The sequence below is a fragment of the Kitasatospora sp. NPDC088160 genome (genome assembly GCF_044741445.1).
Taxonomy (GTDB): domain Bacteria; phylum Actinomycetota; class Actinomycetes; order Streptomycetales; family Streptomycetaceae; genus Kitasatospora.
Genome location: NZ_JBIUSS010000007.1, coordinates 137553 through 193723, shown reverse-complemented (window position 1 = coordinate 193723; position 56171 = coordinate 137553). Strand labels below are relative to the sequence as shown.

Genomic DNA, 56171 nt, shown 5'->3' with positions numbered 1-56171 from the left:
CCCCAGGGCCAGGCTCTTGACCGCTCTGGCGCCTTCCCAGATGCGCCCGGAGACCAGCAGCGAGGGCGGCGGCGCGACCGCCAGCCGGCGCAGGCACTCCGCGAGCGGCAGTCCGACGTGCGGCAGGAACACCCCGGGCGCCCAGCCGGTTCCGCCTTCGGCGCCGTCCACCACGACGGCGTCCGCCCCGGCCTCGTGCGCCACCCGGGCGGCCTCGGCCACGTCCCGGCCGGGGTAGAGCTTCACCCAGATCCGCACCCGGGGGTAGTTGTTGCGCATCAGCCGGATCTGCTGGCGCAGGATCTCCGCGGTGAAGGTACCCGGGGTGGCGGCGCGCAGCACCCGCCCGTCGCCGAACAACGGGTCCAGCCCGAAGCGGTCGCCCAGCGCGGCGGCGGCCTCGGCCTCCAGCACGGTCATGCCGCCCAGGCCCGGTTTGGCGCCCTGGCCGACCTTCAACTCGAAGGCCAGCCGTCCGGATTCCAGCAGGGGCAGGGCGGCCGGGTCGCTGTGGACGAGGTTCCACACCTCGGCGTCGGCGTCCTCGGTGCTCTGCTGGACGGCCACGCCGCCGAGGCCGTCCGGGAGTTCCTCGGTGTAGGCGCGCAGCCGGCCGAGCAGCGTGCGGTCGGCCGCCTCGCCGAGCCTGCCGTAGCCGTTCACCGGCACCACGTTCTCGCCGATCACCATCGGGATGCCGAGCGCCCCGGCCTGCCGGCTCAGCGCCAGCCCGAGGTCACCGCCGGCGGCCCGGGTGGAGCCGGTCGCGGAGACGTACACCGGCAGCGCGGAGGCGAACCCTCCGATGGTGGTGGCCAGTTCGACGTCCCGGTAGTCGGGCTCGCGGCCGAGGTCGATCAGCTTGGCCAGCCGCTGCGGCAGGAACAGCGGCGGGACGATCCGCAGCGCGTCCAGGGCGTCCGGCGGCGCCGCCCGGTCCGCCGCGCCCGGCCGGCCGGCGCCGAACAGCACGTGTCCGTACTCCTCGGCGGGCGGGAAGGCGGCGGCGGCCCCGGCGCGGGCCCGATGCCGGACCTCCTCCTCCGGGAATCCCGGCGCGCTGAGGTCGCTCACGGGGACACCACTCCGGCGATCTTCGGGAAGGCGCTGGCCTGCCAGACGGCGTCCAGCCCGGCGACGTACCGGGTGAGCCTCTCGACCCCGATGCCGAAGCCCGCGCTGGCCGGCACCCCCTCGCGCACCAGGTCCAGGTACCAGCGGTACTTCTGCGGGTTCTCGCCGGTCTCCCGCATCCGGGTGACGATCTCCGCGTAGTCGTTGGTGCGCTGGCTGCCGCTGCACAGTTCACCGTAGCCCTCGGGCGCCAGCAGGTCGAAGTTGCGCAGCAGGCCCGGGTCGTCGGGGTGCTCGCGGTCGTAGAAGCCGCGCGAGCCCTTCGGGTAGTCGGTGACGAAGAACGGCCGGTCCCGGCGGGCCGACAGCAACGCCTCGCCCTCCCAGTCGAGTTCGGCCTCGGGGCTCTGCGGGTGCCCGATGCCCTGGAGTTCGGCGACCGCCTCGGCGTGCCGGATGCGGCCGAAGGAGCCCTGCAGCAGTTCGGCGAAGGCCTGCGGGTCCCGGCCGAGTTCGGCGAACTCCTTGGGCAGCGCGCGGACGGTGCTGTCGACCATGTGCACCACCAGGTCCTCGGCCAGCTGGACGACGTCGTCCCGGCTCGCGCCGGCGACCTCCACGTCCAGCTGGTGGAACTCGGCGAGGTGGCGGCTCGTCCCGGCGGTCTCCAGCGGTTCCAGGCGGACGTTCGGGGCGATGCAGAAGATCTTGTCGAAGGCGAGCAGCGAGGCCTGCTTGTACAGGATCGCGCTGGTCATCAGCTTGTAGCGGTGGCCGTAGAAGTCGATGTCCACCTGCTTGGAGCCGCGCGCACCGGGATCGGTGACCGGGCCGATGATCGGCGGCAGCAGTTCGGTGAAGCCCCGGCCGCGCAGGAACTCGCGGGCCGCGGTGAGCAGGTGCTGCTGGATCCGGAGCGCGCTGCGGGTGGCCGGCGCGGTCAGGTGCCGGCCCGGGTCGGTCGGCGGCAGGAGCGTGGGGTCGGGCATGGTCGGGTCCTCTTCTCTCGTTCTCTCGTGGAGCGTGGAGCGTGGAGCGTGGCTTTTCACCCGGCGTCTCACCCGGCGTCTCACCGTGCGGCGGGCAGGCCCCGGAGTGCGGGTGCGGGCGAGCGTTCGGCCCGCTCGTCGTAGCGCTGCTGGACCTGGGAGAGCGCGGCCAGCAGCCCGGCCGAGCCGAGGATCGGCGCGCGGCCGCCCTCGGCGAGCCCGGCGATCGGCATCGAGCCGACGGCGGACCACAGCAGCCGTCCATCCGGGCCGAGCGAGCTGCGCGTCCGCCCGGCGTTGTCGGGGTGCAGGCAGTACGGCACGTCCAGGTAGCCGGCCGCGAACGCCCGCACCAGGGCCCGCCCGACGTCGGCGTCCAGGTCGAGCACCGCGCCGATCAGCACCCTGGCCTCGGCCTCGATCCCGGTGTCCGGCGGGGCGGCGGGCCGGGGGCGGGCGCGTTCCGCCGTGGCGGCTGCGGCGGCGGTCTCCAGCGCCCGGACGTTCTCGGCGACGGTCGGGATGCGGTGCGCCTCGGCCGTGGTCTTGACGATCAGCCGGGCGGCGCCGCCGCGCACCGCGAGCCGCGCGGCGTCCTCCAGCAGCAGCCGGGCGCCGCCGGGCGAGCGCGGGTACACGCCCATGTACGCGTACACCACGAGGTGCCGGTCGACGTCCGCGAGCAGTTCGCCCGCGATCCGGCCGAGCGCGGCCAGCGCCTCCTCGTCCTGGCCGGCGTTGGCCTGCTGGGCGTAGCTGAGCGAGATGCTGCGCAGCCCGTGCTGGCGGAAGAACAACGCCTCCAGGACGCTGATGGCGATCAGCAGCGAGGGCGGGCAGAGCTGGCCCATCATGCAGCCACCGAACGTCTCCAGGTGCGGATCCGCACCGAACTCCCGCATGGACGACAGCAGTTCGCAGCTACGCTGCCAGCGGGCCACCGCCTCGTGCAGCGGGGTGCGGCCGTACGGCAGGCAGTAGGAGACCGGTCCGCCCTCGGTGGCGTCCAGGCCGGCCGCCAGCAGCGCCCCGATGATGTGCTCCGGCGCGGCCGAGCCGTGCCGGACCTGCACCGGGAAGCCCGCGTCCGCCACGCCGGCCAGGACCGCCCGGGTGACCTCGACCGGGTGGGTGGCGATCGGGTAGCCGTTGAGGCCGGCCCCGGCGGCCAGTGCCCGCCGCGCGGCGTCGAGGTCGCCGGTGCGGGTGTAGCTGTCCAGGGTGATGGTGCCGACGGTGACGGCGGCCGCCGCCCGGGTGGCGAGCAGGCCCTCCCGCATCCGGGCCGCCTGCGCCATCCCCATCCGGGGCTGGACCACCAGTGCGCCGGCCTCCGCGGCCTGCGCCACGAACGCGCCGAAGCTCGTCACAGCAGGACCCGGGAGCGCAGCCCGTCGACGAACTCGCGGAACCCGGCCACCGCGGAGCCCTCCTCGAAGACCCGGTCGAAACCGGCCGCGAGCAGTACGCGCTCGCGGTCGGGGTCGTCGGTTCCGGCGATGCCGAGCTTGCCGCCGATGACCGTCGGGGTGCGCCGCAGTTCCGGGCAGGCGCGCAGGGCCGGGATCACCCGCAGCCCTTCCTGGTGACCGTGCCCGTTGACGCTGCTGACCACGATCAGGTCCGGTTCGATCCGGCGGCATTCGGCGAGCAGCAAGGCGTCGGGGACGCACGCGCCCAGGTTCGTCACCCGGTGGCCCATTTCCTCCAGCAGCAGTTGCAGGAACACCAGGTTCCAGGTGTGCGAATCCGAGGCCGTCGTCGTCACGACGACGTCCAGTCTTCTCTCTCCGTCATTTCCGTGCTCCACAGCCCAGCCCTCGTCGGTAGCGATCGTCGATGGAATTCCGCCGACGCCCCAGCCGGCGGCCCGGGAATTCCGGCGCGTATTCCGCGGCGGTCCAGCCCCACGGAGAACGCTAGGAACGATCGGGCCCGGCGACCGGCAGCTCGTGCGGCAAGATGCGGGCAAGAAGCGGCAGTATCGACACCCGGCCGGCCTGCCGCCGCGCGGTCAGCCCGCGACGGCGAGCAGTTGGACGTCCGCGGCCGGCGCGAACCGGTGCCCGGGCTCCTCCCGGAGGAGGCGGCGGCACACGTTGAGCACCGTGAAGCGCACCCCGTCGCGGGCGGGCACGCTGCGGATCAGTCCGCGCGACAGCAGTTCGTGCACCGTCGCCAGGCAGGTCTGCGGCGCCCAGCCGCTGCGGACCACCGCGTCCTCTCCCGACCAGTCGCCGGGCTCGTCCACGAGCACGTCCAGCAGGGCCCGCTGGCGTTCCGTCAACCGCTGGATCGCCGGCTCCACCTCGTCCCGGACGTCACCGCGCGTGCCGTACACCACCGGCGGCGCGGCCAGCGTGAACGGGCCGGCCGACAGCCGGGCCAGCAACTGGGCGGTGGACTGCACCAGCGTCCACCCCGCCGCGCGCTCCAACGCTCCCGGCAGGCCGTCCAGGTGGCGGCAGAGCGCGGCCACGGCGGGGGCCTCGGAGCGCTCCAGGGTGTAGCCGGGGCGCAGCCGGCGCAGGTGCGAGAGCAGCAGCCGGACGGCGCCGATCTGCGCCAACGCCTCGGGTTCGGCGTCGAGTTCGGGGGCCGGTACGGGCAGCGGGGCGAGCGGGACGACCTGCCCGCCGGGCAGCGGCCAGGCCTCCCGGGCGGTGATCAGCACCCGCAGCCCGGGGCAGTGGTGGAACAGCCCGTCCAGCCGGTCGGCGTCCACCCCGCCGTCGGCGCCGTCCAGCACCAGCAGGGCGGGCCGGTCGCCGATGTCCCGGACGATGTCGTCCATCCGGCCGTGCCAGGGAGCCGAGTCGCCGGCGCAGTCCACCCAGCGCACCGACCAGCAGGCGGCCAGGTGCAGGCGGCGGGCCACCTCCAGGGCGAGCCGGGTCTTGCCGACCCCGCCGAGCCCCACCAGCGAGACCAGCCGGTCCCCGTGCACGGCGAAGGCGTCGGACAGCACCTCGGCCTCCATCTCCCGCCCGACGATGGCCCCGCGCGCCACCGGCGGGGCGACCGGCGCCACGGCCGTCGGCTCATCGGCGAGCGGGTGCCGACGGGCGGCCTCCTCGAAGTCCGCCCGGCTGCGACCCTCCAGCCGCAGCGCGTCCGCCAGCAGCCGGACGGTCTCGTTCCGTGGCCGTCTCACTCGGCCGCTCTCCATGTCCCGGATGGCCCGCACGCTCAGGGTGGCGTGATCGGCCAGGCACTGCTGGGTCAGGCCGATCCGCTCGCGCCGCACCCTCAACTGCTCTCCGAAGCCCGCCGCCGTCCTCACCGCTTGCACCCACTGCCCGCCGTCCATGCCTCGTCTGCCCTTCGTGGTCCGGACTCCTGATGGGGGTCGGGACCAGTGGCGGCATCAGCGCTGGGTACCCGCGCGGTCCGTGGTCCGACCGCGTGGGACCCGGTGGTCAGGCTGTGGCCTCCGAACCGGTCCCCTCCGGTTCCAGATGCTCCAGGCTCGCCGTCTACGCCCGATCAACGGCCGATCACCGGCCCCACCCACGACCTTCACGCGGGCCTCACAGCCCGTCGGCGGACTGCTCCTCGAGTGCGGCGCGGGCTGTGTCCATCAGTTCGTCGAGCGCGTCACGGGTCCTGGCCATGTCCGCGATGTGCGCGTCGAGCTTCGCCCGCTCCTGCCCCATCCGCTCCAGCGCGGCCACCGAGTGCTCCTCGCTGGGCGCGTCCACGCACGGCAGCAGTTCGGCGATGGCGCGGCTGGACAGCCCCGCCGCGTAGAGGCGCTGGATGAACAGCACCCGCGCCACCGCGCCGTCGGTGTAGTGGCGCTGCCCGCTGGCGCTGCGGGTGCTGGCCAGCAGGCCCTGCCCCTCGTAGTAGCGCAGGGATCTGACGCTCACTCCGGCGCGTTCGGCGAGCTCTCCGATCCGCACGGGCACCTCCGGGTCGTGATCCCCGTCACAGGGCTTGCCTCTGACATCGATGTCAGGTTTTAGCGTAACGGAGGACGGGCCCGGGCACCGGGTCCGTGACTTCGAACGAAGGACTTCCGCATGACGACGTCCGCCACGTCCGCCACGTCCGCCACGTCGAGCGCCCTGCTCACCGGCTACCGGATCGGCGAACTCACGCTGCCCAACCGGGTGGTGATGGCACCGATGACCCGGGGGCGCGCCACCGCCGACGGTCTGGCCACCGCCTCGATGGCCACCTACTACGCCCAGCGGGCCACCGCCGGGCTGATCGTGACCGGGGGCGTCCAGCCGAGCCTGATCGGCCAGTCGAACCCGGGCACACCCGGCCTGTACACCGACGAGCAGACGGCCTCGTGGCGCCAGGTGACCGCTGCCGTGCACGCCAACGGCGGCCGGATCTTCGCCCAACTGATGCACGGCGGCCGGGTCTCGCACCCGGACACCACGGGGCTGCGACCGGTCGGCCCCTCGGCCGTCCCCGCCACCGGCGACGTGTTCACCCCGACCGGTCCGCAGCCCGCTCCGGTCCCCCGGGCCCTGGAGACCGACGAGGTCCCCGAACACGCCCGCTCCTACGCCGAGGCCGCCCGCCGCGCCGTCGACGCGGGCTTCGACGGGGTGGAACTGCACGGCGCGAACGGCTACCTGATCTCGCAGTTCCTCTCCTCCAACGCCAACCGGCGCACCGACCGCTACGGCGGCCCGGTGCGCAACCGGATCCGCTTCGCCGTCGAAGCCGCCACCGCCACCGTCGAGGCCGTCGGCGCCGCCAGGACCGGGATCCGCCTCTCCCCCGGCGGCACCTTCTGGGGCGTGGCGGAGGAGGACGTCCTGGAGCTCTACACCGCCCTGCTCGGCGAACTCGCCGGCCTCGGACTCGCCTACGTCCACCTGGAGGCGACGACGGACGAGCCGTCCCTGCTCGCCCTGCGCCGCGCCTGGCCGGGCACGCTCATCATGAATCCGGTGCTTCCGCTGGGCCCGAAGCAGGTCGACCGCGAGGCGGCGGACCACTGGCTCGGCCTCGGCGCCGAGCTGATCAGCTTCGGCCGCGCCTACCTCGCCAATCCCGACCTCGTCGAACGGCTGCGCACCGGCGCCCCGATCGCCCCGGCCGACGAAGCCACCTACTACCAGGGCGGGGACCGGGGCTACCTGACCTACTCCGCCTACCAGCACACGGTCGACCAGCGGCCGTAGCCGCCACCCGCCCGAGGCCGCCGCGGCGGCGCCCCGCCCCGGGAGGTTCAGTCCAGGAGCTTCGCCAGGACGCGGTCGAGCGCCTGGATGTCCTCCGGGGGCAGGGCTAGCAGGTCGTCGGGCGGGGTGGTGAGGATCCTGACGGCGAGGGCGGCCTTCGCCTGGCCCTCCTCGGTCAGATGGACCAGCTTGGACCGGCGATCGGCGGGATTGGTGACGCGTTCGGCGAGGCCGCGCCGCACCAGGTCGTCGACGATGACGGTGGTGTAGGGCGGGTCGCTGCCCAGCCGCTCGGCCAGGTCCCGCAGGGTGATCGGGTCGGCGCCGAGGCGGCGCAGCGCCCTGACCCGGCTGAAGCTCATGCCGAGGGCTTCGGCGACGGTCTTGCGGCGGTCGTAGCGCTCCAGGACAAGCGCGTTCAGTCCCTGCCAGACCCTGGTCGCCGTCCTGGTGGCGGCCTCGTCCCCCTCGTGCTGCTCACCGGTGTGCGGGCGGTCCATCAGGTGTTCACCGTCTCCTTCGTCTCCCTCGTCCCCGGCGCCTCCTCGGCGGCGAGCCGCTCCGCCGTGCGCAGGGCCGTCTCCCGGGCCCAGCGGCCGGAAGTGAGCGTACCCGTGACCAGCACGGCGGCGCCGCAGCCGGCGATGATCCACCACGCCGTCCGCCCGGCGTCGGTGAAGGCCGCCGTGTGCGCGTACGCGCCGCCCGCCATCAGGGCGCCGACGACGGCCACGCCGAGGGACTGGCCGATCTGCCGGCTGGTGGAGGCCACCGCGGCCGCGACGCCGGCCTGCGAACGGGGCATGCCCGAAACGGCGGTGTTGGTGATGGGCGCGTTGACCAGACCGAAGCCGGTGCCGAAGAGCAGGTACGCGACGACCAGCACGGCCGTCGGAAGGTGGTCGGAGTAGGTGAGCGCCTGGAGCACGGCGCTCGCGCACAGGGCCGCCCCGGCGAGGAGCAGGGGGACGCGCGGCCCCCGGGAGGCGACCATGCGGCCGGACACCGGTGCGGTCAGCAGCGCCATCACCGCCATCGGCAGCATGAACAGTCCGGCGTGCAGCGGGGTGAGCCCGCGCACGTTCTGCAGGTACAGGGAGCTGACGAACAGGAACCCGCCCAGGGAGGCGAAGGCGGCGACCGCGATCACGGTGGCGCCCGCGAACGGCGCGGAGCGGAAGAAGCGCAGCTCGATGAGCGGGTCGGTGCGCCTGGGCTCGTACCACAGCAGGCCCAGCAGCGCGCCCAGCGCCGCCGCCGCGCAGCCGACGACGAGCGGCGACGTCCAGCCGCGCTCCGGCGACTCGATGATCGCGTACGTGAGCGTGGTGAGCAGGACGATGACGAGTACCTGGCCGACCGGGTCCACCCGGCGGGGCCGCGGCGCCCGCGATTCCGGCACGTACCTGCGGGTCAGGAACAGCGCGGCCAGGCCGATCGGCACGTTGATCCAGAAGACGGCCCGCCAGCCGGCCGACTCGACCAGGGCGCCGCCGACGATCGGCCCGGCGGCCATGCTGATGCCCACGACGCCGCTCCACACGCCGATGGCGCGGGCGCGCTGCCGGGAGTCGGTGAAGGTGTTGCTGATGATCGACATGGCGACGGGGTTCAGCATCGATCCGCCGACCGCCTGGAGCATCCGTGCGACGACGAGCCAGCCGAGCCCGGGGGCCAGGCTGCACAGCAGCGAGGCCCCGGTGAAGACCACCAGCCCGATCTGGAAGACCCGGCGGCGGCCCACCCGGTCGGCGGTGGAGCCGGAGAGCATCAACAGGCTGGCCAGCACCAGCGTGTAGGCATCGACCGTCCATTGCAGCCCGGACACCGAGGTGTGCAGGTCGCGCTGGATGGCGGGCAGGGCGACGTTCAGGATCGTGTTGTCGAGGCTGACGATCAGCAGGCTCATGCAGCAGACGGCGAGCACGAGCCAGGGCCGTCGTTGGGCGGCGTCCGGCATGGTGGGGGCTCCACAAGTATTTGTATTGTTGAAATCATTGTGAGCATATAACTAAATCGCCGAACAGCCCAGCCCCGAACAGCCCAGCCCCCAACAGCCCCGGCCCGCGCAGCCCGGCCCCTCGCAGCCCGGCCCAGCCCGCGAGCCGCCCCGCCCGCCCCGTCACGGGCGGGGGGCCGGCTCCGGCGGCCAGGCGCCGGCGGCCAGGACGCCGGTGGCGTAGGCGCGGGCGACCAGCGCGGTGCGGTTGGGCAGCTGCCAGCGGCGGGTGAGCCGGGCGAGGTGGTAGTTGACGCCGTCCGGGGTGAGGCCGATCTCCCGGCCGATCTGGGCGGTGGTGGCGCCGCGGGCGGCGGCGGCGAGGATCCGGGCCTCGATCGGGCTCACCTCGGGGCGGGGGGCGGCCGGCGGGGCGGCCGGCCCGGTACGGACGGGCAGCGAGAGCAACAGGTTCGGGGTCTCCTCCGGGGTGTCGCCGACCAGGGCGACGGTCATCTCGCCGCTCCGCTCGGTGCCGTCGGCGGCCGACCAGGAGACCGGCGCCGGGTACTGCGAGCGCCGGTGCAGGCGGACGGCCTCGGCGAGCGCCGGGATGGTGGCACTGTCCCGGAGGGTGAAGAACTCCAGGATCTTCCGGTTGCGCAACTGCCCGGGCAGCAGGCCGAATTCGGCGGCCATCGCCCGGTTGACGATCATGATCCGGCCGCTGAACTCGCACACCGCCAGCGCCACCGGCACGTGGTCGAGCAAGCGCAGCGTCCGGTTGCGCCAGATGACGGCGAGGTCCTGCCAGCTCTCCGCGGTCGACTCGCAGTCGGTCAGTCTCATGCCCGGCCCCTCCCGTGTACGGCTCCCGCGTGCTGCAGACCTGACGGCCCGTTGACAAGTCTTCCGCGACCGCCGCTACTGCACAAACATGTAGTCCTCGGGCCCGGGTTCCCGCCCCGCTCGGGCGAGAGTGGAGGACGACGAGGTTTCTCCTGCCACGGAAGGCGACAACCCATGACCGAGACGATGACCCCGGCGGCAGCCGAGGCTGCGAATCCGGCCGGGGCCGGGCTCCCGCCCGAGACCCTGGTGCCCCGGCAGAGCGCCGCCGGGGTACCGCTGGTCGACATCTCGTCGGCGCCGCCGATCGCCGCCCCCGTGCTGCGCACCATGGAGCTGGCCCGGCGGCACGCCCCGGCCTTCGTCCAGCGCCTGCACGGGCGGGACACCCTGATCGTCACCGGCCTGGACCTGGTCGAGGAACTGGCCGACGAGGAGCGGTTCACCAAGTCGATCGGACCGGCCCTGGAGAACGTCCGCGCGTTCACCGGGGACGGCCTGTTCACGGCGTACAACGCGGAGCCGAACTGGGCCAGGGCGCACGACATCCTGATGCCCGCCTTCGCGCTCGGCTCGATGCGCACCTACCACCCGGTGATGCTGCGGGTGGCCCGCCGCCTGATCGAGTCCTGGGACGGCCGGTCGGCCGCCGGACTGGTCGTGGACGTGCCCGGCGACATGACCCGGATGACCCTGGACACCATCGGGCTGGCCGGTTTCGGCTTCGACTTCGGCTCCTTCGACCGGGAGGAACCGCACCCCTTCGTCGAGGCGATGGTCCGCTCCCTGGACTGGGCGATGAACAAGCTCCTGCGCGACCCGGAACTCGACCACAGCGAGCGCGACGAGGCCGCCCAGGGCGACGCCCGGTACCTGGCCTCGGTGGTGGACGAGGTGATCGCCGCCCGCGCCGGCAGCCCCGAGCAGGGCCCGGCCGAGGACCTGCTGGGCCTGATGCTCGACGCCGTGCACCCCGCCGACGGCGGCAGACTGGACGCCGAGAACATCCGCAACCAGGTGATCACCTTCCTGATCGCCGGCCACGAGACCACCTCGGGCGCGCTCTCCTTCGCCCTGTACTACCTCGTCAAGCACCCCGGCGTGCTCCGCGAGGTCCAGCGCGAGGTGGACGCGCTCTGGGGCGACCAGGCCGACCCGGAGCCCTCGTACGAGGACATCGGCCGGCTCCGGTACACCCGGCAGGTGCTCAACGAGGCGCTACGGCTGTGGCCGACGGCCCCCGCGTTCAGCCGGGAGCCCCGCGCGGACACCCTGCTCGGCGGCCGGATCCCGGTCCGCGCCGGGGAGCCGGTCCTGGTGGCCACGATGATGCTGCACCGCGACCCCGTCTGGGGCGACAACCCCGAGCTGTTCGACCCCTCCCGCTTCGACCCCGAGCCGGAGGCGGCCCGCTCACCGCACGCCTTCAAGCCCTTCGGCACCGGCGAACGCGCCTGCATCGGACGGCAGTTCGCGCTGCACGAGGCGACCATGCTGCTCGGCATGCTGGTCCACCGCTACCGGCTGATCGACCACGCCGACTACCGGCTGACCATCAAGCAGACGCTCACCATCAAGCCCGACGACTTCACCCTCGCCCTCGCCCCGCGCACGCCCACGCCCCCGGCGGTGGTCGACGCGCCGGTCCGCGCCGCCGACCTGCCCGGGCGGGTCCGCCAGGGCACCGGCCTGCTGCTCCTGCACGGCTCCAACTACGGCGCCTGCCGCGAGTTCACCCGGCAGCTGGCCGACGTGGCGGCCGCACTCGGCTGCGACACCGCCGTCGCCCCGCTGGACGCCTACGCGGACGGGCTGCCCACCGACCGGCCGGTGGTGATCACCGCCGCCTCGTACAACGGCCAGCCGACGGACGACGCGGCGGAGTTCGTCCGCCGGCTCCGGGCGGCGACCGAACAGGCCGAGGGCGCCGCCGAGTTCGCGAAGGACGTCCGGTACGCGGTGCTCGGCATCGGCGACCGGACGTACGCCGCCACGTACCAGCGCGTGCCGACGCTGATCGACGAGGGCCTCGCCGCCCTGGGCGGCACCCGGCTGCTCGCCCGGGGTGCGGCCGACGCCTCCGGCGATCTGGCCGGGAAGGTGGCGGAGTTCACCACGGCGCTGAGCCGGGCCCTGCTGGAACGGTACGGCGACGCCGCCGCACCCGTCGCCGCCGGCTCCGGCACCGCGCCCGCTCCCGCTCCCGCTCCCGCCGAGGCCGCCCCCCTGGAGACGTACACCGTGACGGAGCTGGCCGGCGGTCCGCTGGACGCCCTGGCCGCGAAGCGCCGCGTGATCGGGCTGACCGTCACGGCGGTCGGCAGCCTCACCGACCCCGCCTACCCCCGGGTCAAGCGCCTGGTCCGGCTGGCCTTGCCGGAGGGCGTCGACTACCGCACCGCGGACCACGTCTCGGTGCTTCCGGCCAACGACCCGGCCCTGGTCGAGCGCGCCGCCAAGGTGTTCGGCACCGACCCGGACACCCTGCTCGCCATCGTGGCGAACCGGCGCACCATCCTGGCCGTGGACCGGCCGCTGACGGTTCGCGAACTGCTCACCCACCACGTCGAGTTGCAGGACCGACCGAACGCCGCCCAGCGTGCGACGCTGGCCGACCTCAACCCCTGCCCGCCCGAGCGGGCCGCGCTGCGGGCGCTGCCCGAGGACGACCCCCGGACGCTGCTGGACCTGGTCGAGGACCACCCGGCCCTGCGGGAGGTCCTGACCTGGCCGGTGCTGCTGGAACTGCTGCCGCCGATCCGGCCCCGGATGTACTCCATCTCCACGTCGCCGACCAGCGCCCCGCGCCACGTGGACCTGATGGTCTCCGTGCTCGACGCCCCGGCCCGCTCCGGCCGGGGCTCCTTCCGGGGCGTCGGCTCCGGCTACCTCGACCGGGTGGCCGTCGGGGACACCGTACTGGCGCGCCTCCAGCCGTGCCGCGAGACGTTCCGGATCGGCCACCGCGCCCCGGTGATCATGATCGCGGCCGGCACCGGCCTGGCGCCGTTCCGCGGCGCGGTCGCCGACCGCCGCGCCCTGCTCGCCTCCGCCACCGGCGAGGCCACCGCCACTGACGAGGCCACCGCCGCCGAGGCCACCGACAGGGGCACCGAACTCGCCCCGGCCCTGCTCTACTTCGGCTGCGACGCGCCCGACGCCGACTACCTGCACCGCGACGAACTGCTCGCCGCCGAGCAGGCCGGCGCCGTCTCGATGCGCCCGGTCTTCAGCGAACAGCCCGTCGACGGCCGGCGCTTCGTCCAGGACCGCATCGCCGCCGAGGGCGCGGAGGTCTGGAACCTGCTCGCCGCCGGCGCCGAGGTCTACGTGTGCGGCGACGGCGCCCGGATGGCCCCGGGCGTCCGCGCCGCCTTCCGCGAGCTCTACCTGAGCCGGACCCCCGGCGCCGACGAGGGCCAGGCCCAGGCCTGGCTCCAGGGCCTGATCGACGAGCGCCGCTACGTCGAGGACGTCTACGCGGGCCGCTGAGCCCGCCCGACCGGGAGGCCGGCCGCACCCACCCGGGGCGCGGCCGGCCTCCCGTCGCACACATATCTCCCAACTCCCCTTCCATGCAAGCCTCGACACATTGTCGATCAAGGTGTTCTGATGTTCGCACCATACGTATGACTATCCGACCAACACCTGACGGTGGGTCGGAGAAGCGGAGGAACGGTGCGGCCTGCTCGTGGCGTGGCTGTCCTGCTGGCAACGGGGGTCGTCGTGGCCCTCGGCCTGGGCACGGGAGGCCCCGACTCGAAGGGCAGACCGGCCGCCGCCGACGCCGCTCCGGAGAGCACACCCGACCCGAGCGGCACACCCTCCGACAGCCCCAGCAGCCCCGGTGCCACCCCGACCCCCAGCGCCACGCCGACCTGGGACGGCCAGGTCAAGGTGCTCGGCGACGGCTCCACCTCCGACACCGGCCCGCAGCCCAAACAACCGCGGCCCGAGAAGCTGAAGCCCGGCGAGAAGCCGCCGCAGTTCGTGGTGTTCTCCTGGGACGGGGCACTGGAGGGCGACGACGAACAGTTCTCGCGCTTCCGCAAGCTGGGTACGGAGAACAACGCCCAGATGACGTTCTTCCTGAGCGGCATCTACACCCTGCCCAAGTCCAAACGCACGCTCTACCACCCGCCGCAGCACGACGCCGGCGCCGCCGCCATCGACTTCGCCACCGACGCCCACATCAAGGACACCCTGGAACAACTGCGCCTGGCCTGGCAGGACGGGAACGAGATCGGCACCCACTTCAACGGGCACTTCTGCGGCTCCAAGGGCGGCGGCGACTGGAGCACCGAGGAGTGGAAGAGCGAGCTCGACCAGGCGCTCTCCTTCGTCACCAACTGGAAGACCAACACCGGCTTCAAGAACCTCCCGCCGCTGCCCTTCGACTACACCAAGGAGGCGGTCGGCGGCCGCGCCCCCTGCCTGGAGGGCCAGAAGAACCTGCTCGCGGCCGAGAAGGCGGCCGGCTTCCGGTACGACGCCAGTTCACCGGGCGAGTTCCAGGTCTGGCCCGGCAAGAAGGACGGCATCTGGAACTTCCCGCTCCAACTGCTGCCCTACCCGGGCAAATCGACCCAGGTCCTCTCGATGGACTTCAACTTCCTCGCCAACCAGTCCGGGGACACCACCAAGGGTGATCCGAAGAAGTACGACGCGTGGGAGAAGGAGACCCGGAACGGCTACCTCAACGGCTTCGAACGGGTCTACAACGGCAGCCGGGCGCCGCTCTTCATCGGGAACCACTTCGAGAGCTGGAACGGCGGCATCTACATGCAGGCCATCGAGGACGTGATGAAGAGCGTCTGCACCCGGGAGGGCGTCCGCTGCGTGTCCTTCCGCCAGGTCGCCGACTGGCTGGACGCCCAGGACCCCAAGGTCCTCGACCAGTTGCGCGCGCTGGACCCCGGGCAGCCGGCCGACTGGTCCCGTCTGGTCAAGTGACCCGGCCCGGGCGGCCGCGGGGCCGTGACACCGCGCCCCGCGGCCGCCCGGCCCTACCGGCCTCCCGGACCACCGGCCGCCTTCATGTACGAGGTCCAGATCTGGGTGGGCAGCGCGGAGTCCGGGGTGTCCGGGGCGGCGCCGCCCAGCCCCTCCAGCGAGAGCAGCTTCATGTCCTTCAGGTCCGCCCGGAAGACCGTGACGGCCGTGGACATCCGCGCGTCGTAGCCGACGAACCACCCCGCCGTACGGTCCGGGGTCGTCCCCGGCTTCCCCGCCAGGTCCGGCCCGGCCTCCGCCGCCGCCTTGGCGCTCCCGGTGCGGACCGCGCTCTTCAGTGCCGCGTCCACCTCCCCCGCGACCTGCGGGGTCAGCGCCTGTACGGCGGTCGGCAGGCGCAGCGCGAGCGGCTCGCCGTTCCGGGTGATCCTCAGGACGGAGTACGGGTCCGTGTGGCTGCCTCCCGCGGCGAAGGCGGCGTAGGCGTCGGCGGTCCTGATCGCGCTCGGCGTGGAGTTCCCGACACCGAAGGCCGGCACCAACTCCCCCATGCTGCCCGGGAGCAGGCCCAGGTCGGCGGCGGTCTTCTGCACCCGGTCCAGGCCGACGTCCATGGCGAGCTGCATCATCGGCCCGTTGACGGACTGCTCCACCGCGCTCCTCAGGGTGACCGTCCCCCAGCTCCGCTTGCCGTCGTTGGCGGTCTTCGCTATCCGCCCGTTGCGCCCCCAGTACGGCCCCTCCGGGGTCATCACGTTCACGCCGTCGTCGCCGTCGTAGGTGGTGGTGGGCGTCACCGGGGTGCGGCTACCGCCCCGCTGGCGCTGGACGCCCTCGCTCAGGCCCGAGGCGTAGACCAGCGGGGTGAAGGCCGAACCGACCGGCACCGTGGAGGTGTTGGCGTTGTCGAAGCCCTGTTTCAGGTAGTCGGTTCCGCCGTAGAGCGCGACGATCCTCCCGTCCGGGGCCACCGAGGCGGCGCCGACCTTCAGTAACCGGTCGGCCTCGCGGCTGTCGGGGTCGATCCCCTTGGTGGCGTCCCGCACCGCGGCGGCCAGCGCGGTGACCTTCGGCTTCTCGAAGGTGGTGAAGATCTGGTGGCCGCCGAGGTCGAACTGGGCCTGCGTGATGTCGCTGTGGCCCTCCACGTAGGTCCTGGCCATGTCCACCAGGTACCCGACCTGGCCGCTCAGCCCCGCCGCCTTCGGCTGGGTTCTGGGTTCGGGGAACACCGTGTACCTGGCGCGCTCGGCGGCGGAGAGCTTGCCGACCTTCACCATCCGGTCCAGGATCCAGGACCACCGCTCCTCGGCCCGCCGGTGGTTGTTCGCGCTGATCCCCGGATCGAACTGCCCGGCCCCCTTCAACAGGGCGGCGAGGAAGGCCCCTTCGCTCGGGTTGAGCTGCGAGACGTCCTTGCCGTAGTACGCCGCCGCGGCCCGTTCGATGCCGTAGCTGCCGCGCCCGAACCAACTGGTGTTCAGATAGCCGGCCAGGATGTCCGGTTTGCTCATCCGCCGGTCCAGTTTGATCGCGATGACGATCTCACTGAGCTTGCGCGAGACGTCCTGACGCTGGTTCAGGTAGCTGTTCTTGACGTACTGCTGGGTGATGGTCGAGCCGCCCTGGGTCTCACCGCCCGTGGCCATCTGGTAGACCGCGCGGCCGATGCCCGTGAAGGAGATCCCCGGGTCCGAGTAGAAGGTCTCGTTCTCGGCGGCCAGGACGGCCCACTGCACCGACTCCGGCACCCGGTCGAGCGGCACCTCCTGCCGGTTGGTCTCACCGATCCGCGCCATCTCGGTGCCGTCCGCCCAGAAGTACACGTTGTTCTGCTGGGTGGCGAAGGCGTTCAGGTCCTCCGGGACCTGGGTGGTGACGTAGAACCAGGTCAGCCACCCCGTCAGCACCGCCGCCCCGGCCCCCGCCACCAGGAGCAGCTGCCGCCAGGACGGGAGCCAGCGGCGGACTCCGCGCCGCCCTCTGCGCGGGTAGTCGATCCACCGCCGCCCTTCGGGCTCCTCCCCTCCGGGCTTCTCCTTCTCGGCCCCGCCACCTTGGTGAGCACGCACAGTCCGGTCTCCGATTCGCTCGTGGGCACAGACCCCCGAACTCAGACGCGATGAGGGTCGGACCACGGCACAACGGAATTGATGTGATCACGGTCATACCGCGCGGACCGGCGGGGCGGCGCAGACCCGCCCGGCCTGGGGTTTCACAGCGCCGGCCGAGGAGGTGGACCACGGGAAACGACGACGCCGGGGTGCCTTGTGGCACCCCGGCGGGTGGTCGAGGGCGAGGAAAGCGAACGGGCTATGTCAGGTGGAGTGAGAAGGAAGCCCGTTCATGGCCTCGCCGGGGCCAACGGTAGCAGTCAGGCGGGGATCAGGTCGCGCAGGTTTTCCGGGGTGATGACGACGGAGTCCGGGTGCAGGCCGTCCGGGCGCTCCAGGCCGATGTACGTGACCGGGCCGGCCGGGAGCGCCGCGCCGTCCCACAGCGTGGTGGCGGTGGCGCGCTCGCCCATCAGCCCGGTCAGGTGGCGGACCGTCAGGTGGTCGCGCTCGATGATGCCGCGCAGCAGCGTGGCGACCGACACCCGGTTCCCCTCGACCCGGTTGGAGTTCGGGTTGCCCTTCAGGTACAGGTGCAGCCACTTGGCGCGCCAGCGGCCGTCGTCCCCGCGCAGGAAGGCCAGTGGCAGGGCGACCCGGCCCGGGCCGCGCAGGTCCGACTTCATGCGGACGGTGCGCGGTTCGAAGGGGCGGCCCTGCTGTTCGGCATCGCGCAGCATGAAGCCGAAGAAGGACTCCTCGACCTCCTCGAAGCCCTCGCCGGAGAAGATGTTGACCTGCGGGACGATGGAGCTGCCGCGTACGGCGCCCAGGCGCAGGTTGATGAACTCGGAGCCGCCGTCGGTGGCGTCGGTGACGTCGCCCGAGTGCTCGCCCTCGAGCTGGGTGAGCGAGGTGTAGGAGAGCCAGCCGAGCGTCTCGTAGGAGTCGTCGAGCAGCAGGGCGGACAGGTCGAAGTCGGTGCTGTGGCTGGTCTGCTTCCAGTAGACGAAGAAGCGCAGCAGTTCGCCGTCGACCGGGGTGAGGGAGCCGCGGGGCAGCACGCCGAGTCCGGCGGCGGTGGCCCTGCCGCTGAGCGGGAGTGCGACGTCGAGCACGTCGGGGTCGATCAGCAGGTGCCCGGGGTCGGGGAGGCGGCGGCTCGTCTCGGCGTCCAGGGCGGCGAGCAGGCGGTCGCGTTCGGCTGCCGGCAGGGGCGGGCGGGTGTCGTCGGTGACCCAGGCGCGGCCGAGGCGGTTGACGAAGAGGCGGCGCCCGTCCGCTTCCCCGGTGCGGTTGTGGAGGTGTTCGCGGACCGACAGCAGGACCCGACCGGAGACCTGCGGGGCGGCCTGCTCGACGGCGGCCACGACGGTGTCGCGCTCCTCCGGGGTGCGGCCCGCGCGCAGCAGCCGGTCCAGGGACCGGAACAGCATGCCCGGGGCGGCGGCCAGCAGCCGTACCGCGCCGGTGACGTCGTCGGCGCCGAGGAGTTCCTCGACGCGGCTGGTGAGGGAGCGGGCCGCCAACTCGCCGCGGGCGACGGCGAACACCTCGGCGGCGTGCGGCCAGCGCGGGTACTCGTGCGGGTGGAGGCGCTCACCGAGGCGCTTGAACGCCTCGCGGTGCGCGGTGACGTCGGCGAGCTTGGCGGGGTTGGCGGCGACGACCGCGTCGAGGCCGGCCAGCAGGGCGCGGCGGGCCGGCCGTGGCAGCGCCCGGAACCGGGTCGGTTCCGCCAGGGTCACGTCGCCGTCGGACAGTGCGCAGGCCAGCCGGAGCACGTCGGTGACGGTGTCCAGGAGGAGGTCGGCACCGGCCCGGAGGCGGGCGAGGTTGACGACGGCGCGGTTCTCCCGGACCGGGATCGCCTCGGGCTGCGGACCGGCGACGCAGTGCCCGGCGAGCACGCCGAGGTCGCGCAGGCCCTCCTCGCCCAGCGGGGTGGTGCTGCCGGCCAGGGCCAGGTAGAGGGCCGTCACCTCCTCGTCCAGGGCGCCGCCCAGGTGCAGGACCGTCATGCGGTCGCCCGCGGCGGCGATCAGCTCGTCGTGGGCGGCGAGCAGTTCGGCGTAGCTGTGCTGGTACCTGCCGTAGGCCGGGAGGGTCAGCAGGTCGACCACGCCGGTGCGCAGTTGGGCGAGCACGCCGTCCCGTGACGCGTCGTCGGCGAGCGCCCCGGCGATGCAGTGCGTCCAGAACTCGAAGGTGTCCGGCACGTTGAGCGGGAAGTCGATGAAGTAGGCGTTGTGCCCGACGTGGTCGCCCACCAGCTCCCGGACGGTGCCCAGGGTGCGGGCGGCGGTGTCGACGACCGTCGCCCCGGGCAGCCCCGACAGGTGCTCCAGCAGGCCCGCCGAGAGCTTGAAACCCACGGACATCAGTGCGGCGTCGAACTGCCGCGCCGCGACGGCGCCTTGCCCCGCCGGACCGCCCGGCCAGGAGGAGGCGGGGAGGTGGTGGGTGTGCCGGACGACGATGGGTTCGAGACGGTGGACCATGCGGTCATGCTCGCAGAACGGCGCGGAGCGACGCATGCGGGTTTCCGGGCCCGCCACCGGTAGGTCCCGGGAAGTTGGCTAGACAGGAATTGGCTGAAAACTCATGCGGCGTTCGCTGGAGGACCTCGTACGGCCCGGCTGCGGCACCTATGTTCGAACCTTCTTGGCACCCCCCTTACCCCGAGAAGGAAGGACACCACGTGGCCTCCATCGACCGGCGCCGATTCCTCCAGCTGAGCGGCGCGTCCGCAGCCGCCGCAGGCCTCGGCGCGTTCCCGCCCGCGGTCAGCAAGGCCCTGGCACTGCCCGCGATCGGCCGGACCCGCTCGATCGAGGACGTCGAACACGTCGTCGTCCTGATGCAGGAGAACCGTTCCTTCGACCACTACTTCGGCACCCTGCGCGGCGTGCGCGGGTTCGACGACCCGCGCCCCACGCTGCTGCCCGACGGCCGGCCGAACTGGCACCAGCCCGCCGCCGCCGTGAGGACCGACCGCTACCACGACCGCGGTCTGCCCGCCTCCGAGCAGGAGGTTCTGCCCTGGTACATCGACCCCAGGAACACCACCGAGTACCAGGCCGGCACCGACCACGGCTGGAGCAGCGGCCACCTCGCCTGGAACGAGGGGCGCCACGACCAGTGGGTGAACCAGAAGCAGGACGTCATGACGATGGGCCACCTCAAGCGCCAGGACCTGGCGTACCACTTCGCCCTGGCCGACGCCTTCACCCTCTGCGACTCGTACTTCTGCTCCGTCCACGCCGACACCGCGCCCAACCGCATCTACCTGTGGACCGGCACCAGCGACCCGCGCAACGTGTACGGCCGCAAGCCCAACGGCCCCGGCCTGGAGGAGCGCAACAACACCAACGGCTACACCTGGACCACCTACCCCGAGCGCCTGGAGAAGGCCGGCGTCAGCTGGAAGCTGTACCAGGGCGGCTCCGGCGAGCCGGGCACCCCCACGGACAACTACACCGACAACTCGCTGATGTTCTTCGAGCGGTACCAGGTCGCCGAGGGCGCGTCGGGCCCCCTGGTGGACAAGGGCGCCACCGACCACACGCTGAAGGAGTTCCGCGCCGACGTCCAGCAGGGCCGGCTGCCGCAGGTCTCCTGGATCGTCCCGCCGTACAAGTACAGCGAGCACCCGTCCGCGACGCCCACCGACGGCGCGTACTACATCAACCTCGTGCTGGACGCGCTCACCTCCAACCCCGAGGTCTGGGGCAGGACGGTCTTCCTCATCAACTACGACGAGAACGACGGCCTGTTCGACCACGTCGTCCCGCCGATGCCGCCGGTCGTCAGCGGCCCGGGCGGCCAGGGCATCGTCTCCGCCGACCTGAGGGCGAGCCTGCGCGACGAACTGCTCGACCTCGGCAAGCACCCGGGCGAGATGAGCCCGCTGGTCCCCGGCGCCGACCCGGGCGGCCTCCAGCCGATCGGCCTCGGCCCGCGCGTGCCGATGCTGGTCATCTCCCCGTGGTCGCGCGGCGGCTGGGTCTGCTCGGAGACCTTCGACCACACCTCCGTCCTGCGGTTCCTGGAGGCCCGGTTCGGCATCGAGGAGCCCAACATCAGCGCCTGGCGCCGGTCGGTCTGCGGCGACCTCACCTCGGCGCTCGACTTCTCCGGCACCGACCCGCGGCCGGTCTCGATCCCGGTGCCCGCGCCGATCGCCTCGCAGGGCAAGCCGTACCAGGTGCCGCTGCCCCAGCGGATGCCCACCCAGGAGCCCGGCGTCCGGCCGGCCCGCGCCCTCCCGTACGACCTGGTGGTCAACGAGGAGGAGACGGACACCCCCGGGCGGTTCCAGCTGGATCTGGAGAACCGGGGCGAAGCTGGCGCCTGGCTCTACGTCTACGACCGGACCGCGCCGAAGGCCGCTCCCCGCCGCTACACCATCTCGGGCGGCGACACCCTCGGCGACTTCTGGCCGCACTCCGCCTCCGGCGACTACCACCTCGCCGCCCACGGCCCGAACGGGTCGGTGTACGAGTTCGAGGGCAGCGCCCGGACCGAGCTGGTCGCGCTGTTCGACCCGCAGAAGTCCAAGGTGCGCGTCAAGGTCACCAACAACGGGCCGGTCACCCGGACGGTGACCGTCGCCAACGCCTACGCCAAGGGCTCGCAGCAGAGCCGCAGCCTCCGGCGCGGCGCCTCGGCCCAGTTCACCTTCGACATACGCCCCGACAGCCGCTGGTACGACATCACGGTCGCCGCCACCGACGGCCCGACCTTCCGCCGCCGCTGGGCCGGCCACCTGGAGAACGGCCGCCCCGGCACCAGCGACCCCGGCCCCCGCTGACCGACGGCGCGGCCCTGACCGTCGGCACGGCGCCCGACCGACGGCGCAGCGCCTGAACCGGCCCGCCGCACCGGCGTTTCGTCCTACGCCGGTGCGGCGAGCCCCAGCGCCTGGCGGTACCAGGGGGCGGCGGCGGGCAGCCGGGCAAGGGGGCCGGGGCCGGGCGGGCAGGCGGCGAGGCGCCAGACGTCGTCCCCCCGGTACCAGTGGTCGCGGGCGATCAGGGAGAACTGCCGCTCGGAGACGCGGCCCGGGGTGGCGGCGAGCAGACGCCGGCATTCGTCCCACGAGGCGTCGGGGCCGTCCGCGCCGTCCGGGCCGTCCGCGCCGGGCAGCGCGGGCAACAGGCCGAGGCCGGCCAGGGCGGCGAGCAGGTCGCCGGCCCGGACCGGGTCGGGGTGGCTCGCGTGCTGGACGCCGGGCGGGACGGCGTGGTCGTCCAGGGCGAGCGCGGTGATCAGCCGGGCCAGGTCGGCGCGGTCCACCACGGAGAGCCTGGCGTTCCCGCCCGCCCAGGGCACCGGCACCCGGCGGACCAGTTCGGCCAGCGCGGGCACCACCCAGCGGTCGCCCGTCCCGGTCACCAGGCCGGGCCGCAGCACGACGGCACCGGCCGCCAGCGCGACGCGTTCGCCGAGCAGCCTGGTCCGGCTGGCCTCGGAGACCGGGGCGGCCGGCACCTCGTCGACCCCGATGCCGGAGTGCGGCCCCTCGCCGTACACCGCGGTCGTCGACAGGTGGACGATCCGGCGTACCCCGGCCCCGGTAGCGGCGGCCGTCACCGCCTCGGTGCCGCGCACGTTCACCGCCGCGCACTCCTCGGCGCCGCCGGAGACCCGGGAGGCCAGGTGGAGCAGGACGTCGGCACCCTCGCAGAGCGCGGCCAGCGCCGCCCCGTCGGCGAGGTCTCCCGGCACCCAGGCGGCCGGGCCGCGCCCGGCCGGCACTTCGCGGGCCAGCGCGCGCACCCGTGCGCCGCGGGCGGTCAGGGCGGCCAGCACCGCGGAGCCTATGAAGCCGGTCGCCCCGGTCAGCGCGACCGTGGTGCGCTCCGGGTGCCGCCGTCCCGCCGCCATGCCGCACCCCTCGCCGTCCCGCCGTCCCGGCGTGTCCCGTGTCGCCGTCCCGGCGTGTCGCCGTCGACCGGCCGGTCAGTCTATCCAGCCGCCACCCGCCCGGCGGCCACCCGTACGGAGGGGGCGGGGCACGGCCCGAGGTAAGGCCCACCTAGGCTGTAGGCCAAGCAAAACGGGCGAACCGGACCCCCTCCAGGGGCCACGAGGACGGAAAGCAGGGCCCCCCGATGGGCGACGGAATGTCAGGCATGCACCACCACGGCGGGATGACCCAGCTAGGCCCGTTCACCTTGTCCAACGTCTGGACCTGGTCCCCCGACTGGGTGTTCCTGCTGGGAGGCCTGGCCGCCCTGGCGCTGTACGCGGCGGGCGTGGTCCGGCTCCACCGGCGCGGCGACCGCTGGCCGATCGGCCGGATGGTCGGCTGGGCGGCCGGTGTCGGCAGCTTGATCCTGGTCACCTGCACCGGGCTGAACGACTACGGCATGGTGCTGTTCAGCGCGCACATGATCCAGCACATGGTGCTGTCCATGCTGACGCCGATCCTGCTGCTGCTGGGCGCCCCGATCACGCTGGCGCTGCGCGCGCTGCGGCCGACCGGCAAGGGCCGCCCGCGCGGGCCGCGCGAGCTGCTGGTGGCGCTGCTGCACAGCCGGTACGTCCGGGTGATCTCGCACCCGGCCTTCACCATCCCGATGTTCATCGCGAGCCTGTACGGGGTCTACTTCACCCCGTTGTTCGACTTCCTGATGCAGTACCGCGCCGGGCACATCTTCATGATGGTGCACTTCCTCCTCACCGGTCTGGCCTTCTTCTGGCCGATCATGGGCGTGGACCCGGGCCCGCACCGCCCCGGCCATGTGATGCGGATCATCGAGCTGTTCATGGGCATGCCGTTCCACGCCTTCTTCGGCGTGGCCGTGATGATGGCCAGCCACCCGCTGGTCACCACCTTCACCGTGGAGGGCGCGCCACCGGGCACCAACCTCCTGGAGGACCAGAAGCTGGCCGGCGGCATCACCTGGGCGTTCGGCGAGATCCCGACCGCGATCGTGCTGATCGCGCTGGTGTACCAGTGGATGCGTTCCGAACAGCGGCAGGCCCGCCGCTCCGACCGCGCCGAGGAGCGCAGCGGCGACGCCGAGCTGGAGGCGTACAACGCCTATCTGGCCTCACTGCACAAGCGCGGCCCGCGCCCGGCGGCCCCGGCCGCCCCCGCCGCCGCTGTCACCCCCGTCACCCCGGCGGCCGACGCCGGCTGAGCCCACTGCCGCCTGTACCACGGAACCCCCTGTGGAACGGGGGTTCCGCCGTATACGTTCGGACGGTATGCACGCTCTGCTGATCGTCGCCGTCCTGCTCGGCGGGTACGTCCTGCTCTGGCTGCTCGGCTTCCTCGGCTGCGCGCTGCGACAGGGGTGCCGCCCCGCCCCCGTCGGGGCGGACTACCTGGTCGTCCTCGGCGCCGCCCTGGACGGCTGCGAGCCCGCCCCGCCGCTGGCGGCCCGGCTGGACGCCGCGCTGGAACGTTTCGCCGCCGAGGAGGCCGCCGGGCACACGCCGCTGCTCCTGGTCACCGGCGGGAAGGGCCCGCACGAGGAGTGCACCGAGGCCGCCGCGATGGCCCGCTACCTGACCGCCCGGGGCGCCCCGGCCGACCGGATCCGGCGCGAGGAACGGGCCGTGAACACCGTCGAGAACCTGCGTTTCAGCGCGGCGCTGATGGCCGCCGAACGGCCCGGCTACCGGTGCACGGTCGTCACCAGCGGCTTCCACACCGCCCGCACCGCGCTCGCCGCCCGCCGGGCCGGCGCCCCCGGCCGGGTGGTCGCCGCGGACGGACTGCTCGCCCACGGCCCGTACGCACTGCTGCGGGAGGCGGTCGGCACGGCACTCGCCTACCCGCGCGCCAACGCCGCCGCCCTCCTGCTCCTCGCGGGCACCGGGGTCCTCCTCGGCTAGGCGGACCTATGCCCCGGGCCCGGCGGCTGCTACTGGAGCCTCCACTGCTGGTTCCAGCCGCTGTTGCAGGTCCAGACGCCCAGGGCCTTGGCGTCCTCGTCGTAGGTCAGGCAGTCCTGGTCGGTGATCCGGATCTGGTACTGGCCGTCGCCCTGCGCGACGAGCTGCCACTTCTGCTCGTCGGCGCCGGTCCACGGCTTGGCGTCGGCGACGTAGCCCTTGGTGTTCTCGGTCAGCACGAGGCCGGACACGGCGCTGGTGATCTTGTAGCGGCCGTTGCCCAGTGCGGTGAACTGCCAGCCGGTGTTCTTGGGGCCGCTGGTGCCGGCGAGGATCGAGGGGCCGGAGGCAGCCCCGGTGGCCACCGGGCCCCGGCCGGTCTTCACCTTGGGGTACAGCAGCCCGGTCACGGCGTCACCGCCGCCACCGCCGCCCTGGTGCGCGGGCACGCCGGGAGTGGCGGTGCCGCCGGTGCTGACGCCCGGCACCGTACCGGGATTGGCCGGGACACCCGGGGTGGCGGTACCACCGGTGCCGACGCCAGGCACCGTACCGGGCTTGGCCGGGACACCCGGGGTGGCGGTACCACCCGTGCCGACGCCCGGCACCGTGCCGGGGATGCCGGGGGTGACGGGGACGCCCGGGGTGCCGGGGGTCCCCGCGATGTCGGCCGGGATCTCGCGGGCCGGGAAGTGGATGATCCGCTTGCTGTCGTAGCACCGGATCAGCACGCAGGACCGGGAGGTGGTCACGGTCCGGTCCGAGTCGCTGCCGACGAAGGCCCAGTTCCCGTAGCCGCCGTCGCCCTTGTTGGTGAAGGTCGACTCGCCCGCGAAGACCCAGATCCGGAAGTCGTCGTAGCCGGTCGGGCCGCCCTCGCTGTCGTGGTGCTCCAGCTTGACGGTCTGGTCGATCAGCACCCCGCGCATGTCCGCCTCGTAGACGTTGCGGAACCAGAGGGTGTCGTACAGGTCGGTGCCGTCGTACTTGAACACCATCACGTTGAACCCCGGTGCGGCGGCGCTCAGTTGGCCGGCCATCCCCTGGGTGAACGCCGCGTTGTCGGCCTGCGCGGTGAGGGCCGCGCTGCGGAAGCCCCCGATCATGGCGCCGATGGAGCTGATCAGCGCGCTGTAGCAGTTGCCGTTGCCGATGTTGGCGGGCCCGCCGACGCCCGGCTCGATGCCCGGGCAGTCGGTCGCCGCCGAGGCCTGCTGCGGCACGGCCATCAGGCCGGTCGAGGCCAGGGCCGCCAACAGGGTGCCGGCGACGGCCCGTTGGGTGGCCCTGGTCGTCCGGCGGGAGGAAGCGCGCATGCTGAAGTGCCCCGATCATTCGGCGAGGTAGCGTCCGTCTGCGGATCCGCAGCGGAGAGCGGTCCTCCGGATGCTAGGGCCGCTCACCGGCACCACCCGCGATCTTGACGGCACCCTGACGAACCGTTGATGATCTTCCTCCGCGCTGGCCCCGCAGCGGCCGCGGAGGCCGCCCGGAAAGCCCGGAGGCTCCCGGGTCCGGTACCGGACCCGGGAGCCTCCCGGTGCTTCGACTCCCCTGGGATCAGGCGAGGTTGGCGAGCGCCTCGTTGAAGGTCTTGGACGGGCGCATCACCGCCGCGGCCTTGGCCGGGTCCGGCTGGTAGTAGCCGCCGAGGTCGACCGGCGAGCCCTGCACGGCGATCAGCTCGTCGACGATGGTCGTCTCCTGCTCGCCGAGCGCCTTGGCCAGGCCCTCGAACGCCTGGGCCAGCTCGGCGTCGGCGGTCTGCTGGGCCAGCTCCTGGGCCCAGTACAGGGCCAGGTAGAAGTGGCTGCCGCGGTTGTCGATGCCGCCGAGGCGGCGGCTCGGCGACTTGTCCTCGTTGAGGAAGGTGCCGGTGGCGCGGTCCAGGGTGTCGGCCAGCACCTGGGCGCGGGCGTTGCCGGTGCTGGTGGCCAGGTGCTCGAAGCTGGCGGCCAGGGCGAAGAACTCGCCGAGGCTGTCCCAGCGCAGGTAGTTCTCCTTGACCAGCTGCTGGACGTGCTTCGGGGCGGAGCCGCCGGCGCCGGTCTCGAACAGGCCGCCGCCCGCCATCAGCGGGACGACCGACAGCATCTTGGCGCTGGTGCCCAGCTCCAGGATCGGGAACAGGTCGGTCAGGTAGTCGCGCAGCACGTTGCCGGTCACCGAGATGGTGTTCTCGCCGCGGCGGATGCGCTCCAGCGAGAACGTGGTGGCCTCGACCGGGGACTTGATCTCGATCTGCAGGCCGGTGGTGTCGTGCTCCGGCAGGTACTTCTTGACCTTCTCGATCAGGACGGCGTCGTGGGCGCGGTTCTCGTCCAGCCAGAACACCGCCGGGTCGCCGGTGGCGCGGGCGCGGGTGACGGCCAGCTTGACCCAGTCCTGGATCGGCAGGTCCTTGGTCTGGCAGGCGCGGAAGATGTCGCCCGGCTGGACGGCCTGCTCCAGCACCACGTTGCCCTCGGCGTCGACGAGGCGGACGGTGCCGGCCGCGGCGATCTCGAAGGTCTTGTCGTGGCTGCCGTACTCCTCGGCCTTCTGGGCCATCAGACCGACGTTCGGCACGGAGCCGATGGTGGCCGGGTCCAGGGCGCCGTGGGCGCGGCAGTCGTCGATGACGGCCTGGTACACGCCGGAGTAGCTGCTGTCGGGCAGCACGGCGAGGGTGTCGGCCTCCTGGCCGTCCGGGCCCCACATGTGGCCGGAGGTGCGGATCATGGCCGGCATCGAGGCGTCGACGATGACGTCGCTCGGGACGTGCAGGTTGGTGATGCCCTTGTCCGAGTCGACCATCGCCAGGGCCGGGCCCTCGGCGAGCTCGGCCTCGAACGAGGCCTTGATCTCCGCGCCCAGGTGCGGCACGCCGTCCAGGCCGTTGAGGATGCCGCCGAGGCCGTTGTTCGGGTCCAGACCGGCGGCGACCAGCACCTCGCCGTACTTGGCGAAGGTCTTCGGGAAGAAGGCGCGGACCACGTGGCCGAAGATGATCGGGTCGGAGACCTTCATCATGGTGGCCTTGAGGTGGACCGAGAACAGCACGCCCTCGGCCTTGGCGCGCTCGACCTGGGCGGTCAGGAACTCGCGCAGGGCGGCGACGCGCATCACCGAGGCGTCGACGACCTCGCCGGCCAGCACCGGGACGCGCTCGCGCAGCACGGTGGCGCTGCCGTCCTCGGCGACCAGCTCGATGCGCAGCGCGCCGTCGGCGGCGATCACGGCGGACTTCTCGGTGGAGCGGAAGTCGTTCTGGCCCATGGTGGCGACGTTGGTCTCGGAGTCGGCCGACCAGGCGCCCATGCGGTGCGGGTGGGTCTTGGCGTAGTTCTTCACCGAGCCCGGGGCGCGGCGGTCCGAGTTGCCCTCGCGCAGGACGGGGTTGACGGCGCTGCCCTTGACCTTGTCGTAACGGGCGCGGACGTCCTTGTCCTCGTCGGTCTGCGGGTCGTCCGGGTAGTCCGGGAGCGCGTAGCCCTGCGCCTGCAGCTCGGCGACGGCGGCCTTCAGCTGCGGGATGGACGCCGAGATGTTCGGCAGCTTGATGATGTTGGCGCCCGGGGTCTTGGCGAGGTCGCCCAGCTCGGCGAGGGCGTCCTCGATCCGCTGGCCCTCGGCGAGACGCTCCGGGAAGCTCGCGATGATCCGCCCGGCCAGGGAGATGTCGCGGGTCTCCACGCGCACACCCGCCGTCGAGGCGTATGCCTGGACAACCGGCAGGAACGAGTAGGTCGCCAGGGCCGGAGCCTCGTCGGTGTGCGTATAGATGATGGTCGAGTCAGTCATCGGTACTCCGCTTCACGTCTCCAACGTCTTGACGTCAAGATATCTCGTCACGGCCCCCTAGCTCCACCTCCCCCCGCCCCGGAGCGCGCGCCGGGCGCCCCGGGGGCGCGCCGACGGTCAGCTCCACCGTGGTCCCGGGGCGGGTGCGGGGCAAGCGGAGAACGCTCAGACCTCGGTGAACCGGGCCGCCAGCTCCGTCTCGTCGGCGAGGAACCAGAGCTGCCGGCCGCGGTTGCTCTCCCGGACGAAGTCGCGCAGCGGGTCGCTCGCCGCGACGTGGTCGGCGATGTCGCCGAGGACCACGAGGCCGACGCGGTAGTTGACGAACTTCTGCACGATGCCGCCGGCGACCCGGGTGCGCAGCGTGAAGAAGTCCGGGTGCAGCCGGGCGACGGGGACGACCACCCAGGAGGCACCGCGGCCGAACGCGTCGCCGATCACGTCCATGGCGTCCTGCTCCTCGCGGATCGGCGCGCCCTCGGCGGGCAGCCGCAGGACCGTCGTGCCGTACTGCTCGGACATTGCCGTTCTCCCTGGTCGATGTGGATCCGATATGGACCCGATGCGGATCCCGATGCGGATTCGGTGTGACCGACGCCATCCGACGCGGTCGGCGTCAGTGCATGGACGAGGTCATCGTGTGGACGATGCCGAGCAGCGCGGCGGTGTCGGCCGGATCGCCGAGGACGACGAGCCGCAGGGTCTCCCGCTCCTCGTCGTGGATGGTCTCGACGTGCAGCGGCCGGCCGCCCTCGCGCGGGCCGGCGATCGCGGCCATAACGGCGGTGGACAGCCGGTCGGCGGCGGCCCGGTCGACGTTCTCGATCCGGACGACGGCGGACACCTCGGCCCGCCGCGCGCCGGCGCCGGGCGCGGGCGGGGCGGCCGGGGCGCCGGTGAAGGCCTCCAGGTCCGCACGGGCGATCCGGTACTGCTTGCCGATCCTGGCCGCGACGAGCCGGCCGTCGCGGATGTAACCGCGGACGGTGCGCACGTGCAGGCCGAGCAGTTCGGCCACCTGTTCCACCGAGTAGTACTGCGCCACCTGCGACCATCCTCTCGAACGCCCTCATCCGCAGGAAACATACCATCCGATAGGGATGTTTACGTAATGATAGGGAGTGGTTTAGTCCACTCGGGTGAACCGACCGTCAGGGGTGCGTCAACGCACCCACCCATTCGGTCAACGCCGCGTCAGGACCGGCGACGCCCGGCGGAACCCGGCCTAGCGTCGAAGCAGCAGTTCCGGCAGGCACCACCACCCCACCCGGGAGCACTCGCATGGCCCGCGTCGTCTGGCACGTTCCGGTCACCGTCTCCGATACCGGCACCACCACCGCCCTCCGCCTCTTCCGCCTGCGCGACGGCCGCCGCTGCGCCGTCGGCTTCTCCAGCCCCGAGTCGCTCGCCGCCCTCTTCGGGCCGGACCAGGCCTTCACCGAACTCGGTGAACCCGCCCTTCGCGCGCTCACCGCCCCGCTCGGCATCGACACCCTCGTCCTCGACCCGCGCCTGGTCGCCCCGCCCGTCACCGCACCCGCCGCCCCGCTCGCCCCCGTCCCGACCGCACAGCTCCAGCACCGGTGACCGCCCTCCAGCTGGTCCCCGAGGACCCGGACCCCGAACCGGAACCACCTGAGCCGGCCCGGGCGCTGCACGCGCTCGCCCGGGTCAGCTACGGGCCGGTCCCGCTCGACTTCGACCGGCTGGCGGCCGAGCACCCGGCCGTCCAGGGCGGACTCTCCCTCGCCGGCGACGCCGACCTGGAGCTCCGCCTCGCCTGCACCGGCCCCGAGGAACTGCGGGCGGTCGCCACCGCCCTCCAGCGCGCCGGGGCCGCCAAGGTCAGGATCGACCTGGTGCTGCGCGCCCTCACCCCCAGACCCGTCACCCTCCGCCCGGTCCCCTAGGCCTCCTCCTCGCTCCCCGGTCGGACGGCGCCAGGGCCCCGCCCCGGTGCCGTCCGACCGTGATCATTTCCTCGTCCCGCGCCCGCGACGTACCGTCAAGCCCAGAGGCGACGCACCCGGCTTGAGGAGCAGGCACGATGGACCGATTGACGTACGACGAGGTCAAGGCCGCCGGCGAGCGGATCGCCGGGAGGGTGCGGCCGGTCGCGGTCGCCCCCGGGGACGACCGCGGGCGGACCTGGCTGGCGCTGGAGTTCCTTCAGCACACCGGCAGCTTCAAGGCGCGCGGTGCGCAGAACTTCCTGCTCGCGCACGCCGAGGCGGGCACCCTGCCGGAGGCCGGGGTCACCATCGCCTCGGGCGGCAACGCCGGGCTGGCCTGCGCCTGGGCCGCGCGCGAGCTCGGCGTGCGCGCCACGGTGTTCCTGCCCGAGACGGCCTCCCCGGTGAAGCTGGCGCGGCTGCGCTCGTACGGCGCCGACGTGCGGCTGGTCGGCCGGGAGTACGCGGAGGCGCTGGCGGCCTGCGAGGAGTTCGCGGCGGGCAGCGGGGCGCTGGCCTCGCACGCCTACGACCACCCGCTGATCGCCGCCGGCGCGGGCACCGTGCTGGAGGAGATCCGCGCCCGGGTCCCCGGGCTGGACACGGTGGTGGTGTCGGTCGGCGGCGGCGGGCTGTTCGCCGGGGTGGCCGTCGCGGCCCGCGAGCACGGCGTCCGGGTGGTCGCGGTGGAGCCGGAGGGCAGCCGGGCCCTGCACGCCGCCCTCGCCGCCGGCCACCCCGTCGACGTCCCGGTGTCCTCCGTGGCCCAGGACGCCCTCGGCGCCCGCCGCGCCACCGCCCTCGCCGTCCACGCCGCCCGCCACGAGGGCGTCCGGTCCGTCCTGGTCGACGACGAGGCCATCGTGCGTGCCCGCCGCCGGCTCTGGGAGGACCGCCGCATCGCCGTCGAGTACGCGGCCTCCACCGCCCTGGCGGCCCTCGACCACGCGGAGGGCGAGCGGGTCGCCGTCCTCCTGTGCGGCGCCAACACCGACCCGTCCGACCTCGCCACCCCCTGACCGACGGCCCCCGGACGGCGGCTTTGGCCGGATCCGTCGTCAAGCACGAAGACCTGCCCGCCGGTTGGGAAACCGGCGGGCAGGTCCCGTTGTCGGCCGGGTGCTACAGGCTCAGCACCGCCCGCAGGGCCCCGGCGACCTCCGCCTCCGGGTCGTCCGCCGCGCCCGTCGAGCGCCAGGCGACGAAGCCGTCCGGCCGGACCAGCACGGCGCCGGCCGGGCCGATCCCGTGCAGCTCCGCGAAGTCCGCGCCCGGCTCCGGCGCCAGGTCGTCCTCGGCGCCGCCGCCGATCCGGTAGGCGTCCAACGGGACGGCCAGCCGGTCGGCCGCCCGCCGCGCCCCGGCCTGCCAGGCCGCGCCCTCGGGGCCGGTGAGCAGCACCATCGCCTGCTCGTACAGGTCCAGCGTGGACAGGCGCACGCCCGCCCGCAGCAGCCACTGGTGCGGGGCCCGGCTGCCCGGCTCCCCGGCCGACTCGAACTTCTCGGGGACGACCGCGCCCGCCGGGTCCGTCCCGATCACCGCGCCCACCGGGTAGCGGTAGCCGAGCGCCACCCCGAGCACCCCGGTCTGCCGCCCGGCACCCGGCACCACCGCGTACCCGGGGTGGCTGTGCTCGGCCGAGCGGGCCGAGGCGCGCTCGCTGGTCACCTGCGCGACCGGGCGGCGCTCCTGCCCGTACGTCTCCAGCAGCTCCGGCCCGGCCCACCCGCAGAGCACCGCGGCGAGCTTCCAGGCCAGGTTGTGCGCGTCCTGGATGCCGGTGTTCGAGCCGAACGCGCCGGTCGGCGACATCTCGTGCGCGGAGTCCCCGGCGAGGAAGACCCGCCCGGCGCCGTACCGCTCGGCCACCCGCTCGGCGGCGTGCCAGGGCGCCCGGCCGGTCACCTCGACGTCGAGCTCCGGCAGGCCGACGGCGGTGCGGATGTGCCGCTCGCAGCGCTCGTCGGTGAACGCCTCCAGCGGCTCACCGTGCTCGGGGTGCCAGGGCGCGTGGAAGACCCACTCCTCCTGGTTGTCCACCGGCAGCAGCGCGCCGTCCGCCTCCGGGTTGGTCAGGTAGCAGGCGATGAAGTGCCGGTCCCCGACCACGTCGGCCAGCCGCTTGGCGCGGAAGGTGATGCTGACGTTGTGGAACAGCTCGCCCTGGCCGCTCTGGCCGATGCCCAGGCGCTCGCGGGCCGGGCTGCGCGGGCCGTCCGCGGCGATCAGGTAGTCCGAGCGCACCCGGCGCTCCTCGCCGGTCTCCCGGCTGCGCAGCACCGAGGTGACGCCCTCGGCGTCCTGCTCGAAGGAGACCAGCTCGGTGTTGAAGCGGACGTCGCCGCCGAGGTCGCGGGTGGCGCGCAGCAGCACCGGCTCGAGGTCGTTCTGGCTGCACAGGCACCACGAGCTGGGGCTGAACCGGGCGAGCCGCCCGCCGGGGTCGATCTCCCGGAACAGCCACTCCTGCTCGGTGCCGGTCAGCGAGGGCGCCTGGAGGATGCCGTGGTTCGGGGCGAGGACCGACGCCGCCTCGCGGATCGCCGGCTCGATCCCGGCCACCCGGTACAGCTCCATCGTGCGGACGTTGTTGCCTCGGCCACGCGGGTGATGCGAGGTGTCGGCGTGCTTCTCGACCAGCAGGTGCCTGACACCCAGTCGGCCGAGGAAGAGCGAGGCCGACAGCCCGACCAGCGACCCTCCCACGATCAGGACCGGCACCCGGTCGTCAACCTTCGGATTCATCAATTGCTCCACCCTGTCAGGGGATTCAGCGGACCGGCGCCTGGGGTCGGGGCCGCCGTCGAGGGGGCCGCACGGCCGGGGGCCCCGCTCTTCCATCCCCCGCCCGAGGGTGCTTGTGCCGCCTCTTCCCCCGGATGGCCCGCAAATATCGCGGCACCCCGGTACGCCGCTCACGATCGACTTCAGGCCTGGCGCCGACCGACCGGGCCGATCGCCGTCGCACCGCCCTCCCAAGCCGGGAGCACCCCCCGGACGCGGCCCACCGCGGCCCGCAACGTGCGGCCCAGAGCAGAAAGTGGATCATGACAACTCTGTCCGAACCGCAGCGGAAGCAGCAGGCCGACTCCGACACCCGGCTCCGGGTGGTACTGATGCTGGAGATCCAGGACGGCGCCCAGCAGCGCTTCCTCGACGTCTACGAGCAGCTGCGCCACCAGGTGGCCTCGGTGCCCGGCCATGTCAGCGACCAGCTGTGCCAGTCGATCAACGATCCCCGCCAGTGGCTGATCACCAGCGAGTGGGAGGACCAGGACACCTTCCTGGAGTGGGTGGACAGCCCCGCCCACCGCGAGATGGTCAAGCCGATGCACGGCTGCGTCAGCGACAACTTCCGCTCGCTGCGCTACGGCATCCTGCGCGAGACCTCGGCGGCCGGCTCCACCGGCACCCGGGCCCCCCTGGAGGTGCCGCCCGGCCTGCCGCGCACCGAGCCCGCCGGGCACGTCGGCCCGCCGAAGGCCGAGCCCGGCCCGGACGGCGTGGTCCGGCACGCGCTTACCTTCACGGTCAAGCCCGGCAGCGAGCACGAGGTGGCCCGGATCCTGTCCGGCTACGCCTCGCCCCGCGCCGAGGTGGACGAGCACACCCGGCTGCACCGCACCTCGCTGTTCATGCACGGCAACCGGGTGGTCCGGGCCGTCGAGGTGGTCGGCAACCTCGGCGACGCGCTGCGCCACGTGGCGATGCAGCCGGAGGTGCGGGCCGTCGAGGAGGCGATCAACCCGTACCTGGAGGAGGCCCGCCAGCTGGGCGACCCGCAGGCCGCGCGCGCCTTCTTCGCCCGGGCCGCGCTGCCGGCGAAGCACCAGGCGATCGCCAGCTCCCCGACCTCCGCCCGGCTGCACCGGCACGCCGTGCTGTACCCCGTCCGCCCGGGCGAGGGGCAGGCCGTCGCCGAGCTGCTCGCCGACTACGACAACCTCGCCACCGCCGACCCGACCGGCCCGGTCGCGGCCAGCACCGTGTTCCACCGGGCGGACGTGGTGGTGCGCCTGGTCGACCTGCGGGTGCCGGCCGAGGCCGACCCGGCGGCCGCCCTCGGCGTGGCGGGCGACCAGGAGGCCGCCGCACTCGGCCGACTGCTCGACCTCGGCCCGCAGGGCGACCTGCGCACCTCCACCGGACTCGCCGCCGCCCTGGCCGCCCGCGCCATGAGCCCGGTCACCGACCGCAGCTCGCAGGACAACTGAAGAACCAGCCGCATCTCTCGGAGGAAGACACCATGACCACGCAGTACCCACGGATCGTGCACGTCGACGAGGCACCGGAGAACCGTCGGCGCGGCGGCGACCTGCGCGCCATGCTCACCCCGACCACCTGCGGGGCGACCAGCGGGTTCATGGGGCTGGCGATCGTCCAGCCCGGCGAGCGGATCGGCGAGCACTACCACCCGTACTCCGAGGAGTTCGTGTTCGTGGTCAGCGGCGACCTGGAGGTGGACCTGGACGGCGAGAGCCGTCCGATCAGGCCCAACCAGGGCCTGATGATCCCGATCAACATGCGCCACCGCTTCCGCAACGTCGGCGACACCGAGGCCCGGATGGTGTTCCACCTCGGCCCGCTCGCCCCCCGCCCCGAACTCGGCCACGTGGACACCGAGGAGACCGGCGCCGCCGGGCCGCCGGAACACGCCAAGGTGGCCTCGTGACCCGGCGCGTCGCCGTCACCGGGATCGGCGTCGTCGCGCCCGGCGGGGTCGGGGTCCCGGCGTTCTGGGAGCTCCTCACCTCCGGCCGCACCGCCACCCGGGGCATCACGCTCTTCGACCCCACCGGGTTCCGCTCCCGGATCGCCGCCGAGGTCGACTTCGACCCGGCGGCCCACGGGCTGGGCCCGGCGGACGTCCAGCGGGCCGACCGCTACGTGCAGTTCGCGATGGTCGCGGCGGACGAGGCGATCGCCGACGCGGGCCTGGACCTGGCCGCCGAGGACCCGTGGCGGATCGCCGTCTCGCTCGGCACCGCCGTCGGCGGCACCACCCGGCTGGAGCACGACTACGCCCTGGTCAGCGCTGGCGGCGCCCGCTGGGACGTCGACCACCAGCGGGCCGATCCGCAGCTGCACCGGGCCTTCGCGCCCAGCACGCTGGCCTCCACGGTCGCCGAGCGCACCGGCGCGCACGGCCCGGTGCAGACCGTCTCCACCGGCTGCACCTCCGGCCTCGACGCGATCGGCTACGGCTTCCAGGCCGTCGAGGAGGGGCGCGCCGACATCTGCATCGCCGGCGCCTCCGACTCGCCGATCTCGCCGATCACCGTCGCCTGCTTCGACGCCATCAAGGCCACCAGCGAGCGCAACGACGACCCGGAGCACGCCTCCCGGCCCTTCGACGCCCACCGGGACGGCTTCGTCCTCGGCGAGGGCGGCGCCGTCCTGGTGCTGGAGGAACTGGAGCACGCCCGCCGCCGCGGCGCCCGGATCTACGGCGAGATCGGCGGCTTCGCCACCTTCGGCAACGCCTACCACATGACCGGCCTCACCCAGGAGGGGCTGGAGATGTCCCGGGCGATCGACGACGCGCTCGCCCACGCCCGGGTGGACCGCACCGACGTCGGCTACGTCAACGCGCACGGTTCGGGCACCAAGCAGAACGACCGGCACGAGACCGCCGCCGTCAAGCGCTCGCTCGGCGCCCACGCCTACCGGACGCCGATGAGCTCCATCAAGTCGATGGTCGGGCACTCGCTCGGCGCGATCGGCGCCATCGAGGTGGTCGCCTGCACCCTGGCGCTGGCCCACGGCGTGGTGCCGCCGACCGCCAACTACGAGACTCCGGACCCGGAGTGCGACCTCGACTACGTGCCGCGCACCGCGCGCGAGCTGCCGCTGAGCCACATCCTCTCGGTCGGCAGCGGATTCGGCGGATTCCAGTCCGCCGTCGTGCTCAACAGAACGGGGTGAGTGTCATGACGTCACGTCAGCAGGGCCGCCGGGCGGTGGTCACCGGCCTCGGCGTGGTGGCGCCGAACGGCGTTGGGGCCGACGCCTTCTGGAAGGCCACCAGGCAGGGCGTGAGCGTCCTCGACCGGATCACCCGCGAGGGCTGCGACGGGCTGCCGCTGCGCGTCGCCGGCCAGGTGCGGGACTTCGACCCGCGGGCCGCGATCGACAGCCGGTACCTGGTGCAGACCGACCGGTTCACGCACTACGCGATGGCCGCCGCCGACCTGGCGGTGGCGGACGCCGGATTCCACCCCGACCCCGAGCATCCCTTCGCGGTCGGGGTGGTGACCGCGGCCGGCTCCGGCGGCGGCGAGTTCGGCCAGCGCGAGCTCCAGCAGCTCTGGGGCAAGGGGCCGCAGTTCGTCGGCCCGTACCAGTCCATCGCCTGGTTCTACGCCGCCAGCACCGGCCAGATCTCGATCCGCGGCGGCTACAAGGGTCCGTGCGGGGTGGTCGCCAGCGACGAGGCCGGCGGCCTGGACGCGCTCGCGCACGCGGCCCGCACGATCGAGCGCGGCACCGACGCGGTGGTGGCCGGCGCCGCCGAGGCACCGTTGGCGCCGTACTCGATGGTCTGCCAGCTCGGCTACCCGGAGGTCAGCCTCGCCGGGCAGCCCGACCGGGCCTATCTGCCGTTCACCGCGCAGGCCTGCGGCTTCGCCCCCGCCGAGGGCGGCGCGATGCTGCTGCTGGAGGACGAGCAGGCGGCCCGGCTGCGCGGCGCCGCCGTCCGGGCCCACCTGGCCGGACACGGCTCCACCTTCACCGGGGCCTCCCGCTGGGAGGAGTCCCGCGAGGGGCTGGCCGCCGCGATCCGCATCGCCCTGGACGAGGCCAGGATCGCGCCCGAGGAGATCGACGTGGTCTTCGCGGACGCGCTCGGCGTTCCGGCCGCCGACCGGGCCGAGGCGCTCGCACTGGCCGACGCGCTCGGCCCGGCGGCCGAACGCGTCCCGGTCACCGCCCCCAAGTCCGGCACCGGACGGGCCTACTGCGGCGCGCCGATGCTGGACGTGGCGGCCGCCGTCCTGGCCATGGAGGACGGCGTGCTGCCGCCCACCCCGAACGTCACCGAGGTCAGCCACGACCTCGCCCTGGTGACCGGCCGCGCCCGTCCGGCCGAACTGCGCACCGCACTGGTGCTCAGCCGCGGGCTGATGGGTTCCAACTCCGCACTGGTGCTCCGGTGCGGAGACCGGCCCTGAATCCGCACCCGCAACTCCACCGAAGGGACATCCCGTGAGCAACACCCTCAGCTATCACGAGCTGGCCGCCCTGATCCAGGCCCGGGCCGGCGTCACCGTCGACCCGCTGCACCTGGAGCGCCCGGGCGCGCAGTTCGACGAGTTCGGCGTCGACTCGCTCGGCCTGCTCGGCGTCGTCGGCGAACTGGAGAACCGGCACGGCCTCAAGGTCACCTCGGGCGCCGAGTCCGCCAAGACCCCGGCCGAGTTCCTGCAGCTCGTCAACACCTCCTTCCTCTCCCCGAAAGCTGGTGCCTGAGATGCCCGGACACACCGACAACGAGATCGTCATCGCCGCCCCCCTCGACCTGGTCTGGGAGATCACCAACGACCTGGAGAACTGGCCGGACCTCTTCAGCGAGTACGCCTCGGTGGACGTGCTGGAGCGCGACGGCGACAGCGTCCGCTTCCGGCTCACCATGCACCCGGACGAGAACGGCCAGGTGTGGAGCTGGGTCTCCGAGCGCACCACCGACAAGTCCTCGCTCGCGGTGCGCGCCCGCCGCGTCGAGCCCGGCCCGTTCGAGTTCATGGACATCCGCTGGGAGTACGCCGAGGTCCCGGCCGGGACGAGGATGCGCTGGATCCAGGACTTCGCGATGAAGCCCACCGCCCCGGTCGACGACCACGGCATGGTCAACCACATCAACCGCAACTCCCGGATCCAACTGGAGCTGATCCGCGAGAAGGTCGAGAAGCGGGCGGCGAAGCGGTGACCGGAATGCACCGCGCCCTGATCGTCGCCCGGATGAAGCCCGAGGCCGCACCGGACATCGCCGAGGTGTTCGCCACGTCCGACCAGGGCGAACTGCCGCACCTGATCGGCGTCACCGGCCGCAGCCTGTTCCAGTTCGGCGACGTCTACCTGCACCTCATCGAGGCCGACCGCCCGCCGGGCCCGGCCGTCGCCAAGGTCATCGGCCACCCGGAGTTCCGGTCCGTCAGTGACCAGTTGACCGCCTTCGTCCAGGCCTACGACCCGGCCACCTGGCGCGAGCCGAAGGACGCCATGGCGCACGAGTTCTACCGCTGGGACCGCTGACCCCGTCCCACCCGTCCCGCTCGTCCTGGGCCCGCCCCCGGCCATCCGCCGGGGGCGGGCCCACGTGCGCGTCCGGCTCGACCGGACGTGGCGTCAGCGCCGTCCGAGCCGGCCCGACGCGGCGTCAGTGCCGCCCACGTCCGCCCGACGGCACGTCAGCACCATCCGAGCCCGCCCGACGCGGTGTCAGTGCCATCCCGGGCCTGCCCGACGTCGCGTCAGCACCATCCGGGCTTGTCCGACGCGGCGTCAGTGCCTTCTGGACGGGCCCGACACGCCGTCAGCACAGGACCGACTCGGCCCGGACCGCCGCGAATCCTTTTCACCCGTCTCACTGGGGCACCCGGGTGAACCGGGCCGGGACTCCACTCGAATCGAGCACAGTCCGTACCCAAGTCGCCACTCTCCGGTGGCGGCGGACGTCGCGGTGGTTGACGGTGAATCAGACGCAGTTCCCACGAATTCCCTTGTCCGGCGCCGTGCCGGCGATCGCGGGCCTGTGTATCGGAAGGATCAACCTCATGCGTTCTGCACGCACTCTGCTCGCCGGGGCGGCTGTCGCCGCCGTTCTCACCGTCGGCACCCCCATGGCCTTCGCCGACGGCTCCGCCGACCAGGCGAAGAGCCTCACCTCGCAGGACCAGTCCGACCGCGGCGACGAGCACGGCCGTGGCGACGACCGTGGCGACGAGCACGGCCGCGGCGAGGGTCGTGGCGACGAGCACGGCCGTGGCGAAGGCCGTGGCGACGAGCACGGCCGCGGCGAGGGTCGTGGCGACGAGCACGGCCGCGGCGAAGGCCGTGGCGACGAGCACGGCCGCGGCGAAGGTCGTGGCGACGAGCACGGCCGCGGCGGCGACAAGGGCGGCGAGGGCCGCGGCGGCGACAAGGGCGGCGAGGGCCGGGGCGGCGAGCACGGCCGCGGTGGCGAGCACGGCCGCAAGGGCCCGCACGGCGGCGTGCACGCCGGCGGTGGCGGCCTGGCCGTGGCCGAGACCGGCACCACGCTGTCCGGTGGCGGCCTCGCCTCCGGTGCCGTCCTGCTGATCGGCGGCCTCGGGGCCGGCGCGTACGCGCTGCGCCGCAACCGCCGCAACACCGGCGCCACCATCTGACGTCCGGCATCTGACGCCGCCCCCACGCGCCTCCCCACCAGGGCGGCGCGCACGGGGGCGGCGGGTCGTTTTGGACCTTCTGGACCTTTCGGACTTTTTCGGGCCGCCACCGGCCCGGCTGCGCATGGGAATGGAGAAAGAGGAGCGATGGGCGGTCCCGTCCCTGGAATGTCCCGACTGCTGCGCACCGGCATCGGTGCGGCGGCGGTCGGCCTGCTGCTGATGTACAACTCGGTCGACACCACGCCGAGAGCCAACTCGGCGTCCCGCATGACCCGTCCCCCGGCGATCGTCGCGCCGGCCACCCCCCGCCCGTCCGCACCGGCCACCACCCCCGCGGACGCCCCCGCGGAGGCCCCTGCGGAGGCCGCCGAGGACCCGGCCCCCGCGCCACCGTCGCTGGGCCGCGCCAATCCGACCCGGCTGCGGATCCCGCAGATCGGCGTCGACGCCCCGTTCACCGAGCTGACGCTCGATCCGGAGGGCCAGCTCACCGCGCCGCCGCCGGACGACGACAACCTGGTCGGCTGGTACCGGGACGGCGTCTCCCCGGGCGAGCTCGGTAGCTCGGTGGTCGCCGGGCACGTGGACACCACCACGGGCCCGGCGGTGTTCGTGATGCTGAGCCAGATGCAACCGGACCAGCAGATCGAGGTGGAGCGCGCGGACGGCACGGTCGCGGTGTTCTCGGTGGACTCGGTGGAGGCCTTCCCCAAGAACGCCTTCCCGGACGACAAGGTGTACGGCCAGACGCCCGACGCCCAGCTGCGGCTGATCACCTGCGGCGGTGCGTACGACAAGGGCCAGAAGGACTACTCGGACAACGTGGTGGTCTTCGCGCACCTGGACTCCTCGCACCCGGCCTGACCGGCAACGCGAACGACCGCCGCCCCCAACTCCCGGGGGGACGGCGGTCGTTCGCGTGGGGGCCGGTGCTCAGCCGCGCACGGTGGCCTCGAAGGCGTGCAGGTAGGGGTTGACCGGGTGGACGTCCGCGACGTCCAGTCCGGCGTCCTCCATCAGCCGCACCATGCTCTCCTTGGAGTGCTTGGCGCCGCCGACGTTGAGCAGCAGCATCAGGTCCATCGCGGTGGTGAAGCGCATCGACGGGCTGTCGTCGACCAGGTTCTCCACCACCACGACGCGGGCGCCGGGCCGGGCCGCGGCGACCACGTTGGCGAGGGTGCGGCGGGTGCTCTCGTCGTCCCACTCCAGGATGTTCTTGATGATGTAGAGGTCGGCGCGGACCGGGATCTCCACCCGGCAGTCACCGGGCACCAGTCGGGCGCGGGCCGAGAAGGCGCCGCCGTCCTGGAGCCGGGGTTCGGCGCCGGCGACCACCTTGGGCAGGTCGAGCAGGGTGCCGTGCAGCGCCGGGTGCTTCTCCAGCAGGCTGGCCAGCACGTGCCCCTGGCCGCCGCCGATGTCCGCCACCGAGTCGACGCCGGTGAGGTCCAGGTACTCGGCGAGGTCGTGGGCGGACTGCCGGCTGGAGGTGGTCATCGCCTTGTCGAAGACCTTCGCGGAGTCGCCCGCGTCGCTGTGCAGGTAGTCGAAGAACTCCTTGCCGAACAGTTCGGGGAAGACGTTGCGGCCGGAGCGGACCGCCTCGTCCAGCTTGGGCCAGGCCTCCCAGGTCCACGGCTCGGTGCACCAGAGGGAGATGTAGCGCAGCGAGTTGGGGGCGTCCTCGCGCAGCAGGCGGGACATCTCGGTGTGCTCGAAGCGGTCGTCGGAGGTCTCGGAGAAGATGCCGTAGCAGGTGAGCGCGCGCAGCAGGCGGCGCAGCGGCAGGGGCTCGGTGTCGAGGGCGGCGGCGAGATCGGTGAGGCTGGTCGGGGTGTCGCCGAGCACGTCGGCGACACCGAGCCGGGCGGCCGCGCGGACGGCGGCGGCGCAGGCGGCGCCGAAGACGAGCTCGCGCAGGCGCATCGCGGCCTGGGGAGTCGGGGGCGGTGCGATCGTCATGGGAGGTCTTCCTTGTCGACGGGGGCGGGGGTGCCGGGGGCGCGTGCCGGGGGCGGGTCGTACCGGATGCGGGTCGTACCGGGAGCGGGTGCCGCGGCTCAGCAGCGGCCGAACGGCTCGGACCGCGCGCAGGTGTTTCGGGCGAACGCGTTCTCGCCGGTGTCGCGGTCGGCGATGTCGGCCGGGCTGTTGCCGCTCAGGTGGTTGTCGGCGACGGTGTTGCGGGCGTTGGCGACGCCGACGACGCTCTTGAAGAGGACGATCCCGCCGGAGAAGTCCGAGCTGCCGACGTTGTCGTGGACCTCGTTGTCGGTGACCCGGGCGTCCTCGACCCCGGTGAGCACGATGCCCGCGCCCTGGATGGCGCCCAGCCGCGGGTTGGCCGGGCAGAACATGTTGTTGGCGACGACCTCGTTGCGGCGCACGTCGAGGTCCCCGGCCCGGGGCACGCCCTCGTCGCCGACCACGAAGACGCCGGCGCAGTTGCCGCGGAGCTCGTTGTCCTGGACGGCCAGCCCGCGCAGTCGGCGGACGGTGACGCCGACCCGGTTCTCGGTCAGCTCGTTGCCCTCCACGACGGTGCCCCCGGTGTCGGGCGCGCCGCCCTCGCGGTAGGCGTAGTTGGCGAGGAAGACACCGGACTGGCCGTTGTGGGTCGCGCGGTTGCCGACGATCCGGGCCCGGGTGGAGATCTCCTGGCTGATGCCCTGCTGGGCGTTGTCGTGGACGTAGGTGTCGCGCACGGTCAGGCCGGTGGTGCCGCTGGCGTCGATGCCGTTCTTGCGGAAGCCGGTGACGGTGAGGGTCTCGATGGTGACGTCCGGCAGCGGGGCCGCCTCGGTGCCGTCGACGCACAGGCCGTGTCCGGCGGTGGCGCAGGCGTTCTCGGTACCGTCCCCGGGGGTGATCACGCTGTCCGCGCCGGCGCCGCGCAGGGTGAGGCCCGGGGTGGTGATGCGGACGCTGCCGGGGTAGGTGCCGGCGAGCAGTTGGACGGTGTCGCCGGGGAGGGCGGCGTCGACGGCCTGCTGAATCGATTCGCCCGGCTGGACGACGTGCAGCCCGTCGGCGGCGTGCGCCGCGGGCACGGTGGCCAGGCCGGCGAGGACGGTGGTCAGGGCGGTGGCGGCGGCGGTGGCCGCGGCGAAGTGGTGGACCCGTCGCGTGGGCATGAGTGGTGACCTGTTCTTTCCGGCGCGCTCGCCGGTGTGCGGCCGGAGCCTGCCGGGCGGCGCGCTAGGTACGCGGTGTCTGTTGTTACACGGTGTGCGGGGGTGGTGACGGCCGGTGGGTGCGGCCGACTCGACGCTATGGGCCGCCGGGTGGGCCCGCCACCAGGGCTGGGCTGCGGGACTGACGGGGCGTCGGCCGGTGGTGGGACGGCCCGGCGTGGCGCGTACGGCGCGGCGCGCTCCGGACCACGCCGCACGGCACGCCCTCGGACCGCCCCGGCACCGCCGACCGGGCCGCGTGCCACCGCCGGCCGGCGGCGTGACATCCTCGGGGCCATGACCACCGCACCCGCAGCGCCCCTCGGCACCCTCCGCAACCCGGTCGGCGCCCACGTTCCGGTGGCCGCCCGCGGGCTGGCCGGAACGGGGCTGGCGTACGCGCGCCGGGTCGGCGCCGAGACCGTGCAGGTGTTCGTGGCCAACCCGCGTGGCTGGGCCACCCCGCCGGGCAACCCCGCGCAGGACGAGGAGTTCCGGGCGGCCTGCGCCGAGCAGGCACTCCCCGCCTGGGTGCACGCCCCGTACCTGATCAATTTCGGCTCGGACAACCCGGCCACCCGCGAGCGCTCGGCCGACTCGCTGCGGCACTCGCTGCGCCGCGGCCACGCGATCGGCGCGCTGGGCGTCGTCCTGCACACCGGGTCGGCGGTCGGCACGGCGCCCGGCGGCGGCTCCCGGCGGGCCGAGGCGATGGCACAGGTCCGGGCCGACGTGCGGCCGCTGCTGGACGAACTGGACGCCCTCGGCGAGGACGCGCCCTGGCTGCTGCTGGAGCCGACGGCGGGCCAGGGCAGCTCGCTCTGCTCCCGGCTGGAGGAGCTCGCCGAGTACGTCGAGGCGCTGGACGGGCACCCGAAGGTCGGCGTCTGCCTGGACACCTGCCACGCCTTCGCCGCCGGGCACGACCTGGCCGTACCGGGCGGGGTGACGGCCGCGCTGGACGCCCTGGCGTCGGCGGCCGGGCCGGGCCGGCTGCGGCTGATCCACGCCAACGACTCCGAGGACGTCGTCGGCGCGCGCAAGGACCGGCACGCCAACATCGGCGCCGGGATGATCGGCGCGGAACCGTTCCGCGAGCTGTTCGAGCACCCGGAGACGGCCGGTGTCCCGCTGCTGGTGGAGACCCCGGACCGCAAGCACGGCGGGGACGGCACCGGGCACGCGATGGACATCGCCGTGCTGAAGGAACTGCGCGAGCGGGCTGCCGCCCCCGCCCGGCCGGCCTGACCTGCTCGGCCCGCCGCTCGGACAGCCGTGAGCCCGGGGGCCCACAGCGGCCCCCGGGCTCACCGGTCGGTCAGCAGTCGCCGATGCAGTCGTCCTCGGTGTGCTCGTGGACGTTCAGCCAGTTGGCGTGCGGGCCGAACAGGCCGACACCAGCCGAACCCGACTCCAGGCTCTGCCCGGTCGACGAGTGCGACCCGTGCCAGGCCGCCATCGCCGGCGCCGGCGCCGCGAAGGCAGCGGCGCCCGCCACGGCCGCGATCACGGCGAGCTTGCGGATCTTCCCACGAAGCGACATCTGATGTCCTCTGGTTCGATTCTGGTCCTCGATCCGCCTCCCGGAACGGCCGGTGCGGCCACCGGACGGGGCGGACGGCGCCCCACCGGGGGAAGCGCCGGGCCAACGTTTGCACACGAACGCGCACGCGCCGCGGCGCGCCGCAAACCGGCTGAGGCATTCGGGTGACGACATCCCTCCCCCGGGTGAACGCCCTCGGACACCCGACCGCACACCGAACGGCCGGTCCGGACCGGCGCAGGACGAGTGCCCGTCCGACCGGTGCGGGACCGCAAGTCTTGCGGTGACATGCCAGGCCGACTGAACAAATCCCATCGATTTGGTACAGAGCGCCACCCGGTTCGAGCATGAACGGTGGCTCCACCGAGCACGCGCAGGACCACGAAAGGCGCACCACCCTCATGCAGACCAGCCCGGCCGCACCCCGGCAGGCGACCCGACCGAGCCCGCCGGAGACCCCGGAAGCGGTCACCGCGACGCCCCGCAAGGGCGGCCGCTTCGGCCTGCCGACCGCCACCGCCCTGGTGATGGGCAACATCATCGGCGGCGGCATCTTCATGATCCCCGCCGCCGTGGCCCCCTACGGGACGGTCAGCCTGGTCTCCTTCGTCGTCCTGACCGTGGGCGCGATCGCACTCGCGCTCGTCTTCGGGCAGCTCGCGCGCCGCAACCCGCGCACCGGCGGGCCGTACGTCTACGCCCGGGAGGCCTTCGGGGACTTCGCCGGGTTCCTGTCGGCCTGGTCGTACTGGATCACCACCTGGGTCAGCAACGCCGCGCTCGCGGTCGCCGCCGTCGGCTACCTCGACGTGCTGCTGCCCGTCGGCCACTCCATCGGGCTCAGCATCGCCGCCGCGATGGCCTTCCAGTGGCTGCCCGCGCTGGCGAACCTGGCCGGCACCCGCTACGTCGGCGCCGTCCAACTCGTCTCCACCGTCCTCAAGTTCATCCCGCTGCTGCTGGTCGCGGTGGGCGGCCTGGGCTTCTTCGACGCGCGCAACCTGGGCCCCTTCGACGCCACCGGGCACGGCTGGGCCGGCGGGATGACGGCGGCCGCGGCCATCCTGCTCTTCAGCTACCTGGGCGTGGAGTCGGCCGCGATGAGCGCCGGCCAGGTCCGCGATCCGGAGCGCAACGTCGGGCGGGCCAGCGTGCTCGGCACGGCCGGTGCGGCGGTGGTCTACCTGCTGGGCACGCTCGCGGTCTTCGGCACCGTCGCCCACGACCGGCTGATCCACTCCACCGCGCCGTTCTCGGACGCCGTGGACGCCATGTTCGGCGGCACGTGGGGCGGCACGGCCATCGCCGTCGCCGCACTCGTCTCGATGACCGGCGCGCTCAACGGCTGGACGCTGCTGGCCGCCCAGGCGCCGTACGCGGCCGCCAAGGACGGGCTGTTCCCGGCCGCCTTCGCCAAGGAGCGGCGCGGCGTCCCGGTGTTCGGCGTCGTGACGAGCGTCGCGCTGGCCTCGGTGCTGACCATCCTCAACTTCGCCACCGGCGCCAAGGGCGCGTTCGACATCCTGGTGCTGGTCACCACCTTCACCGCGACCGTCCCGTACCTGCTCTCCACCGCCGCGCAGCTGTACTGGCTGGTGCGCGGCATGCCCGACAAGGTCTCCGGGGGCCGGCTCGCCCGGGACGCGGTGCTGGGCCTGGGCGCCTTCGGCTTCTCCCTGTGGCTGGTGGCCGGCGCCGGTTACGCGGCCGTCTACCAGGGCGTGCTGTTCCTGTTCGCCGGGATCCTGGTCTACGTCTGGATGGCGGCCCGCCGCCGGGACTGACGGCCCGGGGCCGGGGCCGCGGCGGCTCGGAGTGACGGGCTCCTGACGGATCGTCACACACCTTGCCCGGAGCGGCGGATGTGGACATCCTTGGCCGGAGGTTTCCCTCCCGGGCGGCTCCTCGCCATCGGCCGGCCCGCCCGCGCCGGATAGACGGGAGACCGGAACCTCCGCACCCTGCACCGCCGTTCTGCGCGAACCTCCGTTTCCGTGAACCTTCGAGTACCGGGAGTGCCATGAAGATCCTGAGGCTGTTGACAGTCCCCGCCGCCGTCCTCGCCCTGACCGCCGGCACCGTCACCACCGCCGCCGCGGCCCCGGCGCGACCGGCCCTGAACGACGTCGTGGTCCTCGGCGCCGCCTCCAACGGCCAGACCGTGCAGGTTCACCCGGGTGACGTGGTCCAGATCGACCTGCCGCCCTACCGCGACAGCACCGTCACCTGGCTGTCCTCCGTCCCGGCGACGACCGCGCCCTCGGTGCTGCCGCAGACCTCGGGCAGCACCGACCCCGACAACACCACGCACGCGACCTTCAACGCGGCCACCGCCGGGACGAGCGACATCACCTGGATCTGGCGGTGCGCCTTCCCGGATCGCGGCTCGGCCTGCCCGCCGTTCGTCTACTACCCGCGGACCACCATCGTCGTCTCCTGACCGCACGCACTCGAACGGCCGGGATCCGCAGCCTGCGGATCCCGGCCGTTCGAGTGGGGGCGAAGGTCACCCCGGCCCGTGGCCCCGCTCACCGGGAAGCCGCGCCTCGGACACGTTCACCGCGACGGCCTCCGGGCGCCCGGCGGCCGATTCCGCGAAGCGGGCGCGGGGCCGCGGGGCGTCCGGCGGCTGGAGGGTGAGGACGTGGTCGGCCAGCGGGAGGAAGGCCGGGTCGTGGGTGATCAGGATCGTGGTGCGGCCCGCCATCAGGCGGCGCAGCGGGGGGATCAGCTGCTGGACGGTCTTCGGGTCCAGGCCGGTGGTGGGTTCGTCCAGGACGAGGACCGGCGCGCCGCGCAGGAAGGCCCGGGCGATGGCGACGCGCTGGGCCTGCCCGCCGGAGAGCTGGAAGCCCTCGTCGCCGATGACCGTGCCGTACCCCTGCGGCAGCGCGGTGATGAAGCCGTGGGCGCCCGCGCTGCGGGCCGCGCGTTCGATGTCGCCCTGCGGGGCGTCGGGCCTGCCGTAGGCGATGTTGTCCCGGATGGTCGCGTGGAAGAGCTGCGCCTGCTGGGGCAGGAAGCTGATCGCCGCACGCAGCGAGGCGATGGTCAGGTCCTGGATGTCGGTGCCGTCGAGGCGGACGGTACCGGACTGCGGGTCCAGGAAGCGGACCAGGAGCTTGGCGAGCGTGGACTTGCCGCTGCCGCTGGGGCCGATGACGGCCAGGACCTTGCCGGGACTGACGTCGAAGCTGACGTCGGACAGCACCGGGGCGTCGTGGCTGCCGGCGTAGGCGACGTGGACACCCTCGAAGGAGACCCGGCCGCGGACCGCGCCGGCGTCCCGCGCGGCGGGGCTCTCCCGGACCGGACTGGACAGGTCGTGGATCTCCAGTAGGCGCTCGCCCGAGGCGCAGGCCGCGCCCGCGAGCGGGACGAGCCCGGCGAGTTGCTGGATCGGCTCGAACAGCTGCGCCATGAAGGCGGCGAAGGCGAGCAGACCACCCAGGCTCAGCCCGCCGTGGATCACCTGGAGGGCGCCGACGCCCACCACGACCAGACCGGCGAGCATCTGGAGGACGTTGAGGAGGGGCTGGTAGAGGTCGGACATCCGGGCGGCGGAGAGCTCGGCGTCCAGCAGGGCCTTTCCCTCGCGGTGCACCCGCTCGACCTCGCGCTCCTCCTGGCCGCAGGTGCGGGTGACCACCACGTTGCGCAGCGTCTCCTCCAGCAGCGCGGTGACGCCGCCGGCGCGGCGCTGGACCTGCCGCTCCCGGATGCGGATGCGGCGCCCGAAGAAACCGGTGGTGAGGATGAACAGCGGCGCGACGATCAGCGCCGCCAGGGTGAGGGGCCAGCTCAGGTAGAACGCCGCGCCGACGAACAGCACCAGGCTGACCGAGGCCACCGCGCCCTCGACCAGGCCGGTCGCGACCATCTGCTCGATCGTCGCGATGTCGGCGGTCATCCGGGCCACCAGGTCGCCGCGCCAGCGGGTCTCCAGGGTGTCGGGTGGCAGGGTGTGCAGATGGGCCAGTGTGCCGGTACGGAGCCGGAGCAGGTACCGCTCCGCGATCCAGGTGCCGGTGTAGGTGCCCGCGAAGGTGAACAGCGCCGCCGCCGCGGCCGCGGCGAGCATCGTGCCGCCGAGCGGCCAGAACTCGGCGAAGTGCCGAGGCACCAGGACCTCGTCGATCAGGTCCTTGAACATCCAGACCGAGACGACCTCGCCGAAGGCTCCGAGAACGAGCAGCACCGCGCTCAGCGGCAGCCAGCGCAAGTCCGGTCTGACCCACGGCCAGAACCGCCGGAACAGCTCGCGCAGCGAGATGGCGGGCGAGTCCGCCACCGGCCCCTGGTCGATGGCCCGGTCGGCTGCCCGGTCCTCCGGACCCCCCATGGGCGTCGCACCGTGCATGGAGGAACCCCACTCAGGATGAGGGGCCGGCGGTGATACCGCCGGCCCCAGGGATGGGTGTCATGCCGGGCTGTTAAGCACAGCCCGGACCGCCCTTATCTGTCACCAGAAGCCAAACCGACGACGGCGGCCGTGGCGACGGCGGCGACGGTCACGTTCACGTCCGCGACCGCGGTCCCTGCGGTTGAAGTAACTCATCACGACTCCATTTCTTCCCTTGCATTGGCACGCCGCACGTCCACGGCCGACGCCGACGGCGCGGACCCGGGGAGCACGACAGAGACTGCCGTTGCCGTGAGACAGCCCTAAGCGGCGGGCACGTCAGGGATGTGCCTGCCAGAGCCGTTCTCACATCTCCAGTATCCGCCTGGCGCCCCCGCTCGCAGCTTCTGGACCGCAACCGCGACCGGTCCTCGGCATGCGAAGGGACCCCGGACTCGGCCGCCCGACCCCCGCCCCGGCGGCCGGATCCGGCCCTCCCGACCGGCCCCCCGACGAGCCGGGTCGGGCGAGGAGCCGCCCGGTCGGCTCGGCGACTGACCCACCGTCAAGTGCCGTTCGTCCGGCGTCTCGAAACAGCCGCGCCCGCGCACCGGGCGCCGCCGCCCACCGGTCGACCGCAGGCCCCCGCGACGACGGCGTCGGCGCGAGCCCCCGGCCCTCGCGCCCCCTCCCCGAAGACCCCCGCCCGGGCCGCCGACCCCGCCCGCCGACGCCTACCCGGATGGCGCAGCCGACCGACGGGGCGGGGGTGCGCACCCCCGCGCGGCGAGAGGCGAGACCCCGCGTCGAGCCCCGCGGGAACCACCGGAACGAGGCCCCGGCACCGCCTGCGCCACGGCGAGTCCGCCCTGAGGAGGCGCCCCGCAGCCGCCTTCCGGGCGACTCCGGGGCCCACGAGAACCCGAAGCGACTGCGTTCGGGTGACGGCGCCACCATCGGCGGCACCCTCGCCCCACTCCCCGGCCCGCCCGCCGGCTGCCCGTGCTGCCCGTGCTGCTCGGCCCCTCGGTGGCCCCGCCGGTATCGCGGCTACGGGGCGGCATTCCTCCTCGCAGGAGTCCTCGTCACAGGAGTCCTCGTCCGGGATGCCTCATTCCCTGGAGGATGCTCCGAAGGAGACGCCGGTGTGGTGGGGGTGGTCGTCGGCTCGGGCAGCTGGGTGGGTGAGGCCGAGAGCGGGCAACTCGGCGACGGCACCGCGGCGGGCGAGGAGGCCTCAGGGGTCGGGGCCGGTTGTACCGGCACCGGCGTCGCCGGGTACGAGGCGCCTCCGCCCTCGTTCGTCGAGGGGCCGCCGAGATGGCCCGCCACCTCGACCACGCCGCCGCAGGCGAGCAGCACCGCGGCCAGCACTGACAGCCCGGCGGAGGCCCGCAGCGCCCGGGGCGCCGTGGTTCGCGGGTCGGTGTCCACGCTCAGTCCACGTATTCCTGGGCGACCTGCACGTACTCGAAGCCCTTGACGTCGGTGGCGATGTGCATCTGACCGGTTTGCGAGGAGGCGATCAGGGTGTTGAGCAGGCCGGTGATCGCCCCGCTCAGCGCCGACTCGGTGTCCGAACCGTCGGCGATGAACAGCGCCTTGGTCGCCACCTCCTTCAGCACGTCGCGCCTGGCGGCGCCGAAGCCGTAGGCGATCACGTGCGGGTGGCGCGGCCAGTTCCGGTCCACCAGCGCGCGGAAGGAGTCCCGCCACTTCGCGTCGGTCGGAGCGCCGTCGGTCAGGAAGAAGATCGCCGGCCGCAGCACGCTGTACTGCTGCGCCCGCAGGCTGCTCACGTCCTGTTCGATGCTCTGCCGCAACTGGTCGAAGGCCTTGCCGTACTCGGTGCCCCCGCCGCAGATCACTTCGGGCATGCTCGGGACCTGCTCCATGTCCGACATCGGGATCACCACGTGCACGTCGGTGGAGAAGGCGACCACGCTGACCCTGGCGAACTCCGAGACGCGCGGATTCGTCGCCAGGTTGTAGTGCAGACGCGAGAGGGTCGCGTTGAGCACCGCCTCGTGCGGCTTCATCGACGAGGAGGCGTCGATCACCACGTAGGTGGGCAGGCAGAGTGACATCGTGTGCACCTCTGAGCTAGTGGTTGGAGGCGATGATGATGACCAGGATCACGACGAAGGCGAGCACCCAGATCCACTTGGCGGACGGGCCGGTCGCGGGCTTCTTCTTCTCCTCGACCGTGCTGACGCGGGTGGCGGTGACGGTGGGGGGCTCCGGGATCGCGTGCGGCGCGGGCCGCGGAAGCACCACCGCCGGCTGCTTCGGGGGCAGTTGGGGCAGCGGCGTACGTGTCGGACGCGGCACGGCCCTGAGGTAGGGCCCGTTGTTCAGCGCCTGGTTCAACTGGGCGGCCGCGGGCCGTCGCTCCCGGTCGGTCGCGAGCAGCATGTCCAGCAGGACCTCGGACACGGCGGGCTGGTTCAGCCAGTGGGACGCGGCGACGCCGTGGAAGGTGCTCGCGTCGCGCCGGCCGGTCAGGCACTTGGCGACGAGCAGGGCGAGCCGGTAGCGGTCGGTGTACTGGTCCGCGTCGGAGCCCGGCGGCGTGAGCGGGTCGGCCCAGTTCGGCTGGTGGATGTCGGGCATCTTCTTCGGCTGGCAGCCGTCGACGTCGATCAGGTAGACGGAACGCCCCTCCGGGCTCCAGAAGGCGTTGGAGAACGACCAGTCCGAGTAGACCAGGCCCAGGCCCTCCAGGATCGCGGCGAGCGCCGTCAGTTGACGGCAGGCAGTCAGTCGGCCCTCGAATCCGGGACAGGGCAGGCCGACGCCCCGGATCGACTCGTCGGACTTCGCCAGCCAGTCGATCTCCAGGAACCGGCGCTCGCTGAACTTGCCGCGCCGCAGCTCGGAACGGTACTGCTCGGGCGCCATCGGGATCACGCACCCGACGGCCGGGTTGCCGGGCTCGCGGATCCGGGCCGCGGGCCAGCACGTCCCGGCGTACAGGGTCGCCCGCTCCGCCTCCGGCAGCGTGTCCGGAGCCGAGATCAGCAGGTCGATCCGGCGGCCGTCCTCCTGGTGGAGGCCGGGCCGGTAGAGCTTGGCCAGCCAGCCCGGATGGCCCGTCAGCGGCCGTACGGCAACGGCCTGGCCGTTGTGTTCGGAGATCGGCTCGGCGAGCGGTCCGAGATCGCCGAGGCCCACGGTCCTCGGCAACGCCCAGCCCCGCGGGTCCACCGCCGGGGCGCCGTCGCCGACGACGGGATCGGAGTCGGTCATGTCCCGCTGCCGTTCCACACCACGACGGCGGTGCGGTCGTCGAGGCACTGCGGTGCGTCGAAGCCCACGTCGGCGGTGAACCGGGTGGCCGGGACCGGCGAGCGCCAGGCGTTCGCGAAGTACTCGTTGACGTTGCCCGCCCGGTCCGCCCACGCGTCGCCGATCCCGTCCGTGACCAGGGCGAGGGCGGCACCGGACGCCAGGGTGACGTAACCGTCCACGGCCAGGTGCGGCGTGTCCGGCAGTCGGCCGGCGACCTCGTTCGAGACCACCACGGCCGCGCGGTCCTTGGCTTCGCCGGCGGAGAACCGCCACAGCGGGACGCGCGGGTCGAGTGTCCAGGCCGAACTGTCACCGAGCCAGCCGACCCATGCCCGCGCCACGCCGTTCGCGTCCGGCTCGGCGATCACCGCGGTGATCAGCACGGTCGCCAGGTGCGAGGTGCCGACGCCGCGTCCGGCCGCGTGCGCGGCGATCGATTCCGCGACCCGCCCGTACAGCGCCTTGACGTCGAGCCGGTCGAAGCCGACCGCCTCGATCTGCTCGCGCAGCAGGGTGACGGCCTGGCTGGAGGCCGCCGTGGCCCCGACGTCGGACCAGGCCGCGCTGGACAGGCCGTCGGCCACGGCCACGATCGCGTACCGGCTGTCCGGGCTCCGCCCGATCCGGTACGAGTCCTGTCGCGGCTCGGCGGGCCGGCCGCAGCGGTGGCCGGGCCCGACGACGGAGGCGGCGCGGATGGTGAGGGCACCGACCGTGGCTTCGTCGGCGGCGATGCCGTTCTGCACCGTGCGCTCCGGCAGCAGCCAGGGATAGCCCTGTGCCCGCGCGCCTTCGCCGAAGCGGGGCACGCTCAGGTCGGTCGGCCTCTCGCGCAGGAACGGCCGGGGCCTGCCGGGCTGGGCCGTCGACACCGCCGGTGCCGCGACAAAGCGGCAGACCGGCGCCGTCGCGTCGGGCCGGGGCCCCCGTTCAGGCCGGTCCCGCTGCCGGGCGGGCGTCGCGGCGGCCTCGGACCCCAGTGCGGCCGCCGCGCCGACGACACCCACCGCCGCGAGGGCGAACGCGTCCACCAGCCAGCCGTAGTGCCGGTGCGGCGTGCCGACCTCGGCGAAGGCCCCGATGACGACGGCTGCGAGCAGCCCCGCCCGCACCCAGCCGTCCGTCAGGCCGTCCCGCCGACCGCCGCCCCCGCTCACGGCCGTTCCCCACGATCGCGGGACCTCGACCCGGAGGCGAAGTGCTGGTCACCGTGCTGCACCGCGAACACCTCGCCGGAACCGGTGGCGGAGTTGACCTGGACCACGACGTCCGGCCGTTGCTCGGTCCGCAGCGTCGCCAGAGCTATGACGTCCTGGGCCAGAGCCGGGTTCCGGTCCAGCAACTGGAACAGGGCCTCGGTCCAGAAGTCCACGGCCACGGCGTCGACCGCTCCCCTCGTGGCGGTCGACCCCCGCTCCAGCGCGGCGGACAGTTCCCTGCGGCGGCTGCCGTGAGCCCGGGCGATGACGCCGCTCATCAGTCGCCTCGCCTCGTTCCACAGATCGGTGCCCATCGCGGACACCAGAGCGGTGGCTCCGCTCGCGGCCAGCTCGGCGAGTTCCTGGTTCATCGGCGCTTCAGCCCCGTTCGTTGTAGTGGATGTACTGGCCACCTTGGCCGACGGCGAAGACCGTGCCGTTCCCCGTGGCTCGGACGGGTTGCTCCACGGACCGCGGCTCGGCTTCCGCAGGCCGCTCGCGGGAGCCGGACTCCGGGCCGGGACCGCCGTGCGGCCCGACCGGGCTGCCCGGGTACCAGAGCCAGGCCCGTGCGGCGTACTCCTTGACCCGGACCTCGGCCGCGGTGAAGGCGCCGGCTTCGAGCCCCTCGTAGCCGTGCCCGACCGTCTCCTCGTAGTAGTGCTGCGAAAGCATCGCGGCCACCGGGGTGCCGTCCGGACCGTCCAGGGCCGCATGCCGCAGCGGGGGCGAGTCGAGCAGCCGGGCGAGCGCCTCGAACGGGGTGCCGGAGACGGTGCCGTCCGGATCGACCCGGACCTCCCCCGCGTGCGCGGCGGCCCGTACCCGCAGCCGGGCGTCCGGACCGGTGTGCCGGTTGTGCTCGCGGATCCGCGAGCCCAGCTCCGGCAGCAGCGGGACCAGCAGTCCGGCCTTGGGCAACCCGGCCGGGGCGACGAGCCGGCAGCCGTCGCCGGTGTCCACGTACGCGAAGTCCCGCCGGTCCAACTCCGCGACGCCGAGGGCGCCGAACAACGCGGACCGCAGCACGCCGCGGATCTCCTGCAGCCGCTGCTGACCGCGGCCCGCGGAACCCGCGATGTCGCACGCCAGCAGAGCTCGGTACTCGTACCTCGGATTCACATTCCCTCCGCGATCACGACGAGGGCCGGCAGTTCGAAGATCGATCTGCCGTCGGCGCCGAATTCCCGGTGCCGACACGATGGTTAACCAGAACGTAGAGGAGGGGTCCTCGGGTAGACCGGCTACTAATACGGCTTGTCCGGCTTCGGCCGGACGAGGAGGAGGAGTGACCGATGAGCAACACACGGATGCGCGGAGCCGGGGCCTACTGGCCGACGACCGGGCTGCTCGGCCGGGTCGGCGAGGCCGATCGCCGAGTCCTGCTGGGGCTCGGCCACGGCGTGGTCTACCCGGCCGGTCAGATCACCATCCGCGAGGCCGACACCTCGGACTTCTCGCTGCTCCTGATCGGCGGCACGGTGAAGGTCACCGCCCACGCGCAGGACGGTCGGGACGCGCTGCTGGCCGTACGGATGGCCGGGGACCTCGTCGGGGAGTTCGCCGGGATCGACGGCCAGCCGCGCATCGGCACCGTGACCGCCTGCGGCCGGGTGCTGGCCCGCTACATCCTGCCCACCGAACTGCTGGCGTGCACGAAGCAGCACCCCGCCATCGGGCTCGCACTCAACGCGAGCGTGGTCGCCAAGCTGCGCACGGCGACCAGCCGGATCGTCGACTTCACCGGTTGCGACGTGCTCGGGCGGCTGGCCAGGATCCTGCACCACCTCGCCGTCACCTACGGGCGCCCCGGCCGCAAGGAAGCCCATCTCCCGCTGTCGCAGCCGGAGATGGCCACGCTGGTCGGCGCCGCGGAGTCGTCGATCCACAAGGCCCTGCGGGCCCTGCGGGAGTCGGGCGCGGTCGTCACGGGCTACCGCAGGATCACGATCCTCGACCTGGATCACCTCGCCCGGATCGCCGCCGCGACCGAACCGGCCGATTCGCGGGCGATCTCACCAAACAGGTAAAAGCGCCGGGTTCCGACGACGGGTCGGCGTCAGCATGACCGAGTGCCGGGACCCGAGCGTTGGAGAGGACCGGAGAAACAGATGCCAGAGAACAACGGTGCTCCGGACGGCTCCGCGCGCATCCGGGCGGGCGACGTGTCCGGAACGATGATCGTCGGCAACCGGAACACCGTGACCAACCTGAACATCACCACCGGACACGGTTCGGCCATCACCGTGAACGCGGGGCCTCCGCCGAACCCGGTCAAGCGTCAGCCGATCTCCCACCTGCCGCGTTCCGCCGCCGATCCGCTGATCGGCCGGGAACGGGAGCTCCAGGCACTGCAACAGGCCATCGGAGCACGCCAGTTGGTGCAGATCTGGGGCGCCTCCGGGGTCGGCAAGAGTGCCCTGCTGCGCCACCTCGCCCGCACCTTGCCGCGCGGGCCCGAAGGCGCGGCCTACATCGAAGCCGGCGGACGGACGGCCGACGACCTCGCGCAGGCGATCTTCGACATCAGCTTCGACGCGCCGAACTACAAGCCGTCACTGGAGGTGCTGAAGGAGCACCTGAAGACCCTGCGGCTGCGGATCTACCTGGACGACGCGGGGCTCGACGAGAAGGACCTGCACCGGCTCTTCGACC

Annotated in this window: 49 protein-coding genes (2 of these 49 cut by a window edge); 23 read left to right on the top strand and 26 right to left on the bottom strand. The window is 73.3% G+C overall.

Going from position 1 to position 56171, the window contains the following annotated elements; genetic code table 11:
• The 6 genes from ACIOGZ_RS13095 to ACIOGZ_RS13070 form a co-directional block, all read right to left on the bottom strand.
• Positions 1-1074: the 5' portion of a glutamate synthase-related protein gene (locus ACIOGZ_RS13095; protein WP_363586020.1), read on the bottom strand. The gene continues 198 nt to the left of window position 1, outside the view; the window shows 1074 of its 1272 coding nt (coding positions 1-1074); its start codon is at positions 1072-1074; the stop codon falls past the left edge of the window.
• Entirely contained in the window at positions 1071-2063 is a 993-nt protein-coding gene (locus ACIOGZ_RS13090; RefSeq protein ID WP_363586019.1) for an asparagine synthetase A, read from the bottom strand. The genes ACIOGZ_RS13095 and ACIOGZ_RS13090 overlap by 4 nt, the downstream gene beginning before the upstream one ends.
• An 80-nt stretch (positions 2064-2143) precedes the next feature.
• The gene (locus ACIOGZ_RS13085; protein ID WP_363586018.1) at positions 2144-3433 is read right to left on the bottom strand and encodes a methylaspartate mutase; all 1290 of its coding nucleotides are present in this window, start codon (positions 3431-3433) and stop codon (positions 2144-2146) included.
• Positions 3430-3831: a cobalamin B12-binding domain-containing protein gene (locus ACIOGZ_RS13080; RefSeq protein WP_400807736.1), complete on the bottom strand. Its 402-nt coding sequence runs from the start codon at positions 3829-3831 to the stop codon at positions 3430-3432. Before ACIOGZ_RS13080 ends, ACIOGZ_RS13085 begins: the two co-directional genes overlap by 4 nt.
• A 246-nt stretch (positions 3832-4077) precedes the next feature.
• The gene (locus tag ACIOGZ_RS13075; RefSeq protein WP_363586016.1) at positions 4078-5373 is read right to left on the bottom strand and encodes a helix-turn-helix domain-containing protein; all 1296 of its coding nucleotides are present in this window, start codon (positions 5371-5373) and stop codon (positions 4078-4080) included.
• 220 nt (positions 5374-5593) lie between these two features.
• The gene (locus tag ACIOGZ_RS13070) at positions 5594-5968 is read right to left on the bottom strand and encodes a MerR family transcriptional regulator (protein WP_363621023.1); all 375 of its coding nucleotides are present in this window, start codon (positions 5966-5968) and stop codon (positions 5594-5596) included.
• Positions 5969-6088: 120 nt separating this feature from the next.
• Here ACIOGZ_RS13070 and ACIOGZ_RS13065 point away from each other — a divergent pair, with 120 nt between their 5' ends.
• Positions 6089-7210 (top strand): alkene reductase, encoded by a 1122-nt coding sequence (locus tag ACIOGZ_RS13065; protein ID WP_400985924.1) that lies wholly within the window; start codon positions 6089-6091, stop codon positions 7208-7210.
• Positions 7211-7257: 47 nt separating this feature from the next.
• Here the strand turns inward: ACIOGZ_RS13065 and ACIOGZ_RS13060 are convergent, their stop codons facing one another.
• The 3 genes from ACIOGZ_RS13060 to ACIOGZ_RS13050 all read right to left on the bottom strand — a co-directional run bounded on the left by ACIOGZ_RS13060 (position 7258) and on the right by ACIOGZ_RS13050 (position 9998).
• A complete protein-coding gene (locus tag ACIOGZ_RS13060) occupies positions 7258-7710 on the bottom strand; it encodes a MarR family transcriptional regulator (RefSeq protein WP_363586013.1) in 453 nt (150 codons plus the stop codon).
• On the bottom strand, positions 7710-9170 hold the full coding sequence (locus ACIOGZ_RS13055; RefSeq protein ID WP_363586012.1) for an MFS transporter: 1461 nt from the start codon (positions 9168-9170) through the stop codon (positions 7710-7712). The genes ACIOGZ_RS13060 and ACIOGZ_RS13055 overlap by 1 nt, the downstream gene beginning before the upstream one ends.
• A 162-nt stretch (positions 9171-9332) precedes the next feature.
• Positions 9333-9998, bottom strand: coding sequence for a LuxR C-terminal-related transcriptional regulator (locus ACIOGZ_RS13050; protein ID WP_363629453.1), 666 nt, complete (start codon positions 9996-9998; stop codon positions 9333-9335).
• 174 nt (positions 9999-10172) lie between these two features.
• Between ACIOGZ_RS13050 and ACIOGZ_RS13045 the strand changes: the two genes are divergently transcribed.
• Entirely contained in the window at positions 10173-13490 is a 3318-nt protein-coding gene (locus tag ACIOGZ_RS13045) for a cytochrome P450 (protein ID WP_400985922.1), read from the top strand.
• Positions 13491-13694: 204 nt separating this feature from the next.
• On the top strand, positions 13695-14951 hold the full coding sequence (locus ACIOGZ_RS13040) for a hypothetical protein (RefSeq protein ID WP_363586009.1): 1257 nt from the start codon (positions 13695-13697) through the stop codon (positions 14949-14951).
• 53 nt (positions 14952-15004) lie between these two features.
• On the opposite strand, the gene ACIOGZ_RS13035 is transcribed toward ACIOGZ_RS13040, so the two are convergent.
• On the bottom strand, positions 15005-17023 hold the full coding sequence (locus ACIOGZ_RS13035) for a transglycosylase domain-containing protein (protein WP_400807716.1): 2019 nt from the start codon (positions 17021-17023) through the stop codon (positions 15005-15007).
• Between the two features lie 302 nt (positions 17024-17325).
• Positions 17326-19506, bottom strand: a complete 2181-nt coding sequence (locus ACIOGZ_RS13030) for a hypothetical protein (protein WP_400985919.1) — start codon at positions 19504-19506, stop codon at positions 17326-17328.
• Between the two features lie 200 nt (positions 19507-19706).
• Here ACIOGZ_RS13030 and ACIOGZ_RS13025 point away from each other — a divergent pair, with 200 nt between their 5' ends.
• The gene (locus ACIOGZ_RS13025; RefSeq protein WP_363629460.1) at positions 19707-21818 is read left to right on the top strand and encodes a phosphocholine-specific phospholipase C; all 2112 of its coding nucleotides are present in this window, start codon (positions 19707-19709) and stop codon (positions 21816-21818) included.
• A gap of 83 nt (positions 21819-21901) precedes the next feature.
• On the opposite strand, the gene ACIOGZ_RS13020 is transcribed toward ACIOGZ_RS13025, so the two are convergent.
• The gene (locus ACIOGZ_RS13020) at positions 21902-22894 is read right to left on the bottom strand and encodes an NAD-dependent epimerase/dehydratase family protein (RefSeq protein ID WP_400985917.1); all 993 of its coding nucleotides are present in this window, start codon (positions 22892-22894) and stop codon (positions 21902-21904) included.
• A 248-nt stretch (positions 22895-23142) separates the two neighbouring features.
• Here ACIOGZ_RS13020 and ACIOGZ_RS13015 point away from each other — a divergent pair, with 248 nt between their 5' ends.
• Entirely contained in the window at positions 23143-24156 is a 1014-nt protein-coding gene (locus ACIOGZ_RS13015; protein WP_363586004.1) for a cytochrome c oxidase assembly protein, read from the top strand.
• Positions 24157-24223: 67 nt separating this feature from the next.
• A complete protein-coding gene (locus ACIOGZ_RS13010) occupies positions 24224-24856 on the top strand; it encodes a YdcF family protein (protein WP_400985915.1) in 633 nt (210 codons plus the stop codon).
• Between the two features lie 29 nt (positions 24857-24885).
• Here the strand turns inward: ACIOGZ_RS13010 and ACIOGZ_RS13005 are convergent, their stop codons facing one another.
• The 4 genes from ACIOGZ_RS13005 to ACIOGZ_RS12990 all read right to left on the bottom strand — a co-directional run bounded on the left by ACIOGZ_RS13005 (position 24886) and on the right by ACIOGZ_RS12990 (position 29684).
• Positions 24886-26172, bottom strand: a complete 1287-nt coding sequence (locus tag ACIOGZ_RS13005; protein ID WP_363586002.1) for an RICIN domain-containing protein — start codon at positions 26170-26172, stop codon at positions 24886-24888.
• A 244-nt stretch (positions 26173-26416) separates the two neighbouring features.
• Positions 26417-28639 (bottom strand): NADP-dependent isocitrate dehydrogenase, encoded by a 2223-nt coding sequence (locus tag ACIOGZ_RS13000; RefSeq protein WP_363586001.1) that lies wholly within the window; start codon positions 28637-28639, stop codon positions 26417-26419.
• A gap of 165 nt (positions 28640-28804) precedes the next feature.
• Positions 28805-29161 (bottom strand): DUF4180 domain-containing protein, encoded by a 357-nt coding sequence (locus ACIOGZ_RS12995; protein WP_363586000.1) that lies wholly within the window; start codon positions 29159-29161, stop codon positions 28805-28807.
• Between the two features lie 94 nt (positions 29162-29255).
• Positions 29256-29684, bottom strand: coding sequence for a helix-turn-helix domain-containing protein (locus tag ACIOGZ_RS12990; protein ID WP_363585999.1), 429 nt, complete (start codon positions 29682-29684; stop codon positions 29256-29258).
• 236 nt (positions 29685-29920) lie between these two features.
• On the opposite strand from ACIOGZ_RS12990, the gene ACIOGZ_RS12985 reads away from it, so the two are divergent.
• The 3 genes from ACIOGZ_RS12985 to ACIOGZ_RS12975 all read left to right on the top strand — a co-directional run bounded on the left by ACIOGZ_RS12985 (position 29921) and on the right by ACIOGZ_RS12975 (position 31610).
• Complete coding sequence (locus ACIOGZ_RS12985; RefSeq protein WP_400985913.1) at positions 29921-30226, top strand: SAV_915 family protein; 306 nt, start codon at positions 29921-29923, stop codon at positions 30224-30226.
• Entirely contained in the window at positions 30223-30549 is a 327-nt protein-coding gene (locus tag ACIOGZ_RS12980) for a hypothetical protein (protein WP_363585997.1), read from the top strand. The genes ACIOGZ_RS12985 and ACIOGZ_RS12980 overlap by 4 nt, the downstream gene beginning before the upstream one ends.
• Before the next feature lie 137 nt (positions 30550-30686).
• On the top strand, positions 30687-31610 hold the full coding sequence (locus ACIOGZ_RS12975; protein ID WP_363585996.1) for a serine/threonine dehydratase: 924 nt from the start codon (positions 30687-30689) through the stop codon (positions 31608-31610).
• Positions 31611-31713: 103 nt separating this feature from the next.
• Here the strand turns inward: ACIOGZ_RS12975 and ACIOGZ_RS12970 are convergent, their stop codons facing one another.
• Positions 31714-33339 (bottom strand): FAD-dependent monooxygenase, encoded by a 1626-nt coding sequence (locus ACIOGZ_RS12970; protein WP_363620999.1) that lies wholly within the window; start codon positions 33337-33339, stop codon positions 31714-31716.
• 302 nt (positions 33340-33641) lie between these two features.
• Between ACIOGZ_RS12970 and ACIOGZ_RS12965 the strand changes: the two genes are divergently transcribed.
• From ACIOGZ_RS12965 to ACIOGZ_RS12925, 9 genes are all read left to right on the top strand, one after another.
• On the top strand, positions 33642-34808 hold the full coding sequence (locus tag ACIOGZ_RS12965) for a SchA/CurD-like domain-containing protein (protein ID WP_363585994.1): 1167 nt from the start codon (positions 33642-33644) through the stop codon (positions 34806-34808).
• Between the two features lie 32 nt (positions 34809-34840).
• Complete coding sequence (locus tag ACIOGZ_RS12960) at positions 34841-35266, top strand: cupin domain-containing protein (protein ID WP_350879141.1); 426 nt, start codon at positions 34841-34843, stop codon at positions 35264-35266.
• On the top strand, positions 35263-36519 hold the full coding sequence (locus ACIOGZ_RS12955; protein WP_363585993.1) for a beta-ketoacyl-[acyl-carrier-protein] synthase family protein: 1257 nt from the start codon (positions 35263-35265) through the stop codon (positions 36517-36519). The genes ACIOGZ_RS12960 and ACIOGZ_RS12955 overlap by 4 nt, the downstream gene beginning before the upstream one ends.
• Positions 36520-36524: 5 nt before the next feature.
• Complete coding sequence (locus ACIOGZ_RS12950) at positions 36525-37766, top strand: beta-ketoacyl synthase N-terminal-like domain-containing protein (RefSeq protein ID WP_363585992.1); 1242 nt, start codon at positions 36525-36527, stop codon at positions 37764-37766.
• A 34-nt stretch (positions 37767-37800) separates the two neighbouring features.
• The gene (locus ACIOGZ_RS12945) at positions 37801-38064 is read left to right on the top strand and encodes an acyl carrier protein (protein ID WP_363585991.1); all 264 of its coding nucleotides are present in this window, start codon (positions 37801-37803) and stop codon (positions 38062-38064) included.
• 1 nt (position 38065) lies between these two features.
• On the top strand, positions 38066-38521 hold the full coding sequence (locus ACIOGZ_RS12940; protein WP_400985910.1) for an SRPBCC family protein: 456 nt from the start codon (positions 38066-38068) through the stop codon (positions 38519-38521).
• A gap of 5 nt (positions 38522-38526) precedes the next feature.
• Entirely contained in the window at positions 38527-38847 is a 321-nt protein-coding gene (locus ACIOGZ_RS12935) for a TcmI family type II polyketide cyclase (protein WP_063351612.1), read from the top strand.
• A gap of 521 nt (positions 38848-39368) precedes the next feature.
• The gene (locus ACIOGZ_RS12930) at positions 39369-39962 is read left to right on the top strand and encodes a hypothetical protein (protein WP_363585989.1); all 594 of its coding nucleotides are present in this window, start codon (positions 39369-39371) and stop codon (positions 39960-39962) included.
• 168 nt (positions 39963-40130) lie between these two features.
• The gene (locus tag ACIOGZ_RS12925; RefSeq protein WP_363585988.1) at positions 40131-40829 is read left to right on the top strand and encodes a class F sortase; all 699 of its coding nucleotides are present in this window, start codon (positions 40131-40133) and stop codon (positions 40827-40829) included.
• Positions 40830-40898: 69 nt separating this feature from the next.
• On the opposite strand, the gene ACIOGZ_RS12920 is transcribed toward ACIOGZ_RS12925, so the two are convergent.
• Positions 40899-41930 carry a methyltransferase gene (locus ACIOGZ_RS12920; protein ID WP_363585987.1) on the bottom strand — a complete coding sequence of 344 codons (1032 nt, stop codon included), beginning with the start codon at positions 41928-41930 and terminating at the stop codon, positions 40899-40901.
• A gap of 98 nt (positions 41931-42028) precedes the next feature.
• Positions 42029-43102, bottom strand: coding sequence for a right-handed parallel beta-helix repeat-containing protein (locus tag ACIOGZ_RS12915; RefSeq protein WP_363585986.1), 1074 nt, complete (start codon positions 43100-43102; stop codon positions 42029-42031).
• A gap of 336 nt (positions 43103-43438) precedes the next feature.
• Here ACIOGZ_RS12915 and ACIOGZ_RS12910 point away from each other — a divergent pair, with 336 nt between their 5' ends.
• Positions 43439-44389: a deoxyribonuclease IV gene (locus ACIOGZ_RS12910; protein WP_363585985.1), complete on the top strand. Its 951-nt coding sequence runs from the start codon at positions 43439-43441 to the stop codon at positions 44387-44389.
• A 70-nt stretch (positions 44390-44459) separates the two neighbouring features.
• On the opposite strand, the gene ACIOGZ_RS12905 is transcribed toward ACIOGZ_RS12910, so the two are convergent.
• The gene (locus tag ACIOGZ_RS12905) at positions 44460-44684 is read right to left on the bottom strand and encodes a hypothetical protein (protein ID WP_363585984.1); all 225 of its coding nucleotides are present in this window, start codon (positions 44682-44684) and stop codon (positions 44460-44462) included.
• Positions 44685-45085: 401 nt separating this feature from the next.
• Here ACIOGZ_RS12905 and ACIOGZ_RS12900 point away from each other — a divergent pair, with 401 nt between their 5' ends.
• The gene (locus tag ACIOGZ_RS12900) at positions 45086-46468 is read left to right on the top strand and encodes an amino acid permease (protein WP_363586029.1); all 1383 of its coding nucleotides are present in this window, start codon (positions 45086-45088) and stop codon (positions 46466-46468) included.
• A 236-nt stretch (positions 46469-46704) separates the two neighbouring features.
• Entirely contained in the window at positions 46705-47124 is a 420-nt protein-coding gene (locus ACIOGZ_RS12895) for a hypothetical protein (RefSeq protein WP_400985908.1), read from the top strand.
• Between the two features lie 66 nt (positions 47125-47190).
• Here ACIOGZ_RS12895 and ACIOGZ_RS12890 read toward each other — a convergent pair whose 3' ends face one another.
• The 6 genes from ACIOGZ_RS12890 to ACIOGZ_RS12865 form a co-directional block, all read right to left on the bottom strand.
• Positions 47191-49026, bottom strand: coding sequence for an ABC transporter ATP-binding protein (locus ACIOGZ_RS12890; protein WP_400985906.1), 1836 nt, complete (start codon positions 49024-49026; stop codon positions 47191-47193).
• Between the two features lie 1436 nt (positions 49027-50462).
• Entirely contained in the window at positions 50463-51113 is a 651-nt protein-coding gene (locus ACIOGZ_RS12885; protein ID WP_363585981.1) for a VWA domain-containing protein, read from the bottom strand.
• A gap of 16 nt (positions 51114-51129) precedes the next feature.
• Positions 51130-52275 carry a hypothetical protein gene (locus tag ACIOGZ_RS12880; RefSeq protein ID WP_363585980.1) on the bottom strand — a complete coding sequence of 382 codons (1146 nt, stop codon included), beginning with the start codon at positions 52273-52275 and terminating at the stop codon, positions 51130-51132.
• The gene (locus ACIOGZ_RS12875; protein ID WP_363585979.1) at positions 52272-53474 is read right to left on the bottom strand and encodes a protein phosphatase 2C domain-containing protein; all 1203 of its coding nucleotides are present in this window, start codon (positions 53472-53474) and stop codon (positions 52272-52274) included. Before ACIOGZ_RS12875 ends, ACIOGZ_RS12880 begins: the two co-directional genes overlap by 4 nt.
• Positions 53471-53887, bottom strand: coding sequence for a hypothetical protein (locus tag ACIOGZ_RS12870; protein ID WP_363585978.1), 417 nt, complete (start codon positions 53885-53887; stop codon positions 53471-53473). The genes ACIOGZ_RS12875 and ACIOGZ_RS12870 overlap by 4 nt, the downstream gene beginning before the upstream one ends.
• A 7-nt stretch (positions 53888-53894) precedes the next feature.
• A complete protein-coding gene (locus ACIOGZ_RS12865) occupies positions 53895-54638 on the bottom strand; it encodes a hypothetical protein (protein WP_363585977.1) in 744 nt (247 codons plus the stop codon).
• A gap of 173 nt (positions 54639-54811) precedes the next feature.
• Here ACIOGZ_RS12865 and ACIOGZ_RS12860 point away from each other — a divergent pair, with 173 nt between their 5' ends.
• Together ACIOGZ_RS12860 and ACIOGZ_RS12855 are read left to right on the top strand one after the other, a co-directional pair.
• On the top strand, positions 54812-55546 hold the full coding sequence (locus tag ACIOGZ_RS12860; RefSeq protein WP_363585976.1) for a Crp/Fnr family transcriptional regulator: 735 nt from the start codon (positions 54812-54814) through the stop codon (positions 55544-55546).
• Between the two features lie 81 nt (positions 55547-55627).
• Positions 55628-56171, top strand: the 5' portion of a protein-coding gene (locus ACIOGZ_RS12855; protein WP_400985902.1) for a hypothetical protein. Its footprint extends 2000 nt past the window's final position; only the first 544 of its 2544 coding nucleotides appear in the window; its start codon is at positions 55628-55630; its stop codon lies off the right edge, out of view.

What these genes read in the sequence shown, in the direction of transcription:
- ACIOGZ_RS13090 (WP_363586019.1), bottom strand. Translation starts at nt 2,063, where the DNA reads ATGCCCGACCCCACGCTCCTGCCGCCGACCGACCCGGGCCGGCACCTG.
- ACIOGZ_RS13075 (WP_363586016.1), bottom strand. Translation starts at nt 5,373, where the DNA reads ATGGACGGCGGGCAGTGGGTGCAAGCGGTGAGGACGGCGGCGGGCTTC.
- ACIOGZ_RS13065 (WP_400985924.1), top strand. Translation starts at nt 6,089, where the DNA reads ATGACGACGTCCGCCACGTCCGCCACGTCCGCCACGTCGAGCGCCCTG.
- ACIOGZ_RS13060 (WP_363586013.1), bottom strand. Translation starts at nt 7,710, where the DNA reads ATGGACCGCCCGCACACCGGTGAGCAGCACGAGGGGGACGAGGCCGCC.
- ACIOGZ_RS13055 (WP_363586012.1), bottom strand. Translation starts at nt 9,170, where the DNA reads ATGCCGGACGCCGCCCAACGACGGCCCTGGCTCGTGCTCGCCGTCTGC.
- ACIOGZ_RS13050 (WP_363629453.1), bottom strand. Translation starts at nt 9,998, where the DNA reads ATGAGACTGACCGACTGCGAGTCGACCGCGGAGAGCTGGCAGGACCTC.
- ACIOGZ_RS13045 (WP_400985922.1), top strand. Translation starts at nt 10,173, where the DNA reads ATGACCGAGACGATGACCCCGGCGGCAGCCGAGGCTGCGAATCCGGCC.
- ACIOGZ_RS13030 (WP_400985919.1), bottom strand. Translation starts at nt 19,506, where the DNA reads ATGGTCCACCGTCTCGAACCCATCGTCGTCCGGCACACCCACCACCTC.
- ACIOGZ_RS13020 (WP_400985917.1), bottom strand. Translation starts at nt 22,894, where the DNA reads ATGGCGGCGGGACGGCGGCACCCGGAGCGCACCACGGTCGCGCTGACC.
- ACIOGZ_RS13015 (WP_363586004.1), top strand. Translation starts at nt 23,143, where the DNA reads ATGCACCACCACGGCGGGATGACCCAGCTAGGCCCGTTCACCTTGTCC.
- ACIOGZ_RS13010 (WP_400985915.1), top strand. Translation starts at nt 24,224, where the DNA reads ATGCACGCTCTGCTGATCGTCGCCGTCCTGCTCGGCGGGTACGTCCTG.
- ACIOGZ_RS13005 (WP_363586002.1), bottom strand. Translation starts at nt 26,172, where the DNA reads ATGCGCGCTTCCTCCCGCCGGACGACCAGGGCCACCCAACGGGCCGTC.
- ACIOGZ_RS13000 (WP_363586001.1), bottom strand. Translation starts at nt 28,639, where the DNA reads ATGACTGACTCGACCATCATCTATACGCACACCGACGAGGCTCCGGCC.
- ACIOGZ_RS12995 (WP_363586000.1), bottom strand. Translation starts at nt 29,161, where the DNA reads ATGTCCGAGCAGTACGGCACGACGGTCCTGCGGCTGCCCGCCGAGGGC.
- ACIOGZ_RS12985 (WP_400985913.1), top strand. Translation starts at nt 29,921, where the DNA reads ATGGCCCGCGTCGTCTGGCACGTTCCGGTCACCGTCTCCGATACCGGC.
- ACIOGZ_RS12975 (WP_363585996.1), top strand. Translation starts at nt 30,687, where the DNA reads ATGGACCGATTGACGTACGACGAGGTCAAGGCCGCCGGCGAGCGGATC.
- ACIOGZ_RS12970 (WP_363620999.1), bottom strand. Translation starts at nt 33,339, where the DNA reads ATGAATCCGAAGGTTGACGACCGGGTGCCGGTCCTGATCGTGGGAGGG.
- ACIOGZ_RS12965 (WP_363585994.1), top strand. Translation starts at nt 33,642, where the DNA reads ATGACAACTCTGTCCGAACCGCAGCGGAAGCAGCAGGCCGACTCCGAC.
- ACIOGZ_RS12960 (WP_350879141.1), top strand. Translation starts at nt 34,841, where the DNA reads ATGACCACGCAGTACCCACGGATCGTGCACGTCGACGAGGCACCGGAG.
- ACIOGZ_RS12950 (WP_363585992.1), top strand. Translation starts at nt 36,525, where the DNA reads ATGACGTCACGTCAGCAGGGCCGCCGGGCGGTGGTCACCGGCCTCGGC.
- ACIOGZ_RS12940 (WP_400985910.1), top strand. Translation starts at nt 38,066, where the DNA reads ATGCCCGGACACACCGACAACGAGATCGTCATCGCCGCCCCCCTCGAC.
- ACIOGZ_RS12935 (WP_063351612.1), top strand. Translation starts at nt 38,527, where the DNA reads ATGCACCGCGCCCTGATCGTCGCCCGGATGAAGCCCGAGGCCGCACCG.
- ACIOGZ_RS12930 (WP_363585989.1), top strand. Translation starts at nt 39,369, where the DNA reads ATGCGTTCTGCACGCACTCTGCTCGCCGGGGCGGCTGTCGCCGCCGTT.
- ACIOGZ_RS12925 (WP_363585988.1), top strand. Translation starts at nt 40,131, where the DNA reads ATGTCCCGACTGCTGCGCACCGGCATCGGTGCGGCGGCGGTCGGCCTG.
- ACIOGZ_RS12920 (WP_363585987.1), bottom strand. Translation starts at nt 41,930, where the DNA reads ATGACGATCGCACCGCCCCCGACTCCCCAGGCCGCGATGCGCCTGCGC.
- ACIOGZ_RS12915 (WP_363585986.1), bottom strand. Translation starts at nt 43,102, where the DNA reads ATGCCCACGCGACGGGTCCACCACTTCGCCGCGGCCACCGCCGCCGCC.
- ACIOGZ_RS12910 (WP_363585985.1), top strand. Translation starts at nt 43,439, where the DNA reads ATGACCACCGCACCCGCAGCGCCCCTCGGCACCCTCCGCAACCCGGTC.
- ACIOGZ_RS12905 (WP_363585984.1), bottom strand. Translation starts at nt 44,684, where the DNA reads ATGTCGCTTCGTGGGAAGATCCGCAAGCTCGCCGTGATCGCGGCCGTG.
- ACIOGZ_RS12900 (WP_363586029.1), top strand. Translation starts at nt 45,086, where the DNA reads ATGCAGACCAGCCCGGCCGCACCCCGGCAGGCGACCCGACCGAGCCCG.
- ACIOGZ_RS12895 (WP_400985908.1), top strand. Translation starts at nt 46,705, where the DNA reads ATGAAGATCCTGAGGCTGTTGACAGTCCCCGCCGCCGTCCTCGCCCTG.
- ACIOGZ_RS12890 (WP_400985906.1), bottom strand. Translation starts at nt 49,026, where the DNA reads ATGGGGGGTCCGGAGGACCGGGCAGCCGACCGGGCCATCGACCAGGGG.
- ACIOGZ_RS12885 (WP_363585981.1), bottom strand. Translation starts at nt 51,113, where the DNA reads ATGTCACTCTGCCTGCCCACCTACGTGGTGATCGACGCCTCCTCGTCG.
- ACIOGZ_RS12880 (WP_363585980.1), bottom strand. Translation starts at nt 52,275, where the DNA reads ATGACCGACTCCGATCCCGTCGTCGGCGACGGCGCCCCGGCGGTGGAC.
- ACIOGZ_RS12870 (WP_363585978.1), bottom strand. Translation starts at nt 53,887, where the DNA reads ATGAACCAGGAACTCGCCGAGCTGGCCGCGAGCGGAGCCACCGCTCTG.
- ACIOGZ_RS12860 (WP_363585976.1), top strand. Translation starts at nt 54,812, where the DNA reads ATGAGCAACACACGGATGCGCGGAGCCGGGGCCTACTGGCCGACGACC.